We start from the raw sequence: 57,671 nt of genomic DNA on the forward strand, positions 1-57,671 counted from the left end.
TTCCCTGGCAAGGTGTGCATAGCCCATACGCCCCTCAATCTTTGGTTGGATGGAGAGGCTAAAGGGCTATACCACCTTGCCTTTTCATTCAACTTTGAGGGTGTTGCACTTGCAAGTTGAATCCGCCTCCATATAATGCCGCTCTCATGATTTGGGCAGCCGTAGCGCGCCCATGCTGACCAGCAGCGTATGCCACTGTCACTACCTGCACGCTGCAATTTCGCGCAAGCAAAAACAGCGATGCCAAACACCGCCATATCTGACTGAGAACTGAGGCATCTCACATGGCACAATAAGCGCGATAGCGGCCCTCTACTGTCAAATTGCATCTGGCAAAGATTGCAGGGGGCAACGTGAAGTCATTTCCGGCAGCATATGGAGGCTTGCATGCGCAGATGTTTGAAAGACTGTCGGCATTTTTTCGTGGCGCTTGCAATTTCACTGTCGCTCACCTTGCTGGGAGCAGGGTTTCTTGTGCAGCGCAACGCGCAGATGCGTATCGCTGAACTCGAAAGCGTATTTACGTTGCAAAGAGATAAACTGACAAGCATCCTGACAAAATATTTCTATAAAACACAGACTCTTGCTGCCATTTCCATTACGAACAGAGGAAAAATAGAGAGTTTTGAGCAGGTGGCGGCCGCGCTTCTTGACGACCCGTGTATTCAGGCCCTTGTTCTGGCTCCCAACGGAATAGTGAGCCATGTATTTCCCATGCAGGGCAACGAAATGCTGCTGGGTAAGGACATACTGACCTACTCTTTCGGCAGTTGGGAGGCAATACGACAGGCCAGACACAGCAGCCATATGGTCATGGCGGGCCCCGTACCCATCATAACAGGCGGCATGGGGCTGATGGGCCGATTGTCGGTCTATACCACCGGCAAGAACAAGGTCAGGCAGTTCTGGGGGATTGTTTCCATAGCGCTCAATTTTCCTGAAGTACTGAAAGCTGCGGAGTTGAGGCTGCTTGACGAACTGGGTCTGCCCTACGAAATCTGGCGCGAAAGCCCGTACGACGGCACCCGTCAGGTACTCGCCATAGGGGCCAGCCATGAATCCAGGGGCGCACCCTACCTGGAAATGCCTGTGCACATACTCAACGCCAAGTGGTTTTTCAAGCTTGCTGCAAAAAGGGCATGGTACCAGCTTACGGAAACATGGCTTTACGTTGGCTTCAGCATACTGCTCAGCCTGCTGGTTTCCATGCTGGTGCAGCGCAGATACGACATGGCTCTGGCGCATCGCCGCCTGGAAGAGATTGTGTACATCGACGCCCTGACGGGGTGTTTCAACAGGCGCGGGCTCTTTAACGATCTTGGCCAGCGGATCGAAACCGCCCCTGAAAAAAAATTCAGCCTGTACTATCTGGATCTGAATAAATTCAAGCCAATTAACGACAATTACGGCCACAAGGCCGGGGACAGGGTATTGCAGCATTTTGCGGCCACCATGCGCAAATACGCTCCCAAACCTCACGCCCTTGCCCGTATAGGCGGTGACGAATTCATACTCATACTGCCGGGAGAAAATGACGAGGCCCGAACGCGGGAGGCTCTGGAAAATGCGCGCCGTGAATTGGCAAAGGGCTTGCCCGGCGAGGGTATCCCCGTTGCCATTACCTTCAGCGTAGGCATGGCCATTTACCCCGACCACGGAACGGATCTGGACGCGCTGCTTTCACGGGCTGACCAGGCCATGTACAGGGACAAGCAGTCACACGGCAGCGTACGCAATACGCCCCGTGGCTAGCAGGCGTACATGACGCATGAGGTCAGATTAACGCTGCAATGCTGCCCAGCGCACCGTTCACGCAGCTGAAAAGCGTAATTTTCGGCTGAATCCACGGCATGTTTCATCACGCTGTATTCTGTGCTGCACGAGAGCATGAAACCGTTTTCAAAGGTAAAAGGTTCAAAAACAGGCGGCGGGCCAATGCCCGCCGCCTGTTTTTATTCGCTGTACGTTCGCCTGCTCTGTTGCCTGCCGTAACGGGCATATTTTAGCGCAGATTAACTTTGAGATGCTTCACATTTCACAGCTTTCATTCAGCCGAAAAGTGCGATTTACGGCTAAATCCACGCCTGGTTGCGGCGCGTTGCGCTTTCGCGCAGCGGTAAAGCAGTTACACTTTTTCAAAGGTAAAGTGCTTCTAATAAGGAGTGCCTCATTCTCAAAGGCGCTCCCGCTACCGGAGCGTTTTTTCGCAGCGGCTACCTTTCAAAATAGGTATAGCCGCGCAAACCGTCTTCAAAGGCCTGCATGATGGAGAACCTGTCGCTGGGCGAGATACGGCCCTGCCGCACGGCCTGCTCGGCAGTGTCGCGCAGGTCTTCAAGGATGCGACGCGGGTCATATTCCACATAGCTCAGAATGTCCGCCACAGAGTCGCCGCGAATTTCGCGCACATACTCATAGCTTCCGTCATCGGCCACGCGGATGGACACGACGTTGGTGTCGCCCATGAGGTTATGCAGGTCGCCAAGGGTTTCCTGATAAGCGCCCACAAGAAAAACGCCGAGATAATATTCCTCGCCGTCACGCAGGGGATGCAGCTCCAGCGTGGGCTTCATGCCCTGCGGGTCAATGAACTGGTCGATGCGGCCGTCCGAATCGCAGGTAATGTCTGAAATAATGGCGTGCCGCGCGGGGAATTCCTTGAGCCTGTGGATGGGCATGACCGGGAAAAGCTGGTCAATGGCCCAGGTGTCGGGCAAGGACTGGAACACGCTGAAGTTGCCGTAGTAGATGTCGGCCAGGCTCACATCAATATCGGCCAGATCGCGGGGCACGTTCTTGAGCCGGGTTTTTTCCTGGGCGATACGCATCATGATGGCCCAGAAAAAACGCTCGGCCAACGTCCGCTGGCGCAGGTTCGCGCGGCCCATTGAGAAAAGCTGCCGCATTTCGTCACGGTAGTAGATGGCGTCGTTATAGCATTCCTGCAAGTTACGCAGGCTGATGTTGGCCAGCGTTTCGCGCAGGTTTTGCACAGGTTCGGGCGTGCCTTCGGGCAGAACGTCGGGCAGCTGCACCTCTTCGATAATGCTCACGTCCAGCACGTTGAACAGCAGCACCGAATAATAGGCCACAGTGGCGCGCCCCGATTCGGTGATAATATGCGGATGGGGCACATTTGCCTCATCCAGCGTGCTCATGATGGCTTCAACCACGTCTGTGCAGTATTCGTCCAGACTGTAGTTGCGCGAAGAAATATAGTTGGTGTGCGAACCGTCATAGTCAACGGCGAGGCCGCCGCCAAGGTCAAGGTAGCCCATGGGCGCGCCCTCTTCCATAAGCCCCGCGTAAAGACGCGCGCCTTCCATAACGCCAGTACGGATGTCACGGATGTTGGAAACCTGCGAACCCAGGTGGTAGTGCAGCAGCTTGAAGCAATCAAGCATGTCGTGCGCCTTGAGCGTATCCACCACGTCCACGATCTGGGCGGGAGAAAGGCCGAAGGTGGAACGTTCGCCGCCGGAATCCGTCCAGTGCCCGCCAGCCTTTACGGCCAGCTTGGCGCGCACGCCGATGTTGGGCCGCACGCCAAGGACCTTGCTGCGCTCAAGCAGCACGCCGAGTTCGCTGGGCATTTCAAGCACGAAAAAGACGTTGAAGCCCAGGCGCAGAGCCTGAAGCCCCAGATCCATGAATTCCTCATCCTTGTACCCGTTGCAGATAATGCAGGCCTCGCGGTCCTGCATCAGCGACACGGCGGCGATAAGTTCGGCCTTGGAGCCGACCTCAAGCCCGTGGTGGTACTGCGCCCCGAACTGGGCGATTTTTTCCACCACCTGCTGCTGCTGGTTAACCTTGATGGGAAAAACACCGCGATAGGCCCCGGTATAACTGAGATTCTTGATGGCTTTGCGAAAACTCTCGTGAATATTCGCTATGCGCGAGTCCAAAATATTTTCCACGCGCAAAAGCACGGGCATGTCGTGGCCCCTGTCCCGCAGGCCGGATATGATCTCCGGTATTGAAACCTGCGGCCCCTTGGGACCCTGCGGGCAAATAACCACTTCGCCCGCATCGGAAACGTCAAAATATCCGGCACCCCAATTGCGGATACCGTACAGTTCGATGGAATCCTCCACCCGCCACTGCTGCAATGCGCGGTTTTTTGCCAACTCGCACTCCTTATATCGCCCTGTGGGCGAAGGTTAAAATCCTGCTGCAAAAAAAGAGGCGTAATTATGCCGGGAAGGGGGTGAAAGTCAATGTTGACGAACAGGCCCAAATAGGCCGTTCCGGAGGCCTCTATTCGCTTGACGCCGGGCGGCCCTTGCTTCAACCTGTCCGCATGGCCATACCCGCTTTTGGTTCAGGCCCCCTGAGGGAGCCCTGCGTTGTGCTGTCCGCATATTCCCTGCCATGCTTTTTTAAGGATATATCCATGACGCCCTTTGACAACCGTCTGCCGACGCCATTTTTTTCCTGTACCGGCCTTGCGGGGCGTCTGCGGCGAGCCCCCCTCCCGCGGGCGCTGCTGCTGGCTCTGACCATTGCGCTGCTTCCCGCCCTGAACGGCTGCTTTGGCAACGACCAGAAAGCTTCCGGGCCGCCCCCGGCGCCTGTGCGCACGGCTGCTGTGGCCCGTGCCGATGTGCCCCGCCTGCTGCATGTGGTGGGCAACGTACGGGCATCGGCCTCTGTGGGCGTCAGGCCGCGCGTGGCGGGCGAAATACAGCAGGTTCACTTCACGGAAGGGCAGGACGTGCAGGAAGGGCAACCTCTTGTCACCATCGACCCGCGCCCTTTCGAGGCAGTGCTGCGTGAAAAGCGCGGCATGCTGGCCAAATCGCAGGCTCAGCTCAACAAGGCCCTGGACGACATGGCCCGCTACGGAAAGCTCGTGGGCGGCGGCTATGTGAGCCGCGAAGCTTATGAACAGACCGCCACACAGGCCGCAGCGCTGCGCGCCACGGTGCAGTCTGACAAGGCTGCCGAGGAAAGCGCCGCTCTTGACCTTGCCTACTGCACAGTGGTGGCCCCCATAAGCGGGCGCGTTGGAGCGCTCAATGTGGACAGGGGCAACATGATAAAATCCACCGACGCAGCGCCCATTGTGACCATCGACACCCTTTCGCCCATCTATGTGGGTTTTTCCGTGCCGGAGGCCCATCTGCCCGTCATACTGGACCGCATGGCCAGCGGAAGCGTCACCGTTACCGCCACGCCAACGGGCGCGCAGCCAGAATACGGGCTGCTGACCCTCATCGACAATACTGTGGACACGCGCACCGGCACCATCCGCCTGCGGGCCACATTTGAAAACGCCGACCGCCATCTGTGGCCAGGCCAGTTCGTGCAGGTGGAACTGCCCCTTGGCATGGGGGAACAGGTGCTCACCGTGCCCTCGCGCGCCGTGCAGTCTGGCCGGGACGAATCCTATGTGTACGCTGTGGACAAGGACAACCGCGCGGCCTACCGCACGGTGAAGGCCCTGTTTGAGCACAAGGGGGTCACCGTTGTGGAAGGGTCATTGGCCGAAGGCGAGCTGGTGGTCGTGGACGGTCAGGTGCGCCTTGCCCCTGGTCTGCCGGTAAAAGTGGTGGAATAAACGCGACGCCCCACCGGACGACGTTTGCGCGCAGGCAGCTACAACGCCGCTTGCGGCGCATTACGCGCAGGTATGCAGCAATGCTGACCTTCACGGCAGTCGCACCAAGGTATGTAGCTGTATTTGGTTATGCAATTGTGGCAAATTTGCGATCTTTGCATGGCGACAGCGATTGCACGAAAAGGGCCGTGTCGTTACGCATCCTGATTATTTTGCGCGGTTTTTTTGCCGCAAGGCTTGAAGCATACGCAGATCTTGCGGCAACGGCTGAAACAACACGCGCCTTCACGTCGGGCGTCGTTTCACATGGCCGCCATGCCAGTTACAAAGTGACACGCTGGTCTGCCTGTAAACACCGTGCGTGCCGTCTTGCAACATGCGCAACAGCCTGTCGCTCCTGCGCAGACAGAACAACCACGCGCGGCATATTATCTCGGCATATTGTCTTAATGTATTGCCGCTGAGCCTCGCCCCCAATGCGGCTCAGGCGTCTTCCGCTTCAATGTGCTGGCAGAGGGCCGAGCCGTTGCTCAGTCCTGCCAGGGCAAGCTCGAACTGCGCCAGATGTTCTTCAGGCAGCAGCAGCGTAAAATGGGCCTGGGCCGCATAATCCTCGGCCGCAGTCTGCGCCTCAAACGTTGGCAACAGGCGGCGCAGGGCGTCCACATGGGCGTATTCCACCGTGAGGGCCAGACAGGCCTTCGGCACACGCTCCACCAGGGGAAGGGAAGACAGATTTTCGCGCACGCTGTCCTGATAGGCGCGCACAAGGCCGCCAGTGCCGAGCTTGACCCCCCCGAACCAGCGACTCACCACCACGCACAACTCCCCCACGCCGCTGTGCAGCACCACCTGCAACATGGGCCGACCAGCCGTGCCGTGGGGTTCGCCATCGTCAGAAGAGCCTATCTGGGCCGTATGCCCCGGCGCTCCCGCAGCGTAAGCCCAGCAGTTATGGGTGGCGTCCGCGTGACGCCTGCGAATTTCATCAACAAAGGCGCGTGCGGCGGCTGGGCCCGGCGTGTGGGCGCAAAGAGCAAGAAAGCGGCTGCGGCGGATGATCATTTCCGTGCAGTGCGGCTGGTCCGCGCTGGCGGCAGGAACGGCGTAGCGGCTCATGCCCCGTGCCCCCCCTTACAGCACCGCAACGGCGCATCTTCATGGCCGCTTTCGTCATGTTGCGCATGTTGCGGCAAATCCGGAACCAGGACGTTTACCAGGCCGTCTGTCAAAGTGTTTGCCGGGGCGTCTGACGGGCAGAATTCGCGAATACAGTCAAGCGCCAGGGGAAAACGCCGCTCCAGTTCGTGACGTCGGGCCAGGCGCAGATCGGTGAAATCAAAACCGGGAGCGACCGTACAGCCCACCAGTGAAAACCCGGAACCGGCCGCTGGCGTTGCCCCGAACCACTGGCCGCCGGGCACTGCGAACTGCAAGGTATGCCCGTTGAGAATATCCGTCCCCAGAATGACCTCGCGGGCCCGGCCCTCACGGTCTATCCAGACCAGCCGTAACGGCCCGCCAAGGTGAAAATGCCACAACTCGTCCTGGCGTATGCGGTGCAGGCGCGAGTACTGCCCTTCCCGCAGCAGAAAAAGTATGGCTGTCGATACGGGCCGGGGCTGCTCGAACCCGCAGGGCATGCCCTGCGTCGTCAGCATCTGCCCGCACTGATAGGTACGGCGGTAATACCCCCCTTCAGGGTGGGGGGTAAGAGCAAGCTTTTCAATAATATTGCGGGCGTCCATACGGACAGTGTAACCGCAGCCGGGGGCTTAGGCAACGGCGGCAGCGTCATGACTGCGTCAGGGGCGGGCCTGCCAGATGGCAGACGGCGCGACGGCGTATGCCGTGTCAGCCGGCGTGACCACAGGCCTGATAATATGGCAGACAAGGAAGCGACCGTGGAAACGTGCGCTCCACGAATGCGCGCGCTTTAGATTCAGCAGGATATGGAAGCATGTGCTGGCCGGAGGCACGCGCCCGCACGCTTGGGGAATTCGGGCCATTTGCAGCTTCAAAGTCAATCCACTGCTCACGCGCCCGCACGCCTGAGGATTTGGCCTTGAGAGGGCGAAGCATCCCATAATCGGGCGCCCTTCGCGGGACTGATGATCCAACCGCACAAGGGCAACAAGCAGACGCGCGCCCACGTCCCCAACGCCAGAGATTCGACACAAGATGAGGAGCAGTGTATCCTTGAAAACATACACCGCCAAAGTTTCAAAACGCGAATTTCCGCGTGTAACTTTTTGGATATACTGCGCTTACCCCCTCACAACGAGCGCCTGTTCCCACAGCCGGCAGATCAGCTCCCGAACATGAAATTGCACTTAAAGAATAATTATTTTATGTAGATATCAGCATTTGCGCACAGCGCTGGTAAAATTATTATAAAAAGGCTTTACAAGCACCGGGCTATTGGTTAAATAGGAATCGTTCTCGATAAAACCAAACACAATAAAAAACACACTGCAAGGAGTGAAAAATGAGCAAGACTCAGGAAAATCTCATGACGGCTTTTGCCGGTGAATCCCAGGCCAACCGTAAATATCTTGCCTTCGCCCAGACTGCCGAAAAAGAAGGCCTGCAACAGGTTGCCAAGCTTTTCCGCGCCGCTGCCGCCGCCGAAACCATCCACGCCCACGCGCATCTGCGCAATGCGGGCAAAATCGGCGACACTGTGGCCAACCTCAAGTCGGCCATCGAAGGTGAAACCTATGAATTCACCAAGATGTATCCCGACATGATCAAGGACGCGCAGGAAGAAGGCAAAACCGCCATTGCCAAGTATTTCGACTTTGTGAACACTGTCGAAGAAGTGCACGCCACCCTGTACAAAAAGGCCCTTGAAAATCCCGCTGGTCTGCCCGCGACCGACTACTACATCTGTAAGGTCTGCGGCTACACCCATGAAGGCCCCTGTGACGCCTGCCCCGTGTGCGGCGCTGGCACGGCTGCCTTTTTCAACGCCAGCGAGTGCTGCAAGTAAGACAATTCGAACAGTAATTGCTCCAGGCAGCTGATACGCTGACAAAGGGCGCGCCAGTGCAGCCCAACCACGTAAACAGCGATTGGCCGAGAGGGAGCAACCACACAAGATTTCAGGCGAAAAGCCGGGCGTAACGCCCCCTGACCGCCACCAGTAAATCCGATGTGTTCAAGGCTATCAAAGGGGGCGGGGGCTGCTGGCAAATGCTGGCGGCCCTCTTTCAATTTGCGCAAGGTTCTTCCTCTCTTGTCAGTCCGGGCGCAGGCAGGCTTGCCATGCGGTAATGCCAGCCTTTTGGTTTGCCTTTTTCATCAAAAAAGTTCAGTATGGACTGATGTTCGCCGGTTTGGGCACAATTGCCCTGTTCCGGCGTCACGGGGCGCGCGCCCATTTTTCTGCGCCGAGGACCGCCATGTTGCGGTGCCCCTTACGTCCATTCAGTCTGTGTGGAGAACGTCAATATGCGTCTTCTTTTCCGTTCATATGTACTTGGTTTTACACTGCTCCTCGGTGCTGCTCTGGCGTGCCAGGGCATAGCGTACAGCGCCGAAGCCAAGGAACCTGCCAAGGAACCGGCCAAAGAGCAGGCCAAGGATGCTCCCAGTAAGTTTGATGCCCTCAAGCGCTTCAGCCAGGTACTTGACCTGGTGGAGCGTTATTATGTTCGCGACGTGACGCAGGGCGACCTGATCAACGGTGCCGTCAAGGGTATGCTGCAAGGGCTTGACCCCCACTCCACCTTCATGAACACCGATGAATACAAAGAAATGCAGGAGACCACCTCCGGCGAGTTCTTTGGCGTGGGCATAGAAATATCACAGGAAAACGGCCAGATCACCGTGGTGACCCCCATTGAAGACACCCCGGCCTTCCGTGCAGGCCTGCAATCGGGCGACATCATTCTGTCCATCAACGGCCAACCAGCCCAGGAACTGTCCCTTCAGGAAGTGGTGTCGCGCATCCGCGGCCCCAAGGGTTCGGAAGTTGAGCTGGTCATTCTGCACCACGAATCCAAAAATCCGCAAACCGTGCGGATCACGCGTGACGCCATCCCCCTTATCAGCGTCAAGTCCAAAAAGCTGGAAGACGGCTACTATTGGCTGCGGCTCACGCGCTTCTCCGAACGCACCACTGACGAGCTGAAAGAAGCCCTCAAGGCCGCTGAAAAAGAAAGCAAGGCCAGTGGCGGCATCAAGGGCATCGTGCTCGACCTGCGCAACAACCCCGGCGGGCTGCTGGATCAGGCCGTGAGCGTGTCGGACGTCTTCCTTGACAAGGGAACCATCGTTTCCATCAAGGGCCGCCGCGAGAACACCGAGCGCGTGTACACTGCCAAAAAGCAGGGCGACGACGTGCGCGTTCCCCTGGTGGTTCTCATCAACGCGGGTTCCGCCTCTGCCTCTGAAATCGTGGCTGGCGCGCTGCGCGACCAGAAGCGCGCCCTCATTGTGGGCGAACGCTCCTTCGGCAAGGGTTCTGTGCAGAACATCATTCCCCTGGCTGACGGCTCCGGCCTCAAGCTTACGGTGGCCCTTTACTACACGCCCAACGGCAGCTCCATTCAGGCCGAAGGCATCGTGCCTGACCTGGAAATTCCCTTTGAAGCGCCCCGCACCGAAGACAAGGATAACCCGCGCATGATGCTGCGCGAGCAGGACCTGAACCGCCACCTTGAAACCAAACCGGACAAGAAGGCGGCCAAGGGCAAAAATACGGCCAATGACGCGCAGGAACAGCTTGCGCGTGACAATCAGCTGCGCATGGGCCTGCAGATGGTCAAGAGCCTGCCCAAGATGCGTGAAATCAAGGCAGATTGACGCCGGGCGTCACCTGACAGCACATGCGGCATAAAAGTGATACGGAAAGCCTCCAGACTGGCCCATTGTGGCCGGGCGGGAGGCTTTCCGCATCTGTGCGCATGGCTCTGGGCGGGGGGATCTGGCTGGCGGCCAGTCTGGCCCTTGCCCTGTGGGTTGGGCATGGCGAGCCTGACCCCTTTGTCGGGGATCAGTCCGCAGCAATGACGGACGCCGCCAGCGACCCGATGACCGCCCCTTCGGGCCCAAAACCCCTGCCAGACAGAGACGCCGCCAGTGCTCAGGACAGACTGGATGCTCTGGACAAAGTGGTGGAAGAAGTTTTGCCGCAAACGCTGCCTGCCGCCCGATGGCGGCGGGAACTTGTGTCTCCCCCTTTTGGGGGTGCCCCTCACGGCGATTATGGCGACGGCCCCTACGGCGGCCTTGGCAGCACTACTGACCTCAAGGGTATGGCGAAAAACGCGCGGATTGGCGGCAGCGCCTCCTCCGGCGCGCCCTCTGGTGCGTCGGGACAGGCAGCCGAGCTTCCCGCTGCCGCCAGCCCGGAAGCTCCGGCGGTTCGCGTCTATACAGTGACAGGCCCGTGCGCCCCGCTGCGCCTTGGCCTGGGGCTGCTGGACAAGCTGGCCCGGCCAGACGCCAGGGTTCTGGCGGAAAGAAAAAAGCTCGCGGCTGAAGAGGCCGCCCTTGGCGGCCTGCATGGCAAAAACGCTCCCAGCGCCAAAGGCGGCGCTGCCCTGGCCGACAGAGAAACTGGTTTGCCTGATCCAGACCTTGCTGATGGCAAAATCCGCATCGCCTGGACGGATGCGGGAAGTCTGGACATATATGATAATGGCCTTCTCACGCACCGGTTCCTTTTTCCGGGGCGCGAGGCGCAACTGGCTGATCTGGCAATACCTCTGCCCCGGCCCGCCCTTGCGCTGGTTATTGATGATATGGGCCAAAGCCTGAGCGCTGCGGAAGCCCTGGCCGCCCTGCCCTATCCTGTGACCCTGGCCATATGGCCGCGCGCGCCGCACGCGCGTGCAACGGCGGATGTGGCCGCACAACGGCGGCTCGACGTCATGGCCCATGTGCCTATGGAACCGTTGGCCAGAGCGGACGGCAAACGCCCGCAACCCGGGCCGGGGGCTTTGCGTACTGAGATGGAACCCGGCCAGATCAGGGCTGCCCTGAAGGACAATCTTTCAGCCCTGCCGTCGGCCATCGGCCTGAACAACCATATGGGATCAGCCTTCACTGGCAGTGCGGCCTCCTGCCGCCGCCTGTGCGCCTGGCTTGAAGGTACGGGCTTTTTTGTGCTGGACAGCCTCACTACCCCGGATTCACAATTGAATGTGCAGGCACGGGCTTTGGGCATGGCAAGCGCCGTGCGGGATGTCTTTCTTGACACAAGCCGCCAGACGCCCGCCATCCTGTCCGCACTGGACCAGGCGGCGGCAAAGGCCCGCGCCAGAGGCTACGCGGTGGCCATCGGCCACCCCTATGAAGAGACCCTGCGCGCCCTGCGAACCTGGCAGGACAAGGAACAAGTTGCCCTTGTGCCCTTGCGGCGGCTCGTCTGGCGCCTCGCGCAGGAAAGGGCTGCCGGTTCAGCAGAAAAATTTGCAAGGTAGCCGCGCTAAAGGTCGTCACGCCACAAGCCAGGGACAATGTTTTCTGCCTCTGGCGCGTCCGCGCGTGCCGGGCCTTTGCTCATGTGGCCGCCCGGGCATCCTCACTATGACGATGCCCTGAGCGCCGACTGTAAACAAATTTGCCCGCCGCTGGCTCCGATGGGGAGCCGTACCGGACGGGCAGCGCGCCGCAAGGGGCGCGCCGGGGCGTATGCGGCGCCCCGCCTTCATCCTATCAGATTAAGGAGTGTGTCATGATGCAATCCACCTTTGCCATTATCAAACCCGATGCCGTTGCAAGCCAGTTCACCGGCGAAATACTGGCGGCTATGGAAGCGTCCGGGCTCAAGATCGTGGCCCTCAAAAGGTTGCATCTTTCCAAGGCTCAGGCCGCCGGTTTCTACGCCGTCCATCGTGAACGTCCCTTTTTCGACAGCCTGACGGACTATATGTCCTCCGGCCCCCTGGTTTGCGTGGTGCTGCGCGGTGAAGATGCTGTGCCCCGCTGGCGGGCCCTCATGGGCGCCACCAATCCCGCGCAGGCCGAATCCGGAACCATCCGCGCCAAGTACGGCCAGAGCATTGAGGCCAACGCCGTGCATGGTTCGGACGCTCAGGAAACCGCCGCCTTTGAAATAGGCTATTTCTTCAGTGGCCTGGAAATTTCGGAGTAAATCATGACAATGCGCATAGGCTGTGTGGGTTGCGGCAATATGGGTGGAGCCATTCTGGCCGGGTTGGCCCGCAGTGCGGGCCGTAACCAGGACCAGGCAGACGCTTACGCGTTGTGCGGCTACAACCGCACAGCCTCGCGCATGCGTCCGCTTGAAGAGGCAGGGGTACGGGTCATGACAAGTCCCCTTGCCGTGGCTGAAAATGCGGACATCATTATTCTGGCGGTCAAGCCGTACCAGATGCGGGAAGTGGTGCAGCAACTGCGCCCCGCGCTTGACGCAAACAAGGTTCTTGTGTCCGTGGCTGCGGGCATCACCAGCGGCAGCCTTGCCCAATGGGCCGAAAACGCCTGCCCCGTGGTGCGCTGCATGCCCAATACTCCAGCCTTGGTGGGCATGGGCGTATTCGCCCTGTGCCTTGAGGACCCCAAACTCTCCCAGGGCTGCAAGCAAAGCCTTTTGCAGGTCTTCGGCACTCTGGGGCAGTGCGTTGAACTGGCTGAAGAAAAGTTCACGGCCTTTTCCGCGCTCATTGGCGCGGGCCCGGCCTATGTGTTTGCCATGATGCAGGGGCTTGTGCAGGCCGGAGTCACGCTGGGCTTCACTCACGCCCAGTCACGGCAGATGGTCACGTCCCTTTTTGCCGGTTCGGCCCGCATGGCGGAGCAGGATGCCTCTCCCCTCGGTCAACTGCGGGACAACGTCTGCTCGCCCGGCGGCCTGACCATTGCCGGAGTGAATGTGCTGGACCGCGCGGGCCTCACCGGCCTTCTGGTTGACGCCGTGCTGGCCGCTGACGCCCGTGGGGCAGAGATGGAACGCAAGGGCGGTTAGAGTCATTTAGCGTTGGAATTGAAATGCTTTGTGGGGGAAGGACCCTTTTGCAAAAGGGTCCCTCCCCCACACCCCCACTTCCTAAAACTCTTATTGTGGTTACGTATGCCACAAGGGGTTTTCTGGTTTGAAGGGGGATGTTCCAAAGCCCATGGCCAGTTCGGTGCGGTAAAGGATGAAGTCGGCTTTCAGGCATGCCTGAAAGCCGACTTTTCATAACGATAAGCGTCAATTGGAGATTTTAGAAAAAACAGGAAAAACGGCATTTTCAGCCCGTGCTTCAGGTGCCCTGCCCGGCGTTTGTCAGGCAAACCAGCAGCGTGCCCGCCAATCCGGGGCGCGCTCCTTCCAGGCCGGAGCCTCGCGGCGGCAAATATCCTGCGCCTTCGGGCAACGGGGATGAAAACGACAGCCGTCCGGCGGGTCCAGGGGGCTGGGCAGTTCGCCTTCCAGCGGCGGGGCAAGATAGCCCCCGCCCTCGCCCGTGGGCATGGCGGTCATGAGCGCCTGCGTGTAGGGATGGGCCGCGCCGGAAAAAAGCTGCTCCGCTGTGGCTTCCTCCACCACCTGTCCCAGATACATGACCACAATGCGCCTGCACAAAAAGCCCACCACGGAAAGGTCATGCGAAATGAAAAGATAGGCTGGCCCAAAGTGTTCCTGCACGTCGCGCAGCAGGTTGAGTATCTGCGCCTGCACCGAAGCGTCCAGAGCTGACACCGGTTCATCGCACACCACCACCTGAGGCCGGGTGATAAGCGCGCGGGCCACGGCTATGCGCTGACGCTGGCCGCCCGAAAATTCGTGGGGGTACCTGCCGCCCATGCCTTCAAGCCCAACCGTGGCAAGCATCTCGTCTGCCAGCCTGAGGCGCTCGCCCCGGGGGATGTTGCGGGCGGCCAGAGGCTCGGCAATGGAGGCCCTGGCGGAAAGCCGCGGGTTAAGCGAAGAAAAAGGATCCTGAAAAACCATCTGAATCTGCCCGGCGGCCCAACTGTTTGCCCCGGCTGGAGGCAATTCCCTGCCGCCAAGCAAAGCCTGCCCCTCTGAAGGTGCAAGCAGGCCACAGGCAAGCCGTCCAAGGGTAGATTTGCCGCAGCCCGATTCGCCCACAAGCCCCAGACTTTCGCCGGGGAAAAGACGAAGGCTCACGGCATCCACAGCCGTGAGAAGGCGCTGCTCGGCAAAAAAACCCCGTCTGACGGCAAAACGCCGTGAAACTTCGCGCAGTTCGAGCAAAGGTGCTGCGGCGGGGTCTGCAGCGAGCCCCTCGGCGAGTTTCGATGCGAGGTCTGTCGCCACGCCGTCCGCACCAAGCGTGGACGAATCCGTCCTGGCATCGTCAGTCATGGTCAGCATGTCTGCTCCGCCACACCAGCAGCGCTGAACGTAGCCATATCATTATAGATGTCTGCGGCACAACGTAACAGGCCATAGGCCACGGCTCCCCCTGTGCCCTCGCCCAGCCGCATGTCGAGGTGCAGCAAAGGCCGGTGATCGGGCGCGGCCTGTTCCAGCCGGGCCAGTGCCCGACCATGCCCCTGCTCTGCCGAGGCATGAGACAGCACGGCATACTCCGCCAAAACCGGACATATGCGCAAAGCCGCCACATAGGCCGCGCTGCAAATGAAGCCGTCCACCAGCACGGGCAAACGCCGCGAGGCCGCGCCCAGCATGATGCCGCTCATGACCACGATTTCGTGCCCGCCAAGCGCAGCCAGAACTTCAACGGGGTCGCCGCTGCGCACCGCTTTTTCGTTAACGGCCAAAGCCTTGCGCACTATCTGGGCCTTGTGCTTCACCATGGCCGCGTCGGCCCCTGCCCCCGGCCCTGCCATGACCTCTGGTTCAAGGTTCAGCAGCGCGCAGTAAAGGGCCGTGCCCGAGGTGGAGTTGGCAATGCCCATCTCCCCCACGCCAAGACACTGATACCCCTTGTCTGCGGCGTCATGGGCCAGCTTGACGCCAGCACGCAGCCCCTTGAGGCAGGTTTCCACACTCATGGCCGCCCCAAGCGTCATATCCGCCGTGCCGTCACCGAGGCGGCAGTCCAGCAGCATGGGGTTTGGCGCATAAGGGCCGCCAGCGCATCCGGCGTCCACAACGCGCAGTTCCATGCCCGTGCTGCGGCACAAGACATTGATGGCCGCGCCGCCGCCAAAAAAGTTCTGCACCATCTGGCGCGTCACGGCCTGCGGAAAGGGCGAAACGCCCTGCGCCGCCACCCCATGGTCGCCCGCAACAGTAAGCATAAGCGCAGGATGTACCCGCAGGGGCAACTGCCCCCTGCGCATGGCGTAGAGCCTGCGGGCCAGGTCTTCAAGCCTGCCAAGGCTGCCTCTGGGTTTGGTGAGGTCGTCAAGGTGCGCCTGGGCCGCGTCCAGGTCCTGCTTGCGTAAAGGATCGATTTGCAGGTCGGGGAAAATACGTTCAAGCGCCGTTGGGGATGAAAAAAGCTGTGAAGTGTTGTCGTTCATAATTTTTATCTAGCCTTTCCCTTTTCTGTGCGCAAGGGCGAGAGTCTACAAACAGGAAGAATATGTCTGGCTGCCCTTTACGATCACTTGAGGGTGCTTATTATGAAGTGCATACGAAACCGAGGACTTTCGCCAATGACGCAAACACTCTCAACCATATACGCTCAAGTTCCCACAAAAGTTCGCTCAAAAGTTCGCTCCATGTGCGGACAGCGGCATTTTTGCGGCATCCAGCGCACCCTGGCCTGGGCGCTCTACTGGACGTTGCTGACATTTCTTTCCGGCGGGCTGCTCACCCTTGCCCCTGTGCAGGCAGGCGCTGTCCCTCAGGAAAACAGCCCGCGCATGACCCCTGTGGTCCGCGCCGTGCAGGCCGTTGCTCCGGCTGTGGTCAATATCACCAGCACCCATGTGATACAGGGGCAATACCTTTCGCCTCTGGAGCAGTTTTTCGGGCCGGGGTTTGGATTTGGGCCGGATTTCGGCGGCCCCTCCTCCGGCAGCCAGAAACGCGAAAGCCTGGGAACAGGCGTTATCGTTGACGGCAAAAAGGGGCTTGTGCTTACCAACGCCCATGTAATCGCGGGCGGCGACGAAGTTATGGTACGCCTGCTTGATGGCCGGGAGTTCCCCGCCATCGTGCGCGGGGCTGACCCGGATTTTGACATTGCTGTGCTGGAGATCAGGGCCCCACAAAATCTTCCGGCAGTGCGCCTTGGAGATTCTGACGATGTAATGCCGGGCGAGACCGTCATTGCCATCGGCAATCCCTTTGGCTTCAGCCATACGGTCACAACCGGCGTGGTTTCCGCTCTGGGGCGCACCATTCGCAACCGCAACAATGCCTTTACCGACCTCATACAGACTGATGCGGCCATTAATCCCGGCAACAGCGGCGGCCCCCTGCTCAATCTGGAGGGCGTGCTCATCGGCATCAATACCGCCGTGGACGCCAGGGCCGAGGGCATAGGCTTTGCCATTCCCGTCAACAAGGCCCGCCGGGTTATGGCCGACCTTGTGGACAGCGGCAAGGTCGCTCCCCTGTGGCTCGGGCTTGACGTGCAGGATATCGACGTGCAGACCGCCATGGCGCTTGGGCTCAAGAGCGCGCGCGGCGTGCTGATCAATACGGTTTTTCCCGGCACTCCTGCCGAGAAGGCCCAGATACGCCCCGGCGATATTCTAGATACCATCAATGCGACGCCCGTGCGCGATCGGCGCGACTATCTTGATATTTTGCGCAACCAGACGCCAGACGCGAAACTGCGCCTGGGCCTGCGGCGGGATGGAGGGTCCATAACAACCGAGGTTGTCCCTGCGCCCTTTATTGACGAAAGCGCCCGTGCCCTCATGGAAAAACGGTGGGGTTTCAGCGCGGTGCAGACATCAGGCGGCGTTTTGGTGAACAGCGTCAACAAGCAGGGGCCTTCAAGCTTCTTGCGCAAGGGCGATGCCGTCACCGCTGTGGGGGCCAGCCCCGTACGCAAGATGGAAGACCTGCTGCAGGCATTCAGGCGTGAACGCATGGCCGGGCAGGTGCTTTTGCAGGTCATGCGTGACGGCAAGGGATATTACGCCAGAATAATGCCCTGACAGGGCGGATTACGCCCCTTTGAACTGGTCCTGGCGGGGCATGGCAATGTGCCTCCTTTTTGAGCCCATCACAGGCAATAAGCTTGAAAATCAACGCATTGCGGGGCTTTTCAGGCAGAGAACAAAGGGCACTTGACAGGGGGGTAGGCTAAAGCTATCCAATTGCACAAGCTAATTTTATCCGCTTGTGTGATCAAGCAAGACAACCTATTGGGAGGACATCATGGGTTACAATGTGAATGTTGACGTGGACAAGTGCATCGGCTGTGGCGAATGCGTGGATGTTTGCCCTGTTGAAGTTTACGAAATCAAGGACGGCAAGTCCGAACCCGTAAACGCTGAAGAATGCCTTGGCTGTGAATCCTGTGTTGAAGTCTGTGAAGTCAGCGCCATTACCATTGAAGAAAACTAAGGTAATGGTGGAAGGCCGTTTGGCATTCCATTGCTGACCCAGTCACAGACTGAGTGTTGTGCCGCCCGACGCACGCGCGCCAGGCGGCACTTACATACAAGGCGAAACGCGGGATTTTTTCCGGCGGGTCATAGCCTGCCCTGAAATCCCGTACACTACGCCGGGCGCGACCGGATACGCCTTGTGGGCTTTATGTTCAGGCCTGACCAGAACACCCGCAAAACAAGGGCTAAACATTCCGCCTCCGCCCCGCCGCACACCTGCCGGACGGCCCGTACGCGCCCTCCGCACAGCCACAGGATGACCATGATCCCTGATCTGACCGCCATTTTCGCCCGTTATGAAAACCTGCGGGCTGAGGCCGACACCCTCTTTGACCGGGTACGGGAGGCCTGTCCGCAGTGCGTGACCTGTAAAGAAGGCTGTAGCGACTGCTGCCACGCCATGTTCGACCTTTCGCTGGTGGAGGCCATGTATATTCACAAGGCCTTTGAAGAAGCTTTCAATTACGGGCCAGAACGCTCGGCCATCCTGGAGCGCGCTTCTGAACTGGACCGCCACATCACCCGCCTCAAGCGCGACCTCTACCGCGCGGAGAAGGACGGCGAAAGCCCCGAAGCCATCATGTCTGTGGCCGCCAAGATCAAGATGCGCTGCCCGCTGCTGGACGATGAAGACCGCTGCCTTTTGTACGAAGCCAGACCCGTCACCTGCCGGCTTTACGGCGTGCCCACGGCCATTGGCGGCCAGGGACACGTATGCGGGTTCTCGGCGTTTGAAAAGGGCCGTCCTTATCCCACGGTGCATATGGACAAGATGCAGGCCAGGCTTGAAGATCTGAGCAAAGAAATCGCCACTGCCGTGAAGTCGCGCTTCAAGGAACTGCATGAAGTCTATGTGCCGCTGTCAATGGCGCTGCTGACCCGCTATGACGAGGCGTACCTTGGCATAGGCCCCGCCAAGAAAGAAGATTAAGCAGCCGCTGGCAATCACAGCCGCAACCGCCGTGCGCGCGGGCGTGGCTGCGGCGAATCCGGCACAAACCGGAACTACGCGCCCACAGACGTTTTTGGCGCACAGCAAGGAGTACGGCATGTACGGCAGCATACCCGCCACCGTCTTTCGGGACGGCACGCCGCAAGAACTGAACGAAGAGCAGGAAAAGCTCAAACGCGAGATTTATGACCGCATGAATCCGCGCCGTCGCAAATTTGTGGACCGCCTGGGCTACGAGAACTGGGACCCTTTCCAGAAGCCCAATGATCCGCTTGACCTGCGTACGGACATCTCAAAACGCACGACGCAACAGCTCATCAACGAATTTCTGCGCGATACGGCCAAGAATGGGCCGTACGGCAAGGCTTACAGCAAGGGCGCTATGGAATGCGCTTTGGGCGTCATTAATAAAGACGAAAAATACATGGGCATTTTCGACTTTTGCCGCTGGTACTATGATCTTTTGAAAAAAGAAGGACACATCCAATGAAAGCTCGCTACGACGATCTGGACGAGTATATCGCAGACCTCAAGGCGGAAATTGCCGGAAATGAGCAATGCGCCAACCATCACTATAATCTGGGCCTGGCCCTCTTGAGCAAACGCGACTTTGTGGCCGCTGAAGAAGCTTTTTTGAATGCCGTGCGCAATTCGCCGCACCTGGCTGAAGCTTATGTACAGCTTGGCGGCATCTGCCTTGAACGCGGCGACCTTGAAGGCTGCCTGCGCTACAATGAAGAAGCCGCCAACTGCCGCGCCAAGTTCCCCGTGCCGTGGAGCAATATCGCCTTTGTGCACCTGCAGCGCGGCGAGCCCGACAAGGCCATCACCGCCCTTAACAAGGCCCTCAAGTGGGATCCCAACTTTGTGCAGGCGCAAAACGCCCTGGCCACGGCCTATTTTATGAAGGGCAACTTCAAGGCCTGCGAAGAACAGTGCCTGGCCATCATCAAAAAAGAACCCGCCTTTGCCCCTGCCTGGAACAACCTTGCTCTGGCCTACTTTGACCAGGGCGAGCATGCCAAGGCCAAGGAAGCGGCGGAAACTGCCCAGAAGCTCGGCTTTGAAGTGCCCGAAGGCTTTATGGAAGAGCTCAAGAGCTGCTGCTGATTCTTCTTTATGCGCAAAGAACAAGCCCGGAGGCATCCTCCGGGCTTTTTTTTCGCCCCGCGCGAGATGCCTGCCCCACACGCACCCGCCCGTCTGCGGCATGTTCGCACTGCCCCGCCGCCCTGCTTTTATAGTCAGAGCCTGCCCCTCCCTGCCCCAATATGCCTCTCAAGCACCATATCAGATGAACGTCGTGATGATGTGATGTCGTGGGATACTCCCTCCAGGCAGATTAAACTTGTTGTTCAGCCGCTAATCGCATTTAGGCTGCCCCCGCCACGTTGTGCGCTTTGTACCCCAGTACAGCGTTGGCGCATTTAACCTTTTTCAAGGGTAAAGTATTCTGCAATCTCCGCTTCGGATCAGAAAACCCTTTGCGCTATACTGAGACACAATAAGAGTTTTAGGGGGTGGGGGCGTGGGGGAAGGCCCCTTTTGCAAAGGCTCTTTCCCACCTAACGGTTGACAAAGTAAAACTTAATTATACTATATAGTTAATTAAATATTTAATAATTTCATGTAGAAATAAAAGAAATGTGGTGGCGGTTGAGCATAAAAATGAAATATCCCCGATTAAAGAAGCTCCAACTAGGGTAAATTAGGGGTCCAAGTTGGATAACATTTAGTCGAAAAAAATAGTTTTAAATGCTTGCGAGCATAATGATGATCCAGTCAAATGCACGAGTTAATGCATATTCGACAATGAATAACGCGAGCCATTTCCCAACGGTTTTCACTCGGAACATCACCTCCTTTACAACCGCCACCACAGCGATTATGGGCAATGAATCATAAGCATCTCAATGAAGAATTGGATGCTTTTTATTTCACTATATTATCCCTATTTAACGGTTGATAGAAAAGAATAATAATTGTTATTATCTCTTTGTAGGACGCAAGGATATAGAAATGACGAACAAAGAAATTGCAGAAATACTTAGTAAATTGTCTTCAGACGAAAAGAAGATACTCTTTGATTTGCTTCAAAATGAAAACTCGGACGAGCTACACGTAGATTCACTATTTTCAAATGGTATTTCCTGCCCTATTTGTAACGAAGTAGGACAAATTGTAAAAAATGGAAAACGAGCAGGGGTTCAGAGATATATTTGTAAGCGTTGTAAGAAATCATTCGTTGCGAATACAAATTCAATCCTAGAAAGAACACATAAGCCAATTTCCATATGGAAGAAGTTTCTTGAGTGCATGGTTCATGGTATGTCAATTCTTAAGACGGCAGAACTGTGCAATATAAATAAAAATACGGCCTTTGCTTGGCGTCACAAAGTTTTGGATGCTCTTGGACAAATCGTTGAATCCACGCCTCTTGAAGGGATTGTCGAAGCAGATGAAACCTTTTTTATTCTATCTTACAAAGGACAAAAAAGAGGACTCCCGCGAAAACCTAAAAAACGCGGAGGGAGCGCATCTAAGCGTGTATACTGCCCCCCATTAACAAGGCAGCCCTGTTAAGGTAGTTTGCAAAGGCTCTTTCCTATTTAACGGTTGATAAATAAAAATTTAAATATTTAATGATTTCATATAGAAATAATAAAAAAAGGGAAGCCGTGAAGCCTCCCTAATGGGCATTCTGAAGCATTAACCGAACAAATCGATTAGTATGACAATCAGACGGCAAAGAGTCTTAAGTATTTTCATACTCGCCTCTACTGGGAGAGGCAGCTTTTTCACCGCCTAAGATTACCTAGACGGCCTTGCATTCCCAACGATTAGGCTACTTCATTCCAAAACTCTCGTCAATTTGGCGAGAGTTTTTTATTTTATTTAATATTCATAATGTCACACAATTAGCCACACTACATATCCACCAATTGCAACAAGTAATGAAATTGGGAGCCATATGGTGTAATGCCCCCCATGAATCAAGCGGCCTTTAAGGGAGTATCCTTCCGTTTTTTACCAGCCTGCTGATGCACGCATTGCGGGGTCTTCCAGCCAAGCGCCGAGTGCAGGTACGTGGTATTAAAGAGTTCTATCCAGCTGGAAAGTGCGTCGACCAAGTGCTCAAGGCTGCGCCATTCATGCAGCCAGAAAAGTTCTTCCTTAATCGTGCGCATTGTCCGTTCAGTATCCGCGTTTCCTTTGGGATTGTTATAGCTAGTGAATGCCTGTGAGATGCCTAGTATCGCGCACTCACGTACAAAAGCCTTTCCCGTTGGTTGGCAGCCGTTATCACTCATCAGGCTCAAACCCTGTTCTCGGACGCCTTCGGGAAAGTGCGCTTGAATGCCCATTTCCAAGGCTTGTAGCCACTCGTGACTTCGACTTTGGTAGGCAGCATGGTGGCCGACGATCTTTTTAGAAAACCAGTCCACTACCAGTACAACATACACCCAGCCACTTTCCGTCATGACCTTGGTCATATCGACGTCCCACCATTGGCAGGGCCGAACAGCACGCGGTTTGCTTCCAGTGGGAGTGCGCTTTGCCCGCAAAACTGCTCTCCTAACTCCCAGTCCATGCAGATGCATTAAGCGTCCCACCCGTTTGGCGTTGACGTTCATGCCGCTTTTGTGCCGAAGGGTACGGCGTTTCATGTTTCCTCCAGAGCTTGAAGTAAAAGGGTCCCTCCCCCACAAAGCATTTCAACGTGAAACTCATCTTGCTCTCGCCACACCCCGCCACCCCCGCCATCCCCCTGCCCGTGCTTCTGCTGCCTGCGTGAGCCGCATTGGAAGTGGCAAAGAAGCTCCGGCTTCTTGCCAAAGCTTGTCTTTGGTGTTACGATAATTCAAATTGTGTTACTAGGAATTGCGCAACAGCCGCGCAGCCTTTACCACAGCGACAAAGCGCTGAAGCAGGGGGGCGCGGGCGGGCGCACAGAGGGGAAGTCGTGGTCAGACTGCCATGCGGGGTCACGCTGGCATGCGAGGAGGCATCATGGATCAATCAGCTTCAGACAGGCTCAACAGGGCCGTAACCTTTCACGGGCATCTTTGCCCCGGCCTTGTCATCGGCCTGCGCGCTGTGGAGGCTGTAATGGCCCACCCCCTGCTTGGGCAGGTCGCGTACGGCAAACTTGTTTGCGTTACGGAAAACGACGCCTGCGGCGTGGACGCCATTCAAAGCCTGCTCGGCTGCTCGGCGGGCAAGGGCAATCTTGTGGCACACCCACGCGGCAAACACGCCTATTCCTTTTTTGACCGCGAAAGCGGCGCGGCCTTACGCCTGTGCCTGCAAGTCAATAAAGGTGAGCAAGCCAGCAGGGATGAATGGCAGCAAACCCTTATGGACATGCCGCTTGAAAAACTGTTCAGCGCGACAGCCCCAAACTATGAAATCCCTGAAGCTCCCCGCATTTTTGCTACCATAGCCTGCGAAGTCTGCGGCGAGGGCGTGGCGGAGCCCATGCTGCGCCTTGAGGGCGGCAAAAAGGTCTGCCTGGACTGCCAGCATAATTACCCCCGGCGCTGGTAGCTAAAAAGAAACAGGCAACCAGGCTGCCGCAAGCAGCCTTTTTTTCCATCAGGCAGTAGCACTTTTTAAAAAAACATCACATGCGCAGGACTGACACCAACCTTCAGCACAGGCGCTGCTCCGGAGTACGCATGAAACTTGCCCTCAGTCTGTGCTTACTGGCAGTTGTGGCCTTTCCCCAGGCGGGGATCGCGGCCGGTTCTGACAACCTCATGCAGGATGTCTTTGTTCTGGACCCCATAAAGGTGACCGGACGTATGGAAGAAGACAATCTGGACAGAACCACCGCCATCGTTGTGGAAAAAAACCGCAGCAACAACGTGGCCGACTATCTTGTGCGCGACCCTGAAATATCCTTCAAGCGCAAGGCCGCCATGGGAGACAGCAGCGACATCATTTCCATCCGGGGGATGGAGTCCAAAAGAATCATGCTCAACCTTGATGGCCGCAATATCAGCTCCACGGGCATGTCCGGCGGCAACTATATCGACTTTGGCACCATCCCGCTGGACAATATTGAAAAGATTGAGGTCATCAAGGGCGGCAGTTCGGTTGAATACGGCAACAGCGCCCTCGGCGGGGTCATCAACGCCTATACCCGTCGGCCCACAGAACAGCCTTATTTCAGCGCTTACGCCACCATGGGCGGCTGGAAGGACTTTTACGATTTTCACAACGTGCGCGGCAGCTATGCCCAGAAGTTCAATGCCATCGGCCTCAGCGTGGGCCTGAGCCATCAGCACGCCGACCCCTTTCTGCGCAATAACGACTATGACTCCTTTCACTTCAATCCCAAGCTTTATGTGGATCTGCCCTGGCGGGCCGAACTCACCCTGGGGTACAATTACAGCCAGACCAGGCGCGGGCTTATCCGCAGCAACCGAAACGACGGCAACCCCGCCAGCGACGCCAACCCGGATTTGCCCGGCTACAGTTCCGCCATTGACTCCAACTACCCCACAGCCAGCGGCGAAAGTTTTGCCGGCGGATCGCCCACCCCCTCCATGACGGTTATCGGCGATGGGGCGCACTGGACCAAGTACCGCCACCTTATGGATTTCACCTATCGGCAGGATTTTCTTGAAACCGCCTACTTTGAAGTTTCCGGTTTCAAGAACAGCGAAAGCCGCCGTGAAAAAAACTATGCGGACGTTGACGCCCGCATGCAGTTGCAAACGAAAAATCCCAATGACTTCAACCCGTCCAAAACACAAAATGGCGATCTCGTGCTGGACCGCAATGTTATTGTGGACAATACCTATGGCTTCAAGTTCAAAACGGGCGTCACCGTTCTCGGTCATGAGCTCATGACCGGCGTCGAGTACAAAAGGCTGACTCCCGGCCCCATCACCGTTGAATATGTGGATGAAAACTACAACAAGGCCGGGGCCAACAAGTGGACGGGAAAGATGGACTCCTCGGAGGCGGGCAGGCCTGCCACGGTTACGGGGGCTTTTCTGGCCGACAAGTTTTCCATCACCGACAGCCTGCGTCTTGATATAGGCCTGCGCTACGACAGCTTCAGCTACAGTCCTGAAGGGCAGGACAAAAATCTTTTCAATTCGCAGCTTTCCCCAAAGGCCATGGTCACTTACGACTTTACCGAAAGCCAGTCCGCCTCTCTTGCGCTGTACCAGAATTACAGAACCCCCACCATCCCGGAACTGTACTGGAACTCGCAGGCATCATCGCGGGACGCCACCGTCAACGTGCCCTATCTGGTGGGCAAGGACATCAAACCCGAAACGGCGCGCGGCATTGACGCCGCCTACAAATACAGCTTCGGGGGCAAGGGCTTTCTCAAGCTTTCCGGCTTTTACTACACCGTTCAGGACTACATCGTTCACAAACCCGTCTACGTAAACCGGCCGCAAAGCTATCAGGCATGGGCCGCCTACAATATCGACGCCGAAATATACGGGGCCACACTGAGCGGCAGCTATGACCTGCTGGACAATGTGACGGTAAATGCCGCCATCACCAGGCAGGACAGCAAAAAAACCAATGACCCGGCCGACCCCGACGGCGTGATGGACAGGCTGGAATACATCCCCGACTGGAAGGGAACCCTTGGAACCACCTGGAAAATCAACGAGCAGTTCACCCTTGACACAGTGCTGACCTATGTGGGTCAACGCAACTACTACGTCAATACGGCCCAATTGCGTAAGGGCACGCTGCACGACTACGCCACCCTCGGCGCAAGCCTGAGCTACAGGGTGGATGAACACCTTACTCTTGAAGCCTATGCGGACAATATCACCAACACCCAGTATGAAGAAGCCTGGGGATACCCGGCACTGGGAATCAACGCGGGGGTCAGCATCAGATGGGAACTGTAGACGAAAAACAGCAAAAACAGCGTGAATTCTGGAACGCCCGGTCGCGCACCTTCCCGCGTTTTGAGGAAGGCGAGCACACCTACGAGGCCAAGATGCTTCGTCACGCTATGGAAAACGGGGTGGATTTCACCAAAAAACGCATTCTGGATGTGGGCTGCGGCAGCGGCATGTACACCCTGCGCCTGGCGCGCATGGCCGAGCATGTCACCGCGGTGGACGTTTCCGACGAGATGCTGCGCCTGCTGCGTGAAGACGCCGCCGCAATGAACATCACCAACATCACCACCGTATGCTCCGGCTGGGATGATTTTTCTGCCGATGAACGCTTTGACATTGTTTTCGCCTCAATGACGCCAGCCATTGAAAGCGATGAAAGCAGAGAAAAGCTTATGCAGTATGCCGCCGACAAGGTGGTTTTTATGGGCTTTTCTGACCGCATGCTCTCCAACGTCATGCAGGGCCTGCACGAGCATTACAACATTGCCCCCAAAATTTTCAACAATGCCCAGGATATGCGCGCATGGCTTGAGCACAGGGGCGTGCCGTACACGGCCATCCCGGTCAAGGGCCAGTGGGTGGTGGCAAAAAGCCGTGACGACCTGGTGGACGCCTGCGTCACCACCCTGCGTGACTACGGCGCGGACCCGGACCCGCGTTTTGTGGAAGCTCACGTGGAGGCATTCAAGGATGAAAAAGGCCAGTATGTGGAACGCACAGACTATGTCATCGAGATGATCATATGGCAAAAACGCTGAGTCTGCTTCTGCTGGCTCTGGCGCTGCTGACGGGCGCGGCTCCTGCCGGGGCGCGCCCCGTCACAGACGCCATGGGCCGCGTTGTGGAAGTGCCGGAACCCCAAAACGTCAAGCGCATAATCGCCCTTGGCAGCAGTATGGCCTTTGTGACCTACCTTGGCGCGCAGGACAGGGTCGTGGGCGTGGAGGACATCGACAAGGCCGTCATTGCCAAACCCTATGTGCTCTGCAACCGCGAACGCTTTAACAAACTGCCCGTAGTCGGCAAGGCCGGGGCCGTGCGCGTGCCCAATTATGAACGCATTGTGGGGCTCAACCCGGATGTGGTCTTTATCATCTCCACTGATCCTTCAGAGCCGGACCTGCTCCAGCGCAAGCTGCGCGTGCCGGTCATTGCCCTGAGTCAGGGACTGCCCGCCTTTGACAGCAAGGTTTTTCTCGAGTCCATCCTCCTTGCCGGAAACATCCTGGGCAGGGAAGAACGCGCCCAGGAGTTGGTCACGGGCATCCGCGCCCTGGCCACGCGCCTGCCCGCCCCGGCTGAAAAAGAAATGGCGCAGGCCTATGTGGGCGGACTTTCCTACAGGGGCAACCAGGACATCAAAAGCACAGCCGCCGACTTTCTGCCCTTCACGCTTTCGGGCGTAAAAAACATGGCCGACGGCATGGGCCGGTCAGGACATTATTTCATCAACAGGGAATTTCTGCTGGCGACCAACCCGCCCCTGATTTTCATAGACGGCAACGGCCTGCCGCTCATCCGTCAGGCGTTGGGCAGCGAGCGGGGCTATTATGAACGCCTCACAGCCCTGACAAACGGCAACACCTGGCTGCTCCTGCCCCACACCGCCTATTTCAACAATCCTGAAGTGCTGTACATCAACGCGTTTTTCATGGCCAAAGCAGCCTACCCCCAAAGGTATTCCAGCCTTGATCCCGAGGCGCTGGCCGATGAAATATTCATTCTTTTCAACGGACGCCCCCTGTATGAAGACATGGTGCGCGTCACCGGCAGGCCGGGCAGACTGCAACTGACTGCCCAGGGGTTGGACTATGCCCGGTAAGGAGCCTACTGGCGGCCAGAGTGACGCGGCCCTGCGGCCCCACGCCCACTGCGGCAACCCGCACGCTCCGCTTTTTGCGGCTCCAAAGGGGCACTGCTGTTCCCTGCCGTGGGACGGCCCCCGCACACGCGCCTTCGCAATGGCGGCGCTACTGGCTGTTGCCGTGCTGCTGGGCCTGGCGGGCATAAAACTGGGAGCGGTTTCACGCTCGTGGGCTGACATCTGTGCCGCCCTGTTCAGCGCTTCCGGAGACGAGTCGTTACGCTACTTTGTCCTCCACCTGAGACTGCCCAAGGTTTGCGCCGCTCTGACCGTCGGCGCTTCCTTGGCTCTGGCCGGAACCATGCTGCAAAATGTGCTCAACAACCCGCTGGCGTCGTCCTTTACCCTGGGGCTTTCACAGGGGGCCGCCTTTGGAGCCAGCTTTTCAATGATTATTCTTCCCACGGCTGGCGGGCTGGCGGGATTGAGCACTGTGGCCATGGGCGCTTTGGCAGGTTCGCTCAGCGCGGCCCTGCTCATACTGGCCTTCAGCGTGGTGCGGGGTATGGGACCGCAGGGGCTGATTCTCGCGGGGGTGGCCCTGTCTACCCTTTTTGGGGCCGCCACCATGTCCTTGCAGTTTTTCGCCGCAGACAGTCAGGTGGCCGCCACCGTCTTCTGGAGTTTCGGCGATCTTGGCAGGGGAAGCTGGCGCGAGGTCGCGCTGGTGGCCCTCGTGCTGCTGGCGGGCCTCGCCTTTTCCCTGCGCAAGAACCTGGACTACGACACCCTGCGCTGGGGCGACGCCCAGGCGGCGGCCCTGGGAGTGTCGGTACTACGGCTGCGCTGCGCAACCCTGCTCATGGCCTCGCTTATGGCGGCCTTTGCCACTGCCTTTTACGGGGTTATCGGCTTTGTGGGCCTTGTGGCGCCCCACATGGTGCGCCTCCTCTTTCCCCATGCCGGACATTTTTTTCTGCTGAGCTGTTCCGCCCTGTTTGGCGCATGCTTTTTGCTGGCGGCCGATCTGGTGGCCCAGACCATCATATACCCCGCCCTGCTGCCGGTGGGCATTGTCTGCGCTTTCACCGGGGTTCCGGTTTTTCTGTTCATTCTTTTCAGGGGGGCCAGGGCGCATGCTTGAGGCCAAAAATATCTCCCTTGTGGCACGCTCCGGCAAAACCATCCTTGACGGCGTATCCTTTTGCCTTGAGCCGGGGCGCTGCATGGCCCTCATCGGCCCCAATGGCGCGGGCAAAAGCACCCTTGCCAGAATTGTGGCCGGACTTGAACGCCCCACATCCGGCCGTGTGCTGTACAAAGGAACCGACCTTTCCGGCCTGGACCGCCGCCAGCGCGCTCTGTCTGTGGCCTACCTGCCGCAGACAGCCCATCCCGTGCCGTGCAGCGTTTTTGATGCGGTTCTTCTGGGACGCAGATCGCGCATGGGCTGGCGGCCCGGCAAGGAAGACCGCCTGAAAACACTGACCGTCCTTGAAGAACTGAACCTCGCCCATCTGGAAAAACAGTGCGTCACCAGCCTCAGCGGCGGCGAGTTGCAAAAAACGCTTATAGCCCGTGCCCTTGCGCAGGAAGCGCCCGTCCTTTTGCTGGACGAGCCCGTCAACCATCTGGACATACGAAATCAGGTTGAACTACTTCAAACTATTACAGATATCAGTGAAAAACGCCGCATATGCGTGTGCATTGTGCTGCACCATCTGAGCTATGCGCTACGCTACGCGCAGCACGCCATGCTGCTGCACCAGGGACGCCCTGTATACCAGGGGCCGGCATCGGAACTGAGCGAGCATGACCTGAGCCGGGTATATGGCATCACAGTCCATTTGCAGACCATTGACGGTCAGCCCCATGTCCTTTTTTAGAGAGACTGCGTTAACGTGACGCGTATTTTTTACAGGGAGGCCGAATGAACCCCATGATTGAGGCCGTATTGCAGGCCACGCTCATATCCAAATGCGTATTGGCGCTCTTGCTGTTCATGTCTGTAGCCAGCTGGGCCTATATGTGCGGCAAATGGATGACGCTTCGGGCTGCCCAGCGCCGCACCCAGCAAGGGCTTGTGGCCTTTGACGATGCCGGAGGCCTGAACCATGCTCTGCCCGTGATGGAGGCCGACAAACAGTCGCCCCTCTACGGCATCACCCGCCGCGCCGTGCGCGAGTTCAACCGCCTTACCCGCACGGGCGACACCGAGCGCCTGCTTAACGACAATGTGCGCCGCGCCCTGCACTTCGCCATTGCCGAAGAGGTCGCGCGGCTCAAGTCCTCACTGGCTCTGCTGGCCACAGCCGCCAATACGGCCCCGTTCATCGGCCTGTTCGGCACGGTGTGGGGAATCATGCATTCCTTTACCGCCATCGCGCAGATGAAGAGCGTATCACTGGCCACAGTGGCCCCCGGCATCGCCGAGGCCCTCATAGCCACGGCCGTCGGCCTGTTTGTGGCCATACCCGCTGTGTGCGGCTACAACGTGTTCAAGGCAAAACTCATCTATATTGAAGGCATATGCATCAACTACGCAGGTCAACTGCTTAACCGCCTGCAACATGAAGCGCCGGAATACAGCAAGGGCATCAGCTTTGCCGGGGAGCATTAGACATGGCTGCCTCATCCGCTGACGACGATTTTGTTGCCGACATCAATGTCACGCCATTTGTGGACGTCATGCTGGTGCTGCTGATCATCTTTATGGTCACGGCTCCCATGATGACAGAAGGACTCGATGTGGCGCTGCCCAAGGTGGAGACATCCGAAGTTTTGCCAACGGAGAGCGACCACAGCATCCTGACCATCAAGTCCAACGGGGCGCTGTTCCTTGACGAAAATGAAACCGGCCTGGCAGACCTGCCCGACTTGCTTGTCGTGCGCGTGAAGAATGCCGGGCGGCAGCTTTTTGTGCGCGCTGACAAGGACGTGCCCTACGGCACGGTCATGCACGTTATGGATCGCGTACGCGGGGCGGGCGTCAGCGATGTGGGGCTTGTGACCACATCCGTGCCCGATGGTCCCGCCGATGGGCAGACCGGCGGTGCTGACGCCACTGCGGCCCCCGCCGCCAATAAAGGCAAACTGCCATGACGACGGCCACCCATAGCATTCGTAGCATAACCCTGGCCTTTTCTCTGGGCATGCATGCGCTGCTGCTGGGCGGCTTGGGCCTGCTGGCAAGGGAAGCGCCTAACAACGCAGAAAGGGTGTATCGCGTGGCGCTTGCCGAATTTGCCCCGACCGCCGACACGCCGCTTCCCGCGCCTGTTACGCCTGTCGCGCCGATTACGCCTGTCGCGGCGGAAAGGCCCGCGCCGCCCACGCCGGAACCAGCGCCGCAAAAACCGGATGTCCAACCCGCAAAGCCTGCGCAACCGAAGCCGGAGACAAAAAAGATCAGCCCCAAAAAGAGCGACAAAGCCGTGCCCAAGGAGCCGGTAGCGCCCGCGCAGCCGCCCATTTCGACTGCACAGTCCACTCCGGCGGCCCCGGCAATGCCGACAACAACCGCAATTCCGACCGGGCCAACGGGGCCAGCAGGGCCACAGCCACGTACTGTAGGCGGGCTCAATGCCTATGAGTGCGACTCGCTGGACCAGCGCCCCAGCATTACCCGGCGCGCTGAACCGGAATACCCGCCCAAAGCCCGACGCATGAACATTCAGGGCTCCGCCAGGGTGCGCCTTGTGGTGGATTCCTCCGGCCAGCCCTGCAACTGCGAGGTCGTCAGCGCATCACCGGTTGGATATTTTGAGGAGGCGGCGCTCAAAGCGGCAAAGAACATGCGCTTTGCCCCCGGCAAACTCAAGGGTCAACCAGTGAACACGCTGGTGGAACTGCCCTTCATCTTCAGGTTGCGCTAGCCCCCGCAGCGTCATGCCGCAGATACCCTGAACTGCCTTGTGGGGAGGGAACCCTTTTGCATAAGGTTCCCTCCTCCCCTAAAACACCTGCTGTATCTTTATAGCGCCAGGGCATTTCAATGTTGAAGTGCTCTGGCGGCTGCGCGCAGACGCTCGCTGCGTTGGCGGCAACGCAGTTTCCCTGCGTGGTTAGACGCCGTAACGGACGTGGCTTAAACGTTGAGAATGCCCTTCCCCAAATCACTCTGCGCCAAGTGTTTGCTTATCGAGGGCTGGGGTTCCAGAGACAGCATTTTCACGACTTCACACCGCCGCAGAGTCTGTCTGCTCCAGCCCGCACATCCGTGCAATCCCGTTAAAAAGCGAATGGAACGCATACGCCTTTGCTGTTCCCAATAGTCTCGGTTACTGCAAAACCGTGACTATTAAAACACAACAAAGACGTGACACGTCGAAAATAATGCTATAACAATACTGACTACACGCTTGTTCCCCCAATCATACACTGACAGTCTTCGTGTCACAGGTCAGATTTATGCAACTATATCATACACCATAACTACAGTATGGCCATGACAAACATCACACCATTCCTTGAAAAGGCTGAGAAGTACCACGGTCACATTTGTAGCGGGCAGGTCTTGGGCATTCGCATGGCCCTTATGGCCTTGCGCCTGCTTGATCTTAAACCCGAAGACAACCTGCGGGATCTTGTTATTTTTCTGGAAACTGACAGATGCGTTGCTGATGCCTCCCATGTGGTCACAGGCGTGACTCTGGGGCGCAGGCGGGTCAAGGTCTATGGATATGGCAAAACCGCCATGTCTTTTCTGGATCTTAAAAGTGGTCGGGCTGTCAGGGTCCATGTGACCACATCCGACCGTCCTCCCCACGATGTTCCCAAGCAGGAGCAGATAGCCTTTTGGGAAAAGTACGCTGATGATGACATTTTTGCATGGCAGGAAGTGCAGATAGACATGCCCGAAGGCGAACTGCCGGGCCCGCCTGTGCGCGTCTGCACCTGTGCCGCTTGTGGCGAAGATGTGCTGGACTGCAAGGAAGTTTTGCGGGATGGCAAGACCTACTGCCGCGCCTGCGCCGATGGCGCTTACTATCGCCCTCTTGAGGTTCGCCATGGCTGATCGCTGGTTTTTGTATGACGCATTGCTTGACTCTGTGCCCGACACTGCTCTGGTCAAATCCTTCACCTGCGGCAAACACTGGCTCATGGTGGAAACAGACAGCGGCGGCATAGGTATGGCACAGTATTTCCCCCCTGCTCCGGGTGCGCCCGACTCTTCCCTGTCCTATCATGACATGGTGGGCCAACCTCTGCGCCGGGTGGCGGAACGGATCAAGTCCTGGAACTTCAACGCCGCCTCCATCGGCCTTGCCGCCCTGAACGCCGCCAACAACACCCTTGCCCTTGTTAAGCAAAGCCCCCTGCGTACGGCGCTGGACCGCCACCACGGGGACGCCTTTGATTTTTTTCTTTCAGAGGCAAAGGGCAAAAAAGTAGCCGTTATCGGGCATTTTCCCGGTCTTGCGCGGCTGCGCCCACACTGTGAACTTTCAATCCTTGAGCGCCAGCCACAATCTGGAGATTTGCCGGACACTGCGGCGGAATATATTCTGCCACAGCAAGATCTTGTTTTTATTACCGGCACCACCTTCATCAATAAAACCATCACCAGACTGCTGGAACTGAGCGCCAACGCCAAGGTGTATATGGTAGGCCCCAGCACGCCCATGAACCCCCTGCTTTTCTCGCACGGGGTGCGCTCCCTTTCGGGCCTGGTTGTGGTTGATGCTGAAAAAATGGGCGCAGCCCTCAAAAACGACAACTGTGAGGCCATTTTTGGCCACGGTGGCCAAAAGGTAAACATGGTGGCTGAATCATGCCACTAACCATGCGTACTTTTGAAGACCTTTGGGTTGATTATCAGCCGGAACGAACCGGCATGGCGGATTTTTGGAACAAACGCGCGCCTTCATTCAACGAGCATATCCGGCGTGATGCCTCACGCGAGCTCCGGCGTCAGCTTGTGGAACGCATTGCCTGCAAGGCGGAGCTTGACCCGTCGGCGTCCGTACTTGATATAGGCTGCGGCCCCGGCAGCCACGCGCTTGAAATGGCCCCTCTGGTGGGTCGCGTGGAGAGCTTTGACATTGCCCCCACCATGATAGAACTCGCCAGGGAAAACGCCGCGCGGGACGGGCGCGCCAACGCACACTTTCAGGTGCTGGACTGGGCCGCTGCCGACCTGGACGCTCTGGGCTGGCGAAACCGGTTTCAACTGGTTCTTGCCTCCAGAACCCCGGCAGTCAATGACAAAGCTGCTCTGGAAAAAATGATCGCAGCCTCCTGCGGCTCCTGCTGCATAATAAGCCAGGTTGATACCCGCCACTCGGTGCGCGACCAACTGAAGCAGTTCGTTGACTGGGACGCGCACAAGGAGCGCATAAGTCGCAGTTTTTATTGTGCCTTCAATATTCTCTGGCTTATGGGATACTACCCTGAAGTGGAATATATTGACCGTGCGTGGGAGAGCGACAGCAGCCTTGAAGAGGCGGAACTGATGTATCTGCGCTTCTTTGAAAGCATGGGGCCGCTTACCCAGCAGCAAAAGGAAGGCCTGACCCGCAAACTGGCGGAGCTGAGTTGTGACGGCCTGGTGCAGGAAAGTGTGCAGTCAAAAGTCGCCCTTATGTTCTGGAGCGTATAGACGCAAGCAAGCCCTATTCAGCCCTGCCTGCGGTAAATCCGGCCACCGCGCTGGCGGCAAAGACTGGTACGGGGCTGGAACACTGCCAATCCGCGCAGCAGCCAATCCCGCCTATGACAGTATGACGGATGATTTGCGCCCGACAACGCAGTCGCCGTTAATCCTGATGGAGGCATTGCCCCAGGTGGCCAGCGGCTCCCAAACCGGGCCGCAGCAATCTCGTGGGTGGCAGCGACTACCCGAATTGGGCCGCACGCAAGCTCTTTGATGGCATCCCACAGGACGCTTTGACCTCCCGATCAGAGCCGCAGCAGGCTCATAAATAGCACTGCGGCGGATGGCTTGCAGCCCGTCAGTCCGGGCCGTAGTTACCCCTGCTGATGGACATTGGGCTGAGTGCAACTGAACCCCAACCAAATTCTTTGATGGCACTGCGGCGGATGGATTGCTCACTGCTGATCTTGACAGCAGCAAACCCCATTAATGGCATTGCTCCAGGTGCCCAGCGGCTCCCAAACCGGGCCGCAGCCAAACTCGTTGATGGCATTGTGCGGCGCGGAGGGAGATCGCCGAGCGGAGCGAGGAAGCTCCCGCAGCAAAAGCCGCGCAGCCCTCGCCACGTCAAGGTAATTGAGAACCTGGGGGGTCGTCCGGGGGGAGTGCAGGCGGCCCAAAGCAAGGCAATGGAGCATCTCAAAAGATCATAAAATCGCAACCGGCCTGAACGCCGTCTTTGCAAAATTTCGGTCTGCCGACCGCCTTTGCCGCTGCCGCGCAGGCGGTCCAAAGCAAGACAAAGGGACCATCTCAAAAGATCGTGGCGCTCTATTCCTGCCTGAATGCGTCTTTACAAAATCCAGGACTGCCAATAACCGCCTCTAAAAACACCATCCACACTCTCTCCCTGCCTGACAACCGCCGCTAACGATTCCCGGCCTGCCTGAATACCTCTTCCGCTGCGGTCTGGTCCGCAAAAACGAACAAATTCTTGCCTGACCGCAGGGCCTCAGCATCAACACCTTTCTTCAGCTGTTTTTCCAAGGCATCCACGAGGTTTCCACGGTCATTTTTTGTGGGCAAATTCATATTTCTGGCCATAAACCCGTTGAGGGCCACACGGTACTTCTTGTCCGGATTGAGTGGCTCCCCGCTTGTGAGGCGAAGCCCGGCCACATGCAGGGCACCGTCTCCATCCCGCCAGGCCCATACATCAAGCCCGTAAAACTGCGGCAAGCCACGCCCGCCGTGCCCGCCGCCGCGCTTGAACGTATCCGCAATCTGCTTGCCTGTCATTTCGACGGCAACAAGCCTGTCGTCAAAGGGCAAAACATCAAGCAGGTCGCGCCGATGTACAGGACCGCCAGGCAACCCCGCGCGTATGCCGCCAGGAGTGTGCAGGGCAATGGCGGAATCAGTGGCCTTTGCCATGCTTTCACAAATGAGGCGGCCCAGCGGCGTGCTGTCCTTGCGTAAATGCCCGTCCTTGAAAACACTGTCGTCGGGAGAGGTAAAAATAACTTCCTCAAGACCCTGTGCGGCATCAATCTGCCGGATGCTGTCCGTCATGGCCTTGTCCGGCACAACGTCCGCCACGTCAGCATACGATTTAAGCGCCATGTCGCCCTTTTTGCCGTCAAGGGTGATCAACATGAAATGCTCAAGGTAGCGTCCGCCGTTGGCGTATATTGCCCCGTAGTCGCGGTTCGGGGCCACCGCCTTGTGGCTGTGCCCGTCTGCCACAAAATCCACGTTGGGCACGGCGGCCACATCAGGCCCGGTGATACGGCCATCCTTGTCGCCTTTGGGCCCGGCATAGCCAAGGTGGCTCAGCACGATGACGACGTCCTGCGACCTGTCATACGGCGCAAGAGACTGCGTCAGCCGATCAAGTACGGCTTTTTTGGTGGCCTCGGGGGTTGGCTTCAAGTCGAAGTCGTAGTCCGCCAGCGCCTGACGCATGCTGGGTTTCACCGAATATGGCGTGATGACGCCTGTAACTATGACGCGCATGCCCTGCTTGTTTTTCGCAGTTTCATCATAAATGACTACAGGTTCTGTGCCCATTCCTGGCGGATCGGCCTCTTTGTACCTGAGGTTTTCGGCCACGGCGTCAACCTTGCCGAGGCTGTTTTCACGTACCAGACCCAGCAGTTCATTGCTGTAATACAAAGGGCCTTCAGACAGGGTATAATCAAAGGCGTGGTTGCCCGGCGTAAGCACGCGGTAGCCCGTCTGCCCCATGAGCTTTGCCACGGTGCGCCCCTGGTCCATCTGCGCAAAGGCGCTGCCGCTGAAGGCGTCCCCCGCATCCAGGATAAATACTGTATGCCCCTCGGCCCGCGCGCCATCGGCCAGTGCCTTGAGCCGTGCGTAGCCAATGTTCTTTTTTTCCGGATTGTCGGCCACATAGCCATGAACATCATTGGTGACAAATATTTTTACATCCGCCAGAACGGGAACGGCGGAGCAAAACAGCAGAAAAAGAAAAAGCAGAGTTCTTGCAAAAACCATAGCTACCTCGCTACCTTAGGCTGAACTGCACGGGCATGATCACGCGCGCGGGCTCCGGCGGCGCAGCGAAGGGCGCTGCACTGCGAACCGCCTCAATGGCAGATTCGTCCAGCAAAGAGTAGCCGCTGCTTTTACTGACCGCAACGTCCCTGACCCTGCCGTCCTGCTGTATGGTAAACGATACAGTCACCATGCCCTGAATACCCATGCGCTTGGCCTGCGGATTGTAGACCAGATACTGCCTGACACGTTTTTTTATGTACTCGTAATTTCCTTTCAGATACCCGGCGGAACTTCCCTGCCCGGCAGCTCTATCTTCACCACCGCCTCCGCCGCCGCTTTCGCCGCTTCTTTGGCCGACTTGTCCGCCGCGCCCCGCTGCCATGTCGGACCCTTCATGGCCCGCGCCTGAGGCTTTTTCGCCCTGCTTCACTGTGCCATGGCTGGCTGATCGCGTTTGCTCGTGTGAGGACTTTTGGGCGGTTGAACTTACTGGCTGGCTGGCGGGCTGGGGGGTGGCGGGCCTGGCTTTTGGAGCGGGCTTTGCCACGCGCACAGGCACTGCCGCGTCAGGTACAGGAACAGACGACTCGGCCGGGGCGGGCTCTGTCTGCTTCGCGTGATCAACGGCAGGCGCAGCATCCGAAACAGGCGTGTCTGCGGGAGGCTCATTGGATTTGCTCTCAGGCGTGGCTGCGGTATCGGCAGCATTGGCTGATACGGCCCCAGAGCCAGAGCCGCCCGAATTGCCCGGCAGTCCGGCCAGCAGGCTAACCGTGACATAGCCGCCCGCTCCCCCGCCTTCTCCCGAGCCCAGCGCGGGAACAGCCAGAAACCACAAGGCGGCGAGCGCGGCCGTATGGAGCGTCAAAGAAAGCAGAAAAACCATTATGTTGCCGACAAGCAACGGTTTGCCGTGCGGCTGGGCAGCCTGGGGCATGCCAAGGGAGGTTTCTTCATCGCCTTGAGGTTTCATGGCGCACTGGTCCCGGTCAGGCGCATCCACGCTTCAGCCCTGGGCGGCAGTTCATACAGCTTGCGTACCTGATCTTCGGTAATGGTCGATGCCACGGCACCATCCGCCACCAGCGTGCCGTCTTTCAAAAGCACGGCCCGCCCGCCGAGGTAGACGGCCTGTTCCGGATGGTGCGTGGTGAGCAGAATGGCTGGCCCAGATGCGGCCAGCTCGCCAATAAGGTCAAGCAGGTGAAACTGATTGCCGTAATCCAGACCTGTAACAGGCTCATCCATCACAAGCGCCCCGCAGTCCTGCGCCAGGGCGCGCGCGATCAGCACCATCTGGCGTTGCCCGCCCGAAAGCTCCAGATACGATCTGTCCGCCAGATGTGTCAGGCGCACTTTTTCCAGCGCGTCCATGGCCTGTTGACGATCCTCGGCGGAAAAGCGCAGCCAGGGGCTGCGCGCGGTGCGGCCCATCAGCACCACATCCAGCACCCGAAAACCAAAAACCCCGGCATGCTGCTGCGGCACATAGGCAAGGCTGCGGGCCAGACTGCGCCGTGGGATTGTTTCCAGAGGGCGGCCTTCCAGCAGGATACTGCCGGGCGGAGCGGGCAAAAAGCCAAGAAGCGCCCTGAGAAGTGTTGTTTTGCCGCAGCCGTTGGGGCCAAGCACATTGACCACCTCGCCCCTGCTCACGCGCAGGGAAATATTTTTCAGCACCGGCGGTGCGCGGTGATAGCTGACGGTAAGATTGCGGACTTCTATCATCGTCGTTTCCAGTCGTACCACAGGCTAAAGGCAAAAAGCGGCATGCTGATGAGCGATGTGGCAATGCCCAGCGGCAGTTCCACCGTCCAGACCGAACGTATGAGCGTGTCTGTAAGCAGCACGAAAAGCGCCCCGCCAAGGGCTGACGCCGTCAACCCCACCCTGTTGTCCGGCCCGCTGATGAAACGCATGACATGCGGGATGACGAGCCCCACCCAGTTGATGACCCCGGCCAGCACCACGGTAAGCGAACAGATCAGGGTGGCCGCGCCGATAAGGCGCAGCTTCATGCCCGTACTCTGCACGCCCAGGGCGCGGGCCTCATCGTCTCCCATAGCAAGAGCGTTCACCGCCTTGCCGTTGAGGCAGATATAGGCCAACCCGGCCAGCATGAGGGGGGCGCTCCAGGCCAGGTGGCGCGGTTCCGCACGGGACAGCGTGCCCATAAGCCAGTACACGAGTTCCGGCAGCTGGCGGTTGGGGTCGGCCACATACTGCACAAGCGAGGTCAGGGCCACAAAAAACGAACTGCTCACAAGGCCGCCCACCACAAGGGCCAAAAACCGCGCCCGGGGGTAGAGCCACGCGAAAAAAAGCGAAAGCCCCACGCCCAGCGCGCCGCCAGCAAAGGAAAGGGCCTGGGTCAACGGCCATGAAGAAAAAAACACTATGCCTATGGCCGCGCCAAAAGCGGCCCCGTGCTGCACGCCCAGTATGCCCGGCGACACAAGGGGGTTTTGAAACATGTTCTGATACACCGTCCCCGAAGCGGAAAGACAGGCTCCCACCACCAGGGCCGAACCGATGCGCGGCAGGCGCAGGTCAAAGAACAAAAAAAGCTGCCGGCTCTGCTCTTCATTCAAGGGTCGGCCCGCCCACGCTTCCATCAGGCTGTGGTAAAGATCGCCCAGGGCCAGCGGGTAACGGCCCATGGGCAGGGCAAACACGATGGCCGCCAACACAAGCAGGCTCAGTACGAGCAAGGTTTTTTTAGAATGTGCCATACGGCTCAAAAAAATTGTTCACCTGGGTGTCATCGAGGTCCAGGTTGAAAAAAAGTTTCATAAAATGCTTGCTCTCCACGTTGATGTCCACAGGGTAGAGGTCGGGGTGCAGCTTGTTTGCGAGCCACTGCACGCCCAGCAACCTCATGTAGGTGGCGGGACGCTCCAGCCAGCTGAACGGGCCACGCGGCATAAAATACACCTTGCCCTGACGCACGGCGGAAAGGGCCGCCCATTTGGGGTCTGTGGGGATGCGGCGCATGAGCGCCGGATGGAAAACCAGTATGACTTCCGGGTTATAGGCCATCAGCTGCTCAAAGGTAACGCGCAAAAAGGCTTCCTCCGCTCCGGGCGGGCAGTCGTGCACGCTCTGGGCTCCGGCAGCGGCAAACACATCCGCCCGCTGCGACTGACGGCAGATGGAGGCCAGACCGTCAGCCTCAAGAGCCACATAAACCTTTGTCCATTTTTCTTTGGGCAGATCCCGCATGGCGCGGGACACCTTTTCGAGCGTCTGCGATGCATAGGCAGCCAATGCCGCCCCGCGCTCTTCACGGCCAAAGGCCCGGCCCATGGCCAGAAAACAGGGGGCCATATCCGCCAGGCTTGAACCGGGCACGCTGGTTACCTTCATGCCCAGGCTGGTCAGGGTTTGTTCAATGGGCAGGCGGTCGTGCGGGCCCATAGACAGGTAAAAGGCTTTTTTGATGCCGCTGGCCAGCAGCATTTCTCTGTCAGGGATAAAGCCCTGGCCATACCAGCCGCCCAGCACCGGCAGGTTGTGGTACTGGACAGGGATGAATTTTTTTTCATAATCCCGGAGGGGCGTATTCCAGCCAGCCAGCAGTTCCGGCGCAAAGGCGTACAGCGTGAATGTGGAAGGCGGGGTAGCGCAATACACGCTGCGCGCATCCTCCACCGCCGCTCCGCTCTCTGACGCGGCAAAAGAATCCTCCGCAGCGCTGACGCGACACGGCATGACAAGCAGGGCAAGCAGCACAAGCGGCCCTAGGGCAAGGAATCTGATCTGCACAGGCACCATCCTTTCAGCATGCCGCCCCGGTCGCCTCTACGCATGCGGAGCGCCAGACCGGCGCGTTCCGCCACGCATTATGGCCGGAGCACTGATATGCCAAAGCAGCCTCACGGCAAAACCGCTCTGGCGTTTATGCGGGCGGGCGCTTGACGTGAAGGCGAAGCGCTTTACCCCAACGGTTACGCGCCCAAGCGGGCGCCTTCACACAATAAGAATGCTACTTTCAAGGGTTATCCGCATTGTTCAAAATCCACTTCAGGCTCATGACTTTTGCGCTTGGCAAACGCGCCAAACGCCGGGGCCATCGCCGCATGCACGACTGCGGCTAATGTTGCGAGAATATGCTTCAGCCGTTGCACACGGGGCAACGGCTGAAGCGGCAGAGTTCGCAACAGGTCAGACATAAAGGAAACAGCTCTAGAAATTGGCGCTCACGCCCACAAAGTAGCTCCGGCCCGGTTCCGGATAATAGGCGCTGTACGCATATTCCTGGTCAAACACGTTTTTCACGCCCGCTTCCACTGAAAAATTCTTGTTGATGTCGTACACCGCCTTGATATCGGCAGTGGCGAAATTGGGAGACTTTCTGTACGGGAGGTTATCAGCGGCGGTATTCCAGTAAAAGCCGCTGCTGATATTGACCTGGGGGATGATGGAAAACCCTTCTACAGGGGTAATAACTCCATAAAGGGTACTTGTTATTTCGGGAAGTTGCGCAAGCTTTTCATCATTGGTGCAGTTATCCCAGCGCATGTAGTTGAACACGCCGCCCGCGCTGAGGTACTGGTTGATAACGGCCTCCGCCCCAGCCTCAAAGCCATAGAATGTGGCTCTGTTAAGATTTTCAAAATACATTGCCCCCTTGGGGCCCTTGGACGTAATCATGTCGCTGACGTCGCTGTAGTACACGCTGGTGTTGAGCTTGAGCCAGTCGCTGACAAGCCCTTTGTAGCCAAGCTCATAATGATAGGCGTGTTCGGGATTCAGATCCGGATTGGTGGGCACATCGCCGTTTCTGTAGTAGCGTTCACGCATGGTTGCGAAACGGGACTTTTTCGCAAACGTGGCAAAAAGTTCATGCTTTTCGGTAAGGTCGTAGAACGCGCCCACCTGGTAGTTGAAAAGGCTCTTGGTGTCGTCCAGCCCTTTTTTATACGAATTCATGTCGCCGGTTACATGATCGCGGCTTTCAAGAGTCATTGGGGTCATGGTGCTGAGGCTCGTGCCAAAAACAAGCGTCAGGCGTTCAATGGGCTTGAGGGTATATTCCGCGCCAAGGTCCCAGTAGCCCTCCGAAATGTGCTCATCCATCTCATCGCCGATGTCGGCCTTTTTCTTTTTTTGCTTACTGGGCAGTCCGGTATCATCAAATCCGCCGTAATCATTATACTCTTTATGAGAAAGGATGCGGTAACCGGCAGAGAGCGCCAGCTTGTTGGCGGGATTGAACGTATAGTCAAAGGTCAATTGCCCGCCGACCGTATACTGGTCGTACTTTTTATCAGGATAGTCCTTTTTGGACATGGTCATGTCGAGATAACTCTCGGACTTGTCCTGATGCGAGTCGTAATACATCACGGCTTTGAGGTGGGCCTGCTTGCTCAGATTGAAATTGGCATTGGTGTACAGGCGGCTGGTTTCATATTCCGGCCAGTACCACCAGCGTTGATAGGGATATGCCTGCTTGCCGTCCGCACCCCGGCGGTACTCGGCAGCATCAAAGGGTTGGCCTTTTTTAGAGCTTTGCCGCATGTAACCGACCATAATGTCCACATCATCACTGGGCGTCCAGCCGCCGATGATGTTGGCGCTGAGGTTCTTGTGGTCGGAGTTTTTGCGGCGTCCCGTACCCTGGTAGGGGGAAGCGTCAAACCCTTCGGGCAGAGTGAAAAAATCCTGATTGTCGAGCACAAAGGTGCCTTTCAGGTAATAGAACTCTTGCCGCGTGCCTATGCTTGTGGCAGCCATGCGGCCCTGATCGTGCAGCCTGCGGTCAAAAAAATTCAGATATTTAGCGGAAAATTCAAATTCTTTTTTGGGTTTGGCAGTACGCAGGTTTACCACGCCCGCCAAGCTGTTGTTGCTCGCAAGCAAGGGCGAGCTGTAGCCTTTTGATACTTCTATGGACTCAAGGCCATAGGTCAGGGTGTTATTGTAATCCCATTCATTGCGATATGCGGTGGCAATGGGTATATCGTCAACATACATGCCGACCTGATATCGGTTTGAGCCGCGTATGCTGATGGTACCCTCGTTGCGGCCGCCGGATGTCTGAAGATATACGCCCTGCACCCCCCTGAGGGCTTCCCACAGATTGATGGCCGTCTTTCTTTCCATATCTGTCTGGGTGATATGGTCAATGGTGTTTTTGGGTTCTGTCATCTCAAGCGGCGTCAACAAGACCTCTGTAGCCCCCTCCTCCTGCGCCCATGCTCCACTTGTCTGCAACAGCAGTATCGCGAGCAGGGATACCACACGCCTACATCTCATATGCCCTCCAGTTATTGAGATAACAGAAAGAAAACGCTGTCAGCACCCAGGCAGTGGACAGTCGCTCCACACACAACATGCACAGTCAAATAATTTTAATTCTAAATGAGTACTGATGTTAATTTCAGTGCGCAACTTGGTAGCGGTATTTTATAAAAACGTGAACTCATGGCATTTGTGGTTACAAAACATATTCATTTACTATGCGTTTATCAGTATTCAGCTCCCACGCAGCAGTGTTTTCGCAGGGCATATAAAATATCAGATATATTTTCTGCAGGCTTCGCCACAGCGCCTGTAATCCGCCCGCATGCGCGGTGGGCACACCTGATCTCAAGGGGCCGCCCTCGGGACCAATCCCCTTGCTGGGGCTCAACTGCGGCAGGCCAGGGCTGCCCCGCCAACAAAAAAGCGTTCTGCGCCCGGATTCGGCAGACTGGCCGGGCAGCCTCTGGAATCTGCCCAAAACGCAAACACCCCGACCATATGGTCGGGGTGTTTGCAGGATCCTTCAAAGGCTGGCGACAGCATGCCGGATACAAAACACAGGAAGCTCGCAGGAACAGTGTCCCAGAGGCATCAACGCTGTGCATCATGCAACGCAGGCGCTTGCTCGTGCGCCATACTGGAGCAGATCAACGCTGTCATATGCATTCGTAACGTTTTATGACGTCTGTCTGGTACGCATCGCGCGGTACCCCGCGCATGCCCTTTACGGCCAGCGCCTGCTCCCCCAGATGGCGTCATTGCATAGAGAAACAGCACAGGGCGCCAAACGCGGCTTCAGCCGCTGCCCATGCGGGCAGCGGCTGAAGAAGATGCAAGGTCTTTGCACGGAGTTGTTGCGCTGTAGCACGCCGTGCCTGAAGAACCAGAACCATAGACTTCGAAACGGCGAATCCGCAAAGGCAGCCTGCCTTCACAGCCGCCGGGGCAATTCAAGCCAACAGGGCTCTACTTACGGTCGGCAAGTCTTTTCTTGAGGTTTTCCGCCACAGTGGCCGGGTCCACAGGGTTGCGGGCAATGCCGCTTTCAATGGCGGCGCGGGCCGTGGCGGCGGCCACGGACGGGGCCACATCGGCGTTGAGGGTTGAAGGTATGATATAGTCGGGCCGCAGTTCTTCCGGCTTGACCAGCTCGGCAATGGCGTAGGCCGCGGCTATCTTCATGGCGTCATTGATATCCGTGGCGGCCACGTCCAGAGCGCCACGGAAGATGCCGGGAAAGGCCAGCACATTGTTTATCTGGTTGGGGCAGTCTGAACGCCCCGTGGACACCACCCGCGCCCCGGCGTCCAGCGCGCGCTGAATGGGCCATATTTCGGGGATGGGGTTGGCCTGGGCAAAGACTATGGGGTCCTTGGCCATGCTGCGGATCATGTCTTCAGTAAGGGTGTTGGGCGCGGAAACGCCGATGAACACGTCCGCCCCCTTGATGGCCTCGGCCAGACCGCCTTTGACCTTTTGCGGATTGGTGCGCCGGGCTATTTCTTCCTTATACGGATTCATGCCTTCGGCGCGGCCTTCGTAGATGGCCCCGCGCGTGTCGCACATGATGACGTTCTTGAGGCCCATGGCCATGAGCAGCTTGATGATGGCAATACCGGCCGCACCCGCGCCGCTGGTGACCACAGTAATGTCTTCCAGCTTCTTGTTGACGACCTTGAGGGCATTGATAAGCCCGGCCATGGTGACCACGGCGGTGCCGTGCTGATCATCGTGGAAGATGGGGCCCTTGAAAACGCCGTTTTTCTTGAGGGCGTCCTCAATGATAAAGCATTGCGGCGCCTTGATATCCTCAAGGTTCACGCCGCCAAAGGTGGGGGCCATCAGTTCCACAAGCTCGACGATCTTGGCTGTGTCCTTGGTGTCGACGCAGATGGGAAAGGCGTCCACATCGCCAAAGGTCTTGAACAGCAGGCCCTTGCCCTCCATCACAGGCATGGCGGCGGCGGGGCCTATGTCGCCAAGACCAAGCACCGCCGTGCCGTTGGACACCACGCAGACAAAGTTGCCGTGGTTGGTGTATACGTCCAGCATTGCAGGATTACGGTTGATTTCCATGCAGGGTTCGGCCACGCCGGGCGAATACGCAAGGGTGAGATCATCGGCATCACGCACGGGCACCTTTACGCGCACTTCAATCTTGCCCTGAAAATCCTTATGCAGGGCTAGCGCATCCTCACGCAGATTTTTTATACGGGACATGAGTTTCTCCTAGCATATTCTGATATTCTATGTAGTTGCGCCAACAGGCCCGATTCGTTCCTGTTGGCGCGCAGCTAGAACGGGTTATCTTTAAGGCTATGCATTCCCAAAGGTTACGGCTCGACCATTACGGCTCGTAACAGCGTGCAGGCTGTACTTATGGAAGCACTGATTAAAGAGCCTCCGGGAAATGCGCAGTTATTTCGTTTGGCAAGGCGCGCTCTTTTTTTAAAGCAGGAGTGGACTCTTCCGTCCTCGACTGTTTCAAAAAAGTGAAGCAACGCCGCCAAACAAAATAAATCAGCGTTTCCTTACGCCTTCACGGCGGGCACCGCTCACGCGGGTACCAGAGCAGCTTCACGGTGAGTATGCCTAGTCCTTGCCGCTGCAATGCGAATGGCCGCAGCCCTGCATTTTTTTACGCAGGAATTCCGGCAGGATGCCCCGCACAGATTCCATACTCACCATACGCCGCATGATGCCCAGCTGGTCGTGCAGGGGCAGTTGCTTGGGGCACACGCTGTCGCAGGCCAGCAGACCCATGCAGCCGAAAACACCCTGGTCGTCGCCGATCAGGTCATAGTAATCGGCCGGAGTGCGGTTGTCCCGGGGATCAATATAGAAGCGCGCCATGCGGTTGATGGCCGTGGCCCCGATGAAGTCTTCACGCATACGGGCCGTGCCGCAGGCCGCCACGCAGCAGCCGCACTCGATGCACCTGTCCAGCTCGAATATCTGGGTGGCGAGCTCGTTGTCCATGCGTTCTTCCTGTGCCGTTGGATCAAACTCCTTGCTGGTGTGTATCCACGATTCGATCTTCTGGCCCACATTGCGAAACCACGTGCCCGTGTCCACAGAGAGGTCGCCCAGCAGCTTGAAGACCGGCAGGGGATGCAGGGTTATGTGGTCCGGCAGGTCACAGGTTTGCGTATGGCATGCCAGGCCGGGCCGCCCATTGATCACCATGCCGCAGGAGCCGCAGATGCCCGCGCGGCAGCAGAAATCAAACTGCAAGGAGGCGTCCTGCTTTTCGCGGATAAGATTCAGCGCGATAAAGAGCGTCATGCTTGGATGCTCTTCAAGCTGAAACCTTTGCATATGCGGGTAAGAACCGGCATCCAGTGGATTATAGCGGAATATCTCAAACGTAAGATTGCGTCCCATTGAGCTTGCCTCCCTTAGCCTTTCTGGTCGTAGGGAACGATCTGGTCTTCCCTGATGTCGCCCTGGATGATCTTGCCGCCGCCATAGCCCCGGTCGCCCGGAGGCAGAATGAAGAATGGCGTGGCAGGCTCATACCGGAGTGTGGGGAGGCTGTCGCCTTCGTTCCAGTAGGCCAGGGTGCGCACAAGCCAGTCCTTGTCGTTGCGTTCCGGATGGTCCTCGCGCGCGTGCGCCCCACGGCTTTCAGTGCGCATAAGCGCGCCGTAGGCCGTGCACAGGGCCAGCTTGAGCATGCCGGGCACCCGCAGGGCCATTGAGAGCTCCGCATTGGGGCCGGGGATGTCGCCGCTGGCAAGGCGCATGTTTTTGCAGCGCTCCAGCAGGTTTTGCAGCTTGACGACGCCCGCCTCAAGATCCTTGCCATTACGGAAGATGCCGACGTGTTCCATCATTACGTCCTGCATCTCGTTGCGCAGGGTGTAGCAGTCGTCGCCCGTGCCGCGCAGCAGCGCAGCGATGCGGTCCTTGACCTTGATGGAGGCGGCCTTCATTTCGGCTGTGGAGAACACGGTTTCGTAGCCTTGCAGGAACTCCACCAGCTTTTTGCCCACAATGCGCCCGGAAACGATGGTTTCAGCCAGGGAGTTGCCGCCCAGGCGGTTGAAGCCGTGCATGTCCCAGCAGGCAGCCTCGCCGGCGGAGAACAGCCCCTCAAGTCCGTATGCGTGGCCATCCTTGTTGATGCGCACGCCGCCCATGCTGTAGTGATGGGTGGGCCGCACCGGGATGAGCTGGTGTATGGGGTTCACGCCAAGGAAATGGGTGGAGATGTCATACACTTCGCGCAGGTTGGTGGTGATGTGCTTTTCGCCCAGGTGCCGGATGTCCAGCCAGAGATGCTCCCCGTAGGGGCTGGGCACGCCAAAGCCCTTGCGCATATGTTCGGTCATGCGGCGCGACACCACGTCACGCGAGGCAAGCTCGGCCTTATCCGGCTCATAATCCGGCATAAAGCGATATTCATTCACGTCCAGCAGGGTGCCGCCATCGCCGCGGCAGCCTTCGGTCACCAGAATGTCCGTGGGTACCGTGCCTGTGGGGTGAAACTGCACGGCCTCCATATTACCCAGAGGCACCACGCCCGTTTCAAGGGCCGCGATCTGCCCGCCGCCATCGCAGATGATGGCGTTGGTGGTGGCCCGGTAAATACGGCCGTAGCCACCCGTGGCTATAAGCGTTGCCTTGGCGAAGTACCCTACCAGTTCACCGGTGCGCAGGTCGCGGGCCACGCAGCCCATGCAGCGCTGACCATCGTGCACCAGCACTTCGGCCTGCATGCGGTCGTGCACGTTCACACCCAGTTGCAGCAGGCGGCTGTCCAGGGTGAAGAGCACGGCATGGCCTGTGCCGTCCGAGGTATAGCAGGTACGCCATTTGGCGGTGCCGCCAAACGCGCGGGAATGGATAAGCCCCTCATTTTCCTTTTTTTCCGTAGCCTGAAAAGGCTTGCCGCCCTTGTAGTAGGAGTGCTCGCCGGGCACGACGCGGCTCCAGGGCACGCCCATCCAGGCCATTTCGCGCATGGCTATGGGGCCGGTTTCAGCGAACAGGCGGGCCACCTCCTGGTCGCAGCCCCAGTCAGAGCCCTTCACTGTATCGTTAAAATGGATTTCGGGGCAGTCGCCCTCGCCCATGATCGAGTTGCCCAGGGCCGCCTGCATGCCGCCCATGGCGGCAGAGGAGTGCGAGCGTTTGGGCGGCACCACGGAAAGACAGATAACGCTGAAGCCAGCCTGTGCGGCCTCCACCGCCACACGCTCACCGGCCAGACCAGCGCCAATGCACAAGACGTCACTTTCAAAAATACGCATACGCCCCCCTATCCCTGAAACCAGACGCGGGCCAAGGCCAGCGAGCCGAGCAACAGATAACAGCCCATGACAATCCAAATCCACTTGCGGCACATGTCCTTCGCGCTCTTGACGCAGATGCCGTACTTCACGGCGATGCGGTACACGCCTATGCCCGTATGCAGGATGACGCAGGGCAAAAAGACAACATAGAAGGCCAGCCAGCCGCTGTGCAGGCGCTTGGCGCTGCCTGCCACATTGATGGGAAGGTCAGTCATGATCGCGTATACGTGATAAAATACGCCGAGCAGGATGACGATAGCCGTAAAGACCTGCACCAGCCACAGCCATGTGTCAAAATCCTTCAGGCTTTTGCTGTGCTGCACAAAAATGCCAAGCTCATGCGCGCGAAAGGGCATCTTGCGTGCCGCGATATAAAAATGAAAAACAACCATCAGAAGAATGATAGGGGCCACCAGATGGGTCAACCATGTGGCCTCAAGAAACCAGGCTATGCCATTGGTCAGCGCAGGGCTTAACACCACCGTCCCCTCCAGCAGCAGGTGCACGCACACAAACAGCGCCAAAAAAGCGCCGGTGGCGGCCTGCCAGAAATCCAGACGGGTTTTGCCCTCAGCGGAATTTCTGCTCAAAGCCATATGAACTCCTTGTGCAATGATACGTAAACAGTCTATGGACGCGCCACATACACATCAGATGCTTCGGTACGGCGCCTGGCCAGCCTCGTAGTAATTGCCGCCCAAACTGTCGATAACCACAATGGCGGGAAAATCCTCCACCTCCATTGCGGCGACCGCTTCGGGCCCCAGATCCTCATAGGCCAGCACCGTATACTTCTTGATGCTGCGGGCAATGAGCGCTCCCGCGCCGCCCACGGCGGCCAGGTAGGGAACGCCAAGTTCTTCCATAGCCTTTATAACGTCAGGGCCGCGGTAGCCCTTGCCAATCATGCCCTTGAGACCCTGCTTCAGCAGGCGGGGAGTATAGGCGTCCATACGGCCTGAAGTCGTCGGCCCGGCCGCCCCGATGGCATGCCCGGGACGGGCCGGGCTTGGCCCCACGTAATAGACAACCGCCCCTTCCAGATCCACCGGCAGGGGTTCCCCCCTGTCCAGTGTTTCCACCAGCCTTTTATGGGCCGCATCACGCGCGGCCAGGATGGTGCCCGAAATAAGCACCCTGTCGCCAGCACGCAGGGAGCGAGCCGTAGTTTCGTCAAAAGGAGCACGTATTTTTTTGACTTGGTCAGACATGGCCCCCCCTACAGGACGATTTCGGCGTGGCGCGCCGCGTGGCAGTTGATGTTTACGGCCACCGGCAACGAGGCTATATGGGTCGGGGCCCACTCCACATGCACCTTGAGGGCCGTGGTCACGCCGCCAAGCCCCTGAGGGCCGACGCCGGTTTTATTGACCATCTCAAGCAGTTCATCCTCAAAGGCCGCATAGCGCGCATCCGCGTTATGGCTTTCAAGGTCACGGGCCGCGGCGCGCTTGGCGCAAAGGGCGGCCAGTTCCATAGTGCCGCCAATGCCCACGCCCACGACAAGCGGCGGACAGGAATTGGGGCCAGCCGCCAGAACGGCGTCCAGAACCACCTTGCGTACCCCATCAATGCCGTCGGCGGGCACAAGCATTTTGAGTACGCTTTTATTCTCCGAACCTGCCCCCTTGGGCGCCAGACGCAGGCGCAGCCTGTCGCCTGGCACCATGCGGGAATGCAGGACGGCCGGGGTGTTATCCCCTGTATTCTTGCGCTCAAACAACGGCTCGAACACACAGGATTTGCGCAAATAGCCGTCCGTGTACCCCCGCCGAACCCCCTCATTGACGGCGTCTTCAAAAGCGCCGCCCACTATGTGTACATCCTGCCCTATCTCGGCAAAAACCACTGTGATTCCTGTGTCCTGACACAAGGGAATCTGCCCTTCAGCGGCAATGCCCGCATTTTCCAGTAACTGATCAAGTATGTTGCGGCCCACGGGCGATGGCTCGGTCTCGCGGGATTTACGCATGGCTTCAACCATATCCGCAGGCAGACGGTAGCAGGCCTCGATGGCCAGACGCGCCACTGCCTGCGCTATGTCGTTATAATGAATTTCTTTCATGACTCTCCCAGTCTGTTCGCTTGTGCCTCTTCAGTGGACGCCCAGCGCGCCATCAGCTCGAAAGAGAATCAGACGTCCGCCTTGCTTGCGACAATCTCCGTTGCGGCATCGTCATCCATTTCGAGTTCCGCCTTGTGTCCATTAAGCTCGCGGCGCAGCTTTTCGGAATCAAGATTGCCGGTCATCTTGGCAATAAAAATGGTGGCAACGCCGTTGCCCACAAGGTTGGTCAGCGCGCGCGCCTCGGACATAAAGCGGTCAATACCAAAAATAACGGCGATGCTTTCCGGGGGAATCTTGCCAACAGAACTCAATGTGCCCGCCAGCACGATAAATCCGCCGCCAGTGACTGCCGCCGCGCCTTTTGATGAAATCAGCAGGATGCCAAGAAGCACGAGTTCTTCGCCTATGGTCATGGGCGTATTGGTGGCTTGGGCCAAAAATACAGCTGCCATGGTCAGGTAGATGGCCGTGCCGTCCAGGTTAAAGGAGTAGCCCGCCGGAATAACCAGGTCCACGACGCTCTTGTTGCAGCCCACTTTCTCCATCTTGCGCAGCATATTGGGCAGCACGGATTCGGAGGATGACGTGCCAAGGACGATAAACAACTCTTCTTTAATGTACCGGACGAACTTGAAGATGCTGAATCCGCTGAATATGCCCACAACGCCAAGAACCAGCACCACAAACATGATACTGGTGGCGTAAAAACACAGTATCAGCTCACCCAGCGCCAGTACTGAACCTATCCCTTCCTTGCCGATGGTGAAGGCCATTGCGCCAAAAGCGCCAATGGGCGCGACGCGCATGATGATATTGATGACCTTGAAAAGTACTTCAGAAAGGCTCTTGATGAGATCAAAGCACAGCTGGCCCTTGGCGCCGCTGAAATTCAGGGCAAAGGCGAAGATGATGGCCACAAGCAGGACCTGCAATATCTCGCCGCTGGTAAATGCAGAAACAAAGGTATGCGGAATAATATTCATGAAAAAGTTGATGAGATTATTGTCTTTGGCCTTGCCGGCGTATTGGGCGGCAATGCTCTTGTCGGCGGCGTCAAAGGTGCTTACGTCAACATTCATGCCCGCGCCGGGCTGAACCAGATTGACGACCACCAGGCCGATAACCAGGGCCAGCAGGGTAATGCCTGTAAAGTATACGAGTGCGAGACCGCCCGTTTTACCCACGGCCTTGATGTCGTTCATGCCCGCAATGCCCGTCACAACTGTGGAGAAAATGAGCGGCGCGATGATCATTTTGATCAGGTTGATGAACATTTTGCCCAGCGGCTGCATTTTTACCGCCATCTGCGGATAGAAATGCCCCAGCAAAATACCGATCATAATTGCAATCAACACTTGTACATAAAGTACTTTCAAATACTTAAGCATACGTTCCACCTTTAAGTAAATACAGTTGAAGGCGTGTTATTTAGAAACAGCAATCAGAGGCTACGCGGCTTTACAGCCGGGAGCTTTTGCCACGGAACCGGACCGGGACATGTGCTGTCTCAGTTTTGCGTGTGCTTGTGGTAAATCAGGCAGATTTGTTGTCAGGCATGCGGGGCAGCCCGGACGGGAGGGCGTAAATTGCGAAGCTTGCTTTTGTCCGGCCACGGGGGAGTGTCGGACAGAGGGGATAATCCAGAGTTTTCGACGGGGTCTTTGTGAAATATTTTCGAAAAAGCATGTTTAACTTGGGGCAAGTCTTCAGCATCATACTTTGCCCATCCGGGCATGGCGTTTTCAAGGATTGCCGATCTGCTTGAAGACTCTTTTGCGTTGTCAGCACCAATGCCTGGCGGACCATGTACATTCATATCAACTATTGCAATAAGTGAAAGGCAGGAATTCTGCTGTGTTGTAAACTCATAGTACGGCATTATACAACGGGATTGCGACACGCTCATATTCATTGCCAAATGAAGGCAAAAAATTGCGGCAATAACTGCCATGGAAAAAACCATTCCCCTGAGCATTGTCACCCTCTCATACTCTTTTCATTTATGAGTTAAATGAAACACAGAAAGAAGAATCAATGCAATTAAATTATTTTTTTCACGTACAGTTTCCGCTAGTGATAGTTTTAATTTATACAAAATCATTAGTAATACATACTCTATTAACTATTGAATATTTTTAACACAATCAACCCAGAGTACGGCAATAGGATATACAACATACAATATTGTAAAGCTTAAATATTTAGGTGTGTTATATATTTACAGCCAATTATCATGCCTTCACCTCCCCTCGGTCTGTAAAAGAGTGGCGGCATACGTCTTATGGGCAGGATCGCCGGTAGCAAGATACTGATGGGTTTGAATCATATAGTACGGCCGTAGGTCGGCAGATTGGCGGGCGCAAAAATAGCGCACAGACCAGATCAACGTTGAAATGCTGCACATTTCAATCTGTCATTCTTCCGGAAAATGCGATTTTAGGCAGAATCCACGCACGATGCGTCGCGGTGCACTGCCGTGCAGCGTTGCCGCATGCACCTTTTTTAAGGGTAATATACTATAATCGCTTGAAGAATACGGCGACATGATGGGTCTGAGGGGCATACTCCGGGCGCGCGGGCACATGCGCGCTGCAAAGTCCGAATGACTCAGGATTCATGAACACAGGCTGGTTATGTGTGAACAGCCAATGGCAGCAAGACCGGCTCCACAGTCTGAAAGATTGGGGGCACGGCGCAAGGGTCAGCCAGCGTGCCGAAGGTCAGAGGCTGCCAGCGCGTCAGGTAGTGGAGCTAGCCCCTGGAGATCGGGGGCGGCAGCGTCCTGAAGCAAGGGAAACTGGATGCCGCCCGTGTGCGGGAGTGATCAGACAGTATGCAGCGCCCGTGCGGCTTCTTGCGCCATGAGGGCGTGCCCGGCCTCGCTGGCGTGCAGACCGTCAGTGTACAGGGCGTCAAAATATTCCCTGCCGTTGAGGGCCGCAGAGACTAAAAACTCTTCAAAACGCCGAAAAAAATCCACTACAGGCAAGGAAAAGTCTTCGGCCAGGCTGTGCAGCCAGGGCCGCAATCCGTCATAGGCGGCGCAGGCCCGCTCCACATCCATACTGGCCAGCAGGGGAAAGGTGATGGGATGACGCACGGGGATGGGAATGCCGAGCACCGGCTTGATGCGGACACTGAAGCATTGCTGTACCAGGGCGAACATATTGGCTTTTACCACGCCAAGGTCCGCGCCCAGGGCGAGATCGTTGAAGCCGCCCATCAAAATGGCCGCGTGAGCGTCTTTAACGGCGCTGTGGGCTTGAAACCGGGCCAACATGCCGCCAGTGGTATCGCCGTTAATGCCCCAGTTGAGCACCTTCATGCCTGTGGTTTTGGCCAGCAATGAAGGCCAGACTCGAGGACGGGGAATACCGAAACCATATGTGAGGCTGTCGCCAAGGCAGATCAAGGTCATGCGTGCTTTTTACTCCTCTCCTCTTACGGCGTCAAAGAATGGGCCGCGTCGGAGGGGTAAACCGGCGCGGCCCGTGCCGCCCACTCAACGCGGCACTCGACATCTAGAGCATTTGACACTTGAAATGCTCGCGCACGGCAGGCAAAAGCCTGCCTGCTCGCATTTCGTGGCAAGGATTTTCCTGAAAAATCCTTGCAGAGCAGTTAACTCATTTCATTCGCCAACGCTCTAGACCAGATCAACTTTGAAATATTTCACATTTCAAAGCTGTCGTTCTGCCGAACGATGTGACTTTCGGTAAAATCTACGCCACATTGTGGCGCGCTGCACTCTCGTGCAGGACAAAGCATGTAACGTTGAAAAAAGTTGCATGTTCCAGCTGCGAACCGGAACAGGATGCCTGCCCGATCCTGTCCCAGATTCGCAGGTTGCGAAAAAGGCCCTGCGGCCTTTGCCGCAAATTACAAAGGCAAACCCAGTTGCAGGCGGATATGGCGCACGTCCGCCTCTTCCGGCTTGAAAGGATAGTTGCGAATGCCAGGGCCGGGGCGCGAATTGGCGTAGGGGCGGTTGCAGGCCACCTCGCCGTTGCGGCCCGTGCAGCCGCAGGTGCGGAAGGGCTCGCCAGTGTTGATGAAGCCTTCCAGCGCGTCCTTTGGCAGTCCGTACCCGGTGATGGCCCGGCGCTGGTTGTAGGTGAAGGCTTCAGCCCGGGCATGGTCGTGGTCAATGAGCCAGCGCGCCAGCTGGATGCGGCGGTACTGATCAATGGGCGGCGGCAGTTGTTCGGCCAGGGGCGATCCCCCTTCGGGAAAAAACGAAAACAGATGCGTATTGCCGCCCATATCATGCACGCGCTGCATGGCGCGGCTCATCTCTTCTTCCGTTTCACCCATGCCGACCATAAAGTGTGAACCGGCCATGCCCTTGCCGAAAACATCCAGGCTTTCTTCCAGGCATTGCCAGTAGCGCTCCCAGGAGTGCGGCCCCCCTACCCCGGCCCCACGGTACCGGGCAAAGAGCTCCGGCGTGGCGAGGTCGACGGCCACGCCGATCTTGTCCGCTCCGGCGTCACGGAATTCTTCCAGATGGCGGCGCGTCAGGATGGTTGGCGAGATGAGCAGGGAAACCGGAATGTCCACGGCGGCGCGCAAACGGCGGCAGATGTCCGCCGCGTCGCGCGGGGCGCGGCTGTTGGTAAGCATGGATATGCAGATGCGCTTGACGCGCTCCTGACGCCGCAAAATGCCCGCAATGATTTCATCCACGGTAAAGGAAGGCCAGCTTACGCGGATGAAGCTCTTGATGGGGCGCTTTTCCTTGGCTCCTGAGAGACCGCAGTAGGAACAGCGGGCCGCGCATCCCGAGCGGTAGGTCAGAAGAAGATTGACGCACGAAAGACAGGCATTGCGGTAAAAGCTGCCCGGCGCGAAGTCCAGCGTCATGGCAGCCGCAAGGCTCATGCGCACGACATCAGGGCTTTCTGGCGCGGGTTCCTGACCGCAAAGGCCCTGATTGGGGGAACATTGACTTTTCAATTCAGTGGCTTGGCTCATAATATCCTCGCTGACTGCCCTCAAGCAGACGTTTTTTCCATACGCCCGTCACGTAGTGTGCGTGAACGGATATTCTTTCGTACCGGCTTTTCACCAGCCAGCCGTACCCTCGCCCAGACGGACCGAGCAGCAGGTTTTGCGAAACTGCGCCTCAAGCCCCATACCGGCGGCCATGGCCACGGCCTCCTGCGAAGGCAGGGCCATGCGGTTGACCCCGGCCAGCAGGGCCAGTTCTTCCAGATCGGCTGCGCCCTTGCGGGGGCGGGCGCAGCCCAGGCTTATTTCCGTATCCGGCATGAGTTCCCGTGCCCGCAAAATGACGCCGCAGACTTCGCGGGCTCCTGGCGGGGTCATGGCCGCCATGTCCGTGCCGGGCAGGTTCATGCAGGCCACGATGACCAGCAGGGCTGGCGGACGCCGGGCAACGATTTCCAAAGCCCAGTTTTCGCCCAGCAGCCTGCCGAAATGCAGCCCGGCCACAATGTGCGGCACCACCGGCAGCCCTGCCCGGGCCAGCGCGTCAAGACTGCTGTCCAGCAGTTCCGGGCCGTCTTCAAGGTGATAGACCTTGTAATACGTTTCGGCGCTGCCGATGATGTCAATGAGGGCCTGATCCGCTCCGGCGCTTTTCAGGTCTCGCGCGGTGGCCGCATCCAGCATGCCGCAGTGGACGGACACAAAAAGCCCGGTCTGCCGCTTCACCTCGGCAATGGCGCGGATGAAATTCTGCCACGGAACCCGTCCCCGGCCATCACAGCCGCCGGAAAGCAGCACGCCCTGCACGCCCCGCGCCTCGAGCTCCCTGCATTTTTCCAGCAGACTGCCGGGCCTGCTCACGTCGGGCATGCTCTGCAACAGCGCGCCGCCGCAGTGGGCGCAGTGCTGTGCGCAGTCACGGCCAGTGACGGAAAGCGCGGGGTATTGCCCCTGCACGCCGTCGCGCACAAACATGCCTGGCAGGTAGAACAGTATTTTTTTGCCGTGCCGCGCCCAGGAAAGCTCACGGGCCTGCTCCAGCTGCAGATCGTCCCAGTGGTCAAGAGGCCGCATAGTATTCCCTGAATCCTATCCAGAATCTGTTTATGGACTGATCCAGCACGCCGCTGTACCCTTCCCAGTCCAGCCTGCGCTTGTAGGCGTGGGACAGAACGTCGCCGTAAAAATCGTTCCATTCGTCCGCGTAGCCCTGCAAAACATCCAGGCGGTTCTCCCGAACGGCGCGTGCCGCCCAGCGGCCAGCCATCTGCCCGCCCATGACGGCCTGAAAGATGCCCGCTCCGGTTATGGGGTGGGTATGCCCCGCAGCGTCTCCGGCCAGCAGAACGTCGCCCGATACGCAGGGCCTGGGCGGCCCGGCGGGTATCCAGCCGCCCGTGAACGACAGGGGTTCGTCGCGCACCAGTCCAAGGGCCGACAGACCGCGCACAAAACGCCGCAGCACCCGGCGCAGGCCGGGCGTGTTTCTTTGCCGCAGCATGCCGAGCCCCACATTGGCGACATCCCCCTTGGGGAAGAGCCAGGCATAGCCGGCAGTGATGCTTTCATCAAAATATATGCAGGTATGCTCCAGCGGTTTGCGCAGGGGCAGGCGCACCTGTATGGACGGCAGGCAATGGGTATTGGGCAGCCCGACCCACTGGGCCACGCGTGAATGCGGGCCGTCTGCCCCGATGATGACCTTGGCCCTTATGCTGATAACCCCGCCAGCTGGCGTGGACAGTACAACACAACCGCCCTGCCCCCCTTCACGGCCAAGGACGCAGTGCCCCAGCAGCACATGAGCCCCGGCAGCCGCAGCGGCGCTGGTCAGCGCCTGATCGAATTTGTCCCGGTGGATGACATAGCCCGGAGCCGCCATGTCCTGAATGCGGTGGCCGTGCAGATAACTGCGCATGCCTAGCGTGGCCTGGGAGATATAGTCCTTGCCCACGTCAGCCTGCCCCACCAGCATGGCGGGTATGTACTCGGCGCAGCGCACGGGTACGCCCACCGCGTTGCGGCGCTCCACAAGGGCCACGGAAGCTCCGGCCTGCGCGGCGGCCCTGGCGGCGCTGGAACCGGCGGGGCCTGCGCCCACAATCAGCACGTCATAGTGCAGCATGCGTCCCTCCCGCTTTTTCTGCACCAGCTGCTGCAGCGGATGCGACACCGGTAGTGACGCCTGACGCGCCTTCCGTCATGCCCTGCTGCCCAGCCTGTCCAGACAATTCGGCCTGTTCGGCAACCCGGAGAATGTCATGCAGCAGCGCCATGTTCAGCATGGTCTGGCTGGAGAATTCGCCCCTGTGGGCGGCTTCGCT

Annotated in this window: 51 protein-coding genes (1 of these 51 running past the window's edge); 25 read left to right on the forward strand and 26 right to left on the reverse strand. The window is 57.9% G+C overall.

Annotation, left to right across the window (positions count from 1 at the left end; translation table 11 throughout):
• The first annotated feature begins 387 nt into the window (after nucleotides 1-387).
• Nucleotides 388-1,752 carry a sensor domain-containing diguanylate cyclase gene (locus tag BCS36_RS10425; RefSeq protein WP_291302829.1) on the forward strand — a complete coding sequence of 455 codons (1,365 nt, stop codon included), beginning with the start codon at nucleotides 388-390 and terminating at the stop codon, nucleotides 1,750-1,752.
• Nucleotides 1,753-2,213: 461 nt separating this feature from the next.
• On the opposite strand, the gene speA is transcribed toward BCS36_RS10425, so the two are convergent.
• On the reverse strand, nucleotides 2,214-4,130 hold the full coding sequence (speA, locus tag BCS36_RS10430; RefSeq protein WP_291302830.1) for a biosynthetic arginine decarboxylase: 1,917 nt from the start codon (nucleotides 4,128-4,130) through the stop codon (nucleotides 2,214-2,216).
• A gap of 266 nt (nucleotides 4,131-4,396) precedes the next feature.
• On the opposite strand from speA, the gene BCS36_RS10435 reads away from it, so the two are divergent.
• Nucleotides 4,397-5,563, forward strand: coding sequence for an efflux RND transporter periplasmic adaptor subunit (locus BCS36_RS10435; RefSeq protein WP_291302831.1), 1,167 nt, complete (start codon nucleotides 4,397-4,399; stop codon nucleotides 5,561-5,563).
• A 483-nt stretch (nucleotides 5,564-6,046) separates the two neighbouring features.
• Here BCS36_RS10435 and BCS36_RS10440 read toward each other — a convergent pair whose 3' ends face one another.
• Nucleotides 6,047-6,682, reverse strand: coding sequence for a YigZ family protein (locus BCS36_RS10440; RefSeq protein WP_291302832.1), 636 nt, complete (start codon nucleotides 6,680-6,682; stop codon nucleotides 6,047-6,049).
• Nucleotides 6,679-7,311: a cupin domain-containing protein gene (locus tag BCS36_RS10445; RefSeq protein WP_291302833.1), complete on the reverse strand. Its 633-nt coding sequence runs from the start codon at nucleotides 7,309-7,311 to the stop codon at nucleotides 6,679-6,681. The genes BCS36_RS10440 and BCS36_RS10445 overlap by 4 nt, the downstream gene beginning before the upstream one ends.
• A 740-nt stretch (nucleotides 7,312-8,051) precedes the next feature.
• Here BCS36_RS10445 and BCS36_RS10450 point away from each other — a divergent pair.
• From BCS36_RS10450 to proC, 5 genes are all read left to right on the forward strand, one after another.
• On the forward strand, nucleotides 8,052-8,555 hold the full coding sequence (locus BCS36_RS10450) for a rubrerythrin family protein (protein WP_291302834.1): 504 nt from the start codon (nucleotides 8,052-8,054) through the stop codon (nucleotides 8,553-8,555).
• A gap of 461 nt (nucleotides 8,556-9,016) precedes the next feature.
• Nucleotides 9,017-10,372, forward strand: a complete 1,356-nt coding sequence (locus BCS36_RS10455) for a S41 family peptidase (protein WP_291302835.1) — start codon at nucleotides 9,017-9,019, stop codon at nucleotides 10,370-10,372.
• 23 nt (nucleotides 10,373-10,395) lie between these two features.
• Nucleotides 10,396-11,994: a divergent polysaccharide deacetylase family protein gene (locus BCS36_RS10460; protein ID WP_291302836.1), complete on the forward strand. Its 1,599-nt coding sequence runs from the start codon at nucleotides 10,396-10,398 to the stop codon at nucleotides 11,992-11,994.
• 254 nt (nucleotides 11,995-12,248) lie between these two features.
• Complete coding sequence (gene ndk / locus BCS36_RS10465; RefSeq protein ID WP_291302837.1) at nucleotides 12,249-12,668, forward strand: nucleoside-diphosphate kinase; 420 nt, start codon at nucleotides 12,249-12,251, stop codon at nucleotides 12,666-12,668.
• A 3-nt stretch (nucleotides 12,669-12,671) separates the two neighbouring features.
• Complete coding sequence (gene proC, locus BCS36_RS10470) at nucleotides 12,672-13,502, forward strand: pyrroline-5-carboxylate reductase (RefSeq protein WP_291302838.1); 831 nt, start codon at nucleotides 12,672-12,674, stop codon at nucleotides 13,500-13,502.
• A gap of 303 nt (nucleotides 13,503-13,805) precedes the next feature.
• Here the strand turns inward: proC and BCS36_RS10475 are convergent, their stop codons facing one another.
• Nucleotides 13,806-14,861 carry an ABC transporter ATP-binding protein gene (locus tag BCS36_RS10475; RefSeq protein ID WP_291302839.1) on the reverse strand — a complete coding sequence of 352 codons (1,056 nt, stop codon included), beginning with the start codon at nucleotides 14,859-14,861 and terminating at the stop codon, nucleotides 13,806-13,808.
• Nucleotides 14,855-15,979 carry a nicotinate-nucleotide--dimethylbenzimidazole phosphoribosyltransferase gene (gene cobT, locus BCS36_RS10480; RefSeq protein WP_291302840.1) on the reverse strand — a complete coding sequence of 375 codons (1,125 nt, stop codon included), beginning with the start codon at nucleotides 15,977-15,979 and terminating at the stop codon, nucleotides 14,855-14,857. Before cobT ends, BCS36_RS10475 begins: the two co-directional genes overlap by 7 nt.
• A 135-nt stretch (nucleotides 15,980-16,114) precedes the next feature.
• On the opposite strand from cobT, the gene BCS36_RS10485 reads away from it, so the two are divergent.
• From BCS36_RS10485 to BCS36_RS10510, 6 genes are all read left to right on the forward strand, one after another.
• Nucleotides 16,115-17,572, forward strand: coding sequence for a trypsin-like peptidase domain-containing protein (locus tag BCS36_RS10485; RefSeq protein WP_291302841.1), 1,458 nt, complete (start codon nucleotides 16,115-16,117; stop codon nucleotides 17,570-17,572).
• A 223-nt stretch (nucleotides 17,573-17,795) separates the two neighbouring features.
• Nucleotides 17,796-17,984 (forward strand): ferredoxin, encoded by a 189-nt coding sequence (locus BCS36_RS10490; protein WP_179981165.1) that lies wholly within the window; start codon nucleotides 17,796-17,798, stop codon nucleotides 17,982-17,984.
• Between the two features lie 306 nt (nucleotides 17,985-18,290).
• Nucleotides 18,291-18,959 (forward strand): YkgJ family cysteine cluster protein, encoded by a 669-nt coding sequence (locus BCS36_RS10495; protein ID WP_291302842.1) that lies wholly within the window; start codon nucleotides 18,291-18,293, stop codon nucleotides 18,957-18,959.
• Nucleotides 18,960-19,077: 118 nt separating this feature from the next.
• Entirely contained in the window at nucleotides 19,078-19,470 is a 393-nt protein-coding gene (locus BCS36_RS10500; protein ID WP_291302843.1) for a hypothetical protein, read from the forward strand.
• Entirely contained in the window at nucleotides 19,467-20,090 is a 624-nt protein-coding gene (locus tag BCS36_RS10505) for a tetratricopeptide repeat protein (protein WP_291302844.1), read from the forward strand. The genes BCS36_RS10500 and BCS36_RS10505 overlap by 4 nt, the downstream gene beginning before the upstream one ends.
• A gap of 909 nt (nucleotides 20,091-20,999) precedes the next feature.
• Complete coding sequence (locus tag BCS36_RS10510) at nucleotides 21,000-21,563, forward strand: IS1595 family transposase (RefSeq protein ID WP_291302845.1); 564 nt, start codon at nucleotides 21,000-21,002, stop codon at nucleotides 21,561-21,563.
• Nucleotides 21,564-21,973: 410 nt separating this feature from the next.
• Here BCS36_RS10510 and BCS36_RS10515 read toward each other — a convergent pair whose 3' ends face one another.
• Complete coding sequence (locus tag BCS36_RS10515) at nucleotides 21,974-22,648, reverse strand: DDE-type integrase/transposase/recombinase (RefSeq protein WP_291302846.1); 675 nt, start codon at nucleotides 22,646-22,648, stop codon at nucleotides 21,974-21,976.
• Nucleotides 22,649-22,991: 343 nt separating this feature from the next.
• On the opposite strand from BCS36_RS10515, the gene BCS36_RS10520 reads away from it, so the two are divergent.
• From BCS36_RS10520 to BCS36_RS10575, 12 genes are all read left to right on the forward strand, one after another.
• Nucleotides 22,992-23,528 (forward strand): FmdE family protein, encoded by a 537-nt coding sequence (locus BCS36_RS10520; RefSeq protein ID WP_291302847.1) that lies wholly within the window; start codon nucleotides 22,992-22,994, stop codon nucleotides 23,526-23,528.
• A 131-nt stretch (nucleotides 23,529-23,659) separates the two neighbouring features.
• The gene (locus BCS36_RS10525) at nucleotides 23,660-25,870 is read left to right on the forward strand and encodes a TonB-dependent receptor (protein ID WP_291302848.1); all 2,211 of its coding nucleotides are present in this window, start codon (nucleotides 23,660-23,662) and stop codon (nucleotides 25,868-25,870) included.
• The gene (locus tag BCS36_RS10530; RefSeq protein WP_291302849.1) at nucleotides 25,858-26,625 is read left to right on the forward strand and encodes a class I SAM-dependent methyltransferase; all 768 of its coding nucleotides are present in this window, start codon (nucleotides 25,858-25,860) and stop codon (nucleotides 26,623-26,625) included. Before BCS36_RS10525 ends, BCS36_RS10530 begins: the two co-directional genes overlap by 13 nt.
• Nucleotides 26,610-27,689: an ABC transporter substrate-binding protein gene (locus BCS36_RS10535; protein WP_291302850.1), complete on the forward strand. Its 1,080-nt coding sequence runs from the start codon at nucleotides 26,610-26,612 to the stop codon at nucleotides 27,687-27,689. Before BCS36_RS10530 ends, BCS36_RS10535 begins: the two co-directional genes overlap by 16 nt.
• Nucleotides 27,679-28,815 carry an iron ABC transporter permease gene (locus tag BCS36_RS10540; RefSeq protein WP_291302851.1) on the forward strand — a complete coding sequence of 379 codons (1,137 nt, stop codon included), beginning with the start codon at nucleotides 27,679-27,681 and terminating at the stop codon, nucleotides 28,813-28,815. Before BCS36_RS10535 ends, BCS36_RS10540 begins: the two co-directional genes overlap by 11 nt.
• The gene (locus tag BCS36_RS10545) at nucleotides 28,808-29,557 is read left to right on the forward strand and encodes an ABC transporter ATP-binding protein (RefSeq protein ID WP_291302852.1); all 750 of its coding nucleotides are present in this window, start codon (nucleotides 28,808-28,810) and stop codon (nucleotides 29,555-29,557) included. The genes BCS36_RS10540 and BCS36_RS10545 overlap by 8 nt, the downstream gene beginning before the upstream one ends.
• 44 nt (nucleotides 29,558-29,601) lie before the next feature.
• Nucleotides 29,602-30,291: a MotA/TolQ/ExbB proton channel family protein gene (locus tag BCS36_RS10550; RefSeq protein WP_291302853.1), complete on the forward strand. Its 690-nt coding sequence runs from the start codon at nucleotides 29,602-29,604 to the stop codon at nucleotides 30,289-30,291.
• Nucleotides 30,292-30,293: 2 nt separating this feature from the next.
• Nucleotides 30,294-30,773: an ExbD/TolR family protein gene (locus BCS36_RS10555; protein WP_291302854.1), complete on the forward strand. Its 480-nt coding sequence runs from the start codon at nucleotides 30,294-30,296 to the stop codon at nucleotides 30,771-30,773.
• Nucleotides 30,770-31,546, forward strand: a complete 777-nt coding sequence (locus BCS36_RS10560; RefSeq protein WP_291302855.1) for an energy transducer TonB — start codon at nucleotides 30,770-30,772, stop codon at nucleotides 31,544-31,546. The genes BCS36_RS10555 and BCS36_RS10560 overlap by 4 nt, the downstream gene beginning before the upstream one ends.
• 572 nt (nucleotides 31,547-32,118) lie before the next feature.
• The gene (locus BCS36_RS10565) at nucleotides 32,119-32,688 is read left to right on the forward strand and encodes an FmdE family protein (protein ID WP_291302856.1); all 570 of its coding nucleotides are present in this window, start codon (nucleotides 32,119-32,121) and stop codon (nucleotides 32,686-32,688) included.
• On the forward strand, nucleotides 32,681-33,454 hold the full coding sequence (locus BCS36_RS10570) for a DUF364 domain-containing protein (protein ID WP_291302857.1): 774 nt from the start codon (nucleotides 32,681-32,683) through the stop codon (nucleotides 33,452-33,454). The genes BCS36_RS10565 and BCS36_RS10570 overlap by 8 nt, the downstream gene beginning before the upstream one ends.
• Before the next feature lie 2 nt (nucleotides 33,455-33,456).
• Entirely contained in the window at nucleotides 33,457-34,272 is an 816-nt protein-coding gene (locus tag BCS36_RS10575; RefSeq protein ID WP_291302858.1) for a class I SAM-dependent methyltransferase, read from the forward strand.
• Nucleotides 34,273-35,193: 921 nt separating this feature from the next.
• Here BCS36_RS10575 and BCS36_RS10580 read toward each other — a convergent pair.
• The 20 genes from BCS36_RS10580 to BCS36_RS10675 form a co-directional block, all read right to left on the reverse strand.
• Nucleotides 35,194-36,783, reverse strand: a complete 1,590-nt coding sequence (locus tag BCS36_RS10580; protein WP_291302859.1) for a 5'-nucleotidase C-terminal domain-containing protein — start codon at nucleotides 36,781-36,783, stop codon at nucleotides 35,194-35,196.
• Between the two features lie 10 nt (nucleotides 36,784-36,793).
• Nucleotides 36,794-37,759 carry an energy transducer TonB gene (locus BCS36_RS10585; protein ID WP_291302860.1) on the reverse strand — a complete coding sequence of 322 codons (966 nt, stop codon included), beginning with the start codon at nucleotides 37,757-37,759 and terminating at the stop codon, nucleotides 36,794-36,796.
• Nucleotides 37,756-38,514 (reverse strand): ABC transporter ATP-binding protein, encoded by a 759-nt coding sequence (locus BCS36_RS10590; RefSeq protein WP_291302861.1) that lies wholly within the window; start codon nucleotides 38,512-38,514, stop codon nucleotides 37,756-37,758. Before BCS36_RS10590 ends, BCS36_RS10585 begins: the two co-directional genes overlap by 4 nt.
• Nucleotides 38,511-39,497 carry an iron ABC transporter permease gene (locus BCS36_RS10595; RefSeq protein WP_291302862.1) on the reverse strand — a complete coding sequence of 329 codons (987 nt, stop codon included), beginning with the start codon at nucleotides 39,495-39,497 and terminating at the stop codon, nucleotides 38,511-38,513. Before BCS36_RS10595 ends, BCS36_RS10590 begins: the two co-directional genes overlap by 4 nt.
• 7 nt (nucleotides 39,498-39,504) lie before the next feature.
• Nucleotides 39,505-40,551: an ABC transporter substrate-binding protein gene (locus BCS36_RS10600; RefSeq protein WP_291302863.1), complete on the reverse strand. Its 1,047-nt coding sequence runs from the start codon at nucleotides 40,549-40,551 to the stop codon at nucleotides 39,505-39,507.
• A 233-nt stretch (nucleotides 40,552-40,784) separates the two neighbouring features.
• Nucleotides 40,785-40,958 carry a hypothetical protein gene (locus BCS36_RS10605; RefSeq protein WP_291302864.1) on the reverse strand — a complete coding sequence of 58 codons (174 nt, stop codon included), beginning with the start codon at nucleotides 40,956-40,958 and terminating at the stop codon, nucleotides 40,785-40,787.
• Nucleotides 40,959-40,971: 13 nt separating this feature from the next.
• Nucleotides 40,972-42,936, reverse strand: coding sequence for a TonB-dependent receptor (locus tag BCS36_RS10610; protein WP_291302865.1), 1,965 nt, complete (start codon nucleotides 42,934-42,936; stop codon nucleotides 40,972-40,974).
• A gap of 1,062 nt (nucleotides 42,937-43,998) precedes the next feature.
• Entirely contained in the window at nucleotides 43,999-45,243 is a 1,245-nt protein-coding gene (locus BCS36_RS10615) for an NADP-dependent malic enzyme (RefSeq protein WP_367209438.1), read from the reverse strand.
• Nucleotides 45,244-45,624: 381 nt separating this feature from the next.
• The gene (locus tag BCS36_RS10620; protein ID WP_291302867.1) at nucleotides 45,625-46,416 is read right to left on the reverse strand and encodes a fumarate reductase iron-sulfur subunit; all 792 of its coding nucleotides are present in this window, start codon (nucleotides 46,414-46,416) and stop codon (nucleotides 45,625-45,627) included.
• A gap of 14 nt (nucleotides 46,417-46,430) precedes the next feature.
• Nucleotides 46,431-48,287 (reverse strand): fumarate reductase flavoprotein subunit, encoded by a 1,857-nt coding sequence (locus tag BCS36_RS10625; RefSeq protein WP_291302868.1) that lies wholly within the window; start codon nucleotides 48,285-48,287, stop codon nucleotides 46,431-46,433.
• Between the two features lie 8 nt (nucleotides 48,288-48,295).
• Nucleotides 48,296-48,925, reverse strand: a complete 630-nt coding sequence (locus BCS36_RS10630) for a succinate dehydrogenase/fumarate reductase transmembrane subunit (protein WP_291302869.1) — start codon at nucleotides 48,923-48,925, stop codon at nucleotides 48,296-48,298.
• Between the two features lie 54 nt (nucleotides 48,926-48,979).
• Complete coding sequence (locus BCS36_RS10635) at nucleotides 48,980-49,540, reverse strand: Fe-S-containing hydro-lyase (RefSeq protein WP_291302870.1); 561 nt, start codon at nucleotides 49,538-49,540, stop codon at nucleotides 48,980-48,982.
• An 8-nt stretch (nucleotides 49,541-49,548) separates the two neighbouring features.
• Complete coding sequence (locus BCS36_RS10640; protein ID WP_291302871.1) at nucleotides 49,549-50,394, reverse strand: fumarate hydratase; 846 nt, start codon at nucleotides 50,392-50,394, stop codon at nucleotides 49,549-49,551.
• Nucleotides 50,395-50,462: 68 nt separating this feature from the next.
• On the reverse strand, nucleotides 50,463-51,785 hold the full coding sequence (locus BCS36_RS10645) for a dicarboxylate/amino acid:cation symporter (protein WP_291302872.1): 1,323 nt from the start codon (nucleotides 51,783-51,785) through the stop codon (nucleotides 50,463-50,465).
• Between the two features lie 161 nt (nucleotides 51,786-51,946).
• Nucleotides 51,947-52,360 carry a hypothetical protein gene (locus BCS36_RS10650; protein ID WP_291302873.1) on the reverse strand — a complete coding sequence of 138 codons (414 nt, stop codon included), beginning with the start codon at nucleotides 52,358-52,360 and terminating at the stop codon, nucleotides 51,947-51,949.
• 861 nt (nucleotides 52,361-53,221) lie between these two features.
• Nucleotides 53,222-53,815: a GDSL-type esterase/lipase family protein gene (locus BCS36_RS10655; RefSeq protein ID WP_291302874.1), complete on the reverse strand. Its 594-nt coding sequence runs from the start codon at nucleotides 53,813-53,815 to the stop codon at nucleotides 53,222-53,224.
• A gap of 461 nt (nucleotides 53,816-54,276) precedes the next feature.
• Nucleotides 54,277-55,371: a radical SAM protein gene (locus BCS36_RS10660; protein WP_291302875.1), complete on the reverse strand. Its 1,095-nt coding sequence runs from the start codon at nucleotides 55,369-55,371 to the stop codon at nucleotides 54,277-54,279.
• Nucleotides 55,372-55,461: 90 nt separating this feature from the next.
• Complete coding sequence (locus tag BCS36_RS10665; protein WP_291302876.1) at nucleotides 55,462-56,421, reverse strand: radical SAM protein; 960 nt, start codon at nucleotides 56,419-56,421, stop codon at nucleotides 55,462-55,464.
• Entirely contained in the window at nucleotides 56,408-57,472 is a 1,065-nt protein-coding gene (locus BCS36_RS10670) for an NAD(P)/FAD-dependent oxidoreductase (protein ID WP_291302877.1), read from the reverse strand. Before BCS36_RS10670 ends, BCS36_RS10665 begins: the two co-directional genes overlap by 14 nt.
• A protein-coding gene (locus BCS36_RS10675) for a DUF116 domain-containing protein (protein WP_291302878.1) crosses the window boundary here: on the reverse strand, nucleotides 57,459-57,671 show its 3' portion. It continues 1,476 nt past the right edge of the window; 213 of the gene's 1,689 nt are visible here — the last part of the coding sequence; the start codon falls outside the window, past its right edge; it ends in the stop codon at nucleotides 57,459-57,461. Before BCS36_RS10675 ends, BCS36_RS10670 begins: the two co-directional genes overlap by 14 nt.

Origin of the sequence: Desulfovibrio sp. MES5, from assembly GCF_002237645.1 — a bacterium.
Taxonomy (GTDB): Bacteria; Desulfobacterota; Desulfovibrionia; order Desulfovibrionales; family Desulfovibrionaceae; genus Desulfovibrio.

Bases quoted from the DNA above. Each gene is read 5' to 3' on its own strand.
- BCS36_RS10425 (WP_291302829.1), top strand. From the start codon at position 388: ATGCGCAGATGTTTGAAAGACTGTCGGCATTTTTTCGTGGCGCTTGCA.
- BCS36_RS10435 (WP_291302831.1), top strand. From the start codon at position 4,397: ATGACGCCCTTTGACAACCGTCTGCCGACGCCATTTTTTTCCTGTACC.
- BCS36_RS10440 (WP_291302832.1), bottom strand. From the start codon at position 6,682: ATGAGCCGCTACGCCGTTCCTGCCGCCAGCGCGGACCAGCCGCACTGC.
- BCS36_RS10445 (WP_291302833.1), bottom strand. From the start codon at position 7,311: ATGGACGCCCGCAATATTATTGAAAAGCTTGCTCTTACCCCCCACCCT.
- BCS36_RS10450 (WP_291302834.1), top strand. From the start codon at position 8,052: ATGAGCAAGACTCAGGAAAATCTCATGACGGCTTTTGCCGGTGAATCC.
- BCS36_RS10455 (WP_291302835.1), top strand. From the start codon at position 9,017: ATGCGTCTTCTTTTCCGTTCATATGTACTTGGTTTTACACTGCTCCTC.
- BCS36_RS10460 (WP_291302836.1), top strand. From the start codon at position 10,396: ATGCGGCATAAAAGTGATACGGAAAGCCTCCAGACTGGCCCATTGTGG.
- ndk (WP_291302837.1), top strand. From the start codon at position 12,249: ATGATGCAATCCACCTTTGCCATTATCAAACCCGATGCCGTTGCAAGC.
- proC (WP_291302838.1), top strand. From the start codon at position 12,672: ATGACAATGCGCATAGGCTGTGTGGGTTGCGGCAATATGGGTGGAGCC.
- BCS36_RS10475 (WP_291302839.1), bottom strand. From the start codon at position 14,861: ATGCTGACCATGACTGACGATGCCAGGACGGATTCGTCCACGCTTGGT.
- cobT (WP_291302840.1), bottom strand. From the start codon at position 15,979: ATGAACGACAACACTTCACAGCTTTTTTCATCCCCAACGGCGCTTGAA.
- BCS36_RS10485 (WP_291302841.1), top strand. From the start codon at position 16,115: ATGACGCAAACACTCTCAACCATATACGCTCAAGTTCCCACAAAAGTT.
- BCS36_RS10490 (WP_179981165.1), top strand. From the start codon at position 17,796: ATGGGTTACAATGTGAATGTTGACGTGGACAAGTGCATCGGCTGTGGC.
- BCS36_RS10495 (WP_291302842.1), top strand. From the start codon at position 18,291: ATGATCCCTGATCTGACCGCCATTTTCGCCCGTTATGAAAACCTGCGG.
- BCS36_RS10500 (WP_291302843.1), top strand. From the start codon at position 19,078: ATGTACGGCAGCATACCCGCCACCGTCTTTCGGGACGGCACGCCGCAA.
- BCS36_RS10505 (WP_291302844.1), top strand. From the start codon at position 19,467: ATGAAAGCTCGCTACGACGATCTGGACGAGTATATCGCAGACCTCAAG.
- BCS36_RS10510 (WP_291302845.1), top strand. From the start codon at position 21,000: ATGACGAACAAAGAAATTGCAGAAATACTTAGTAAATTGTCTTCAGAC.
- BCS36_RS10515 (WP_291302846.1), bottom strand. From the start codon at position 22,648: ATGAAACGCCGTACCCTTCGGCACAAAAGCGGCATGAACGTCAACGCC.
- BCS36_RS10520 (WP_291302847.1), top strand. From the start codon at position 22,992: ATGGATCAATCAGCTTCAGACAGGCTCAACAGGGCCGTAACCTTTCAC.
- BCS36_RS10525 (WP_291302848.1), top strand. From the start codon at position 23,660: ATGAAACTTGCCCTCAGTCTGTGCTTACTGGCAGTTGTGGCCTTTCCC.
- BCS36_RS10530 (WP_291302849.1), top strand. From the start codon at position 25,858: ATGGGAACTGTAGACGAAAAACAGCAAAAACAGCGTGAATTCTGGAAC.
- BCS36_RS10535 (WP_291302850.1), top strand. From the start codon at position 26,610: ATGGCAAAAACGCTGAGTCTGCTTCTGCTGGCTCTGGCGCTGCTGACG.
- BCS36_RS10540 (WP_291302851.1), top strand. From the start codon at position 27,679: ATGCCCGGTAAGGAGCCTACTGGCGGCCAGAGTGACGCGGCCCTGCGG.
- BCS36_RS10545 (WP_291302852.1), top strand. From the start codon at position 28,808: ATGCTTGAGGCCAAAAATATCTCCCTTGTGGCACGCTCCGGCAAAACC.
- BCS36_RS10550 (WP_291302853.1), top strand. From the start codon at position 29,602: ATGAACCCCATGATTGAGGCCGTATTGCAGGCCACGCTCATATCCAAA.
- BCS36_RS10555 (WP_291302854.1), top strand. From the start codon at position 30,294: ATGGCTGCCTCATCCGCTGACGACGATTTTGTTGCCGACATCAATGTC.
- BCS36_RS10560 (WP_291302855.1), top strand. From the start codon at position 30,770: ATGACGACGGCCACCCATAGCATTCGTAGCATAACCCTGGCCTTTTCT.
- BCS36_RS10565 (WP_291302856.1), top strand. From the start codon at position 32,119: ATGACAAACATCACACCATTCCTTGAAAAGGCTGAGAAGTACCACGGT.
- BCS36_RS10570 (WP_291302857.1), top strand. From the start codon at position 32,681: ATGGCTGATCGCTGGTTTTTGTATGACGCATTGCTTGACTCTGTGCCC.
- BCS36_RS10575 (WP_291302858.1), top strand. From the start codon at position 33,457: ATGCGTACTTTTGAAGACCTTTGGGTTGATTATCAGCCGGAACGAACC.
- BCS36_RS10580 (WP_291302859.1), bottom strand. From the start codon at position 36,783: ATGGTTTTTGCAAGAACTCTGCTTTTTCTTTTTCTGCTGTTTTGCTCC.
- BCS36_RS10585 (WP_291302860.1), bottom strand. From the start codon at position 37,759: ATGAAACCTCAAGGCGATGAAGAAACCTCCCTTGGCATGCCCCAGGCT.
- BCS36_RS10590 (WP_291302861.1), bottom strand. From the start codon at position 38,514: ATGATAGAAGTCCGCAATCTTACCGTCAGCTATCACCGCGCACCGCCG.
- BCS36_RS10605 (WP_291302864.1), bottom strand. From the start codon at position 40,958: ATGTCTGACCTGTTGCGAACTCTGCCGCTTCAGCCGTTGCCCCGTGTG.
- BCS36_RS10610 (WP_291302865.1), bottom strand. From the start codon at position 42,936: ATGACAGAACCCAAAAACACCATTGACCATATCACCCAGACAGATATG.
- BCS36_RS10620 (WP_291302867.1), bottom strand. From the start codon at position 46,416: ATGGGACGCAATCTTACGTTTGAGATATTCCGCTATAATCCACTGGAT.
- BCS36_RS10625 (WP_291302868.1), bottom strand. From the start codon at position 48,287: ATGCGTATTTTTGAAAGTGACGTCTTGTGCATTGGCGCTGGTCTGGCC.
- BCS36_RS10630 (WP_291302869.1), bottom strand. From the start codon at position 48,925: ATGGCTTTGAGCAGAAATTCCGCTGAGGGCAAAACCCGTCTGGATTTC.
- BCS36_RS10635 (WP_291302870.1), bottom strand. From the start codon at position 49,540: ATGTCTGACCAAGTCAAAAAAATACGTGCTCCTTTTGACGAAACTACG.
- BCS36_RS10640 (WP_291302871.1), bottom strand. From the start codon at position 50,394: ATGAAAGAAATTCATTATAACGACATAGCGCAGGCAGTGGCGCGTCTG.
- BCS36_RS10645 (WP_291302872.1), bottom strand. From the start codon at position 51,785: ATGCTTAAGTATTTGAAAGTACTTTATGTACAAGTGTTGATTGCAATT.
- BCS36_RS10650 (WP_291302873.1), bottom strand. From the start codon at position 52,360: ATGGTTTTTTCCATGGCAGTTATTGCCGCAATTTTTTGCCTTCATTTG.
- BCS36_RS10655 (WP_291302874.1), bottom strand. From the start codon at position 53,815: ATGACCTTGATCTGCCTTGGCGACAGCCTCACATATGGTTTCGGTATT.
- BCS36_RS10660 (WP_291302875.1), bottom strand. From the start codon at position 55,371: ATGAGCCAAGCCACTGAATTGAAAAGTCAATGTTCCCCCAATCAGGGC.
- BCS36_RS10665 (WP_291302876.1), bottom strand. From the start codon at position 56,421: ATGCGGCCTCTTGACCACTGGGACGATCTGCAGCTGGAGCAGGCCCGT.
- BCS36_RS10670 (WP_291302877.1), bottom strand. From the start codon at position 57,472: ATGCTGCACTATGACGTGCTGATTGTGGGCGCAGGCCCCGCCGGTTCC.